The organism is Nocardioides sp. LML1-1-1.1, assembly GCF_040676175.1.
Taxonomy (GTDB): domain Bacteria; phylum Actinomycetota; class Actinomycetes; order Propionibacteriales; family Nocardioidaceae; genus Nocardioides.
Genome location: NZ_JBEGHK010000006.1, coordinates 1 through 54,808, shown reverse-complemented (window position 1 = coordinate 54,808; position 54,808 = coordinate 1). Strand labels below are relative to the sequence as shown.

Below are 54,808 nucleotides of genomic sequence, written 5' to 3'. Positions count from 1 at the left end.
CACGGTGACGGTGAACGTCGCCGCGTTGACGGTCGCCCGAGCGGCCCTGACGCCGCGCAGGCGCAGCGGGGCCCGCTCGTCGGTCGCGGTGCAGCGGACCTCGGTCTCGCCGAGCGAGAAGGTGCTGCCGGAGGCCGGGTCGCAGGTGACCGGTACGTCGCCGACGACGGCGTCGTGCGCGCTCGCCTCGAACTCGACCGTGGCCCCCTCGGGCCCGGTCGCGTCGACGGTGATGCCCTCCGGCACGGTGATGACCGGGCCGGTGGTGTCGACGACGCCGACCACGAAGGACTCCGAGGCCTGGCCGCCCCACTCGTCGGTGACGGTGCAGCGCACCTCGGTGTCACCCAGCGGGAAGGTCGCCCCGGAGACGACCTCCGCGCCCTCGCCGTTGCCGAGGCGGCAGACCGGGGTCAGCGCAGTGCCGACGAAGTCCAGCCCCGACACGGAGAAGTCGACGACCGCGCCGTCGGGGCCGGTCGCCTCCGCGGTCGCGCTGGTCGGCACGGTGACGCTCGGCAGCGGGGCCGTGACGGTGACGTCGAAGGTGTCGCTGGCGAGGACGTCACGGGAGTTGGTGGCGGAGCAGCTGACGGTCGTCGTACCGATCGGGAAGGTGGCGCCCGAGGTCGCGTCGCAGGTGGGCGCGAGGTCACCGTCGATGACGTCGTGGGCGGTGACGTCGAAGGTGACCGGGGCGCCGGCGGAGTCGGTGGCCGGGGTGGTGATGCCGGCCGGGACGGTGATCGTCGGCAGCGGGTCGGTCACCTCGATGGTGAACCGGTGCAGCTTGTACTGCAGGAGGTTCGCCAGCGAGAACGGCGCCCACATGCAGGCGCCGTAGTAGGTCCCGACCGGCAGCTGGCGGCTCGCCGAGAAGGTCGTGCCGAGGCCGGCGCCGAGCAGGTCGAGGGTGAAGAACTCAGCCAGCGTGTCGACGTAGGTGCTGCTGATCGCGCACGCGCGGGCCACGACCGGGCTGGTGCTCCAGCCGCCGCTGATCGAGAAGCTGATCGGCACGAGGGCACCTGCCGCGCTGGTCGCCTCCGCCACGATCGCGGACTCGCCCGAGACCACGACCGGGCCGACGGCGGCCTGCGGGGTCGGCGACTTCTTGATCGGCGCGGCTTCCAGCTCCGCCTCCGGGGCGGGCTCGGACGCCGGCTCGGGGGCGGCGTCGGGAGCGGGCTCGGGCTTCGGCTCCGGGGCGGGCTCCGGCTTCGGCTCCGGGGCGGGCTCCGGCTTCGGCTCCGGGGCGGGCTCCGGCTCCGGCTCGGGAGCGGGCTCGGGTGCCGGGGCGGGCTCCGGCTCGGGGGCCGGGGCGGCGGTCTCGGCGGGCGTCTCCGGCGCCGGGGCGGCGTCATCGGCGAACGCGGGCGCGGTGGTCATCGTCCCGAGGAGGGTGACGGCCGCAGCCAGGGCAAGGGACAGCGATCGGGTTCTGCGTGGGGGGAGCATCCGCCCACTGAAGCGGAACCCTCACCAGAAATCCGGGAAACGCGAAGGGCTTTACCTTGGGCCGCAACCCTCGGATCAGCGGGAGGCGAGGTAGGCGAGCTGAGCGCGCACCGACCACTCGGCCGCGCCCCACAGCGACTCGTCCACGTCGGCGTAGACGACCTCGACGACACGGCGGGGCAGCTCGGGGTCCTCCGCGACGTCGGGCGGGAGCTGTCCGGCCGAGAGGCCCAGCGCGCCGAGGGCGGTCTCGACCTGGGCCAGCCGCTCGCGCCGGTGCACCACGTAGTGGTCGAGCACGGCGGCGCCGTCGGGCAGCACCGGTCCGTGTGCGGGCCACAGCGAGGTCGCCCGGCCGTCGGCGACGACCGCGCGCATGCGGGCGATCGAGTCGAAGTAGGAGCCGAGGTCGCCGTCGGGGTGGGCGATCACCGTCGTACCGCGGCCGAGGACCATGTCGCCGGTCAGCAGCGCGCCGTCGGCCTCCACCAGCAGCGAGATCGAGTCGCTGGTGTGCCCGGGCGTGGTCAGCACCTCCACGTCGAGGCCGCCCACGGACAGCGTCTCGCCGTCGCGCAACGGGTCCGCGCGCCAGCACTGCGCCGGGTCGAGACCGCGGACGCCGCAGCCCATCCGCTCCGCGAAGGAGCGCGCCGCCTCGGTGTGGTCGAGGTGGTGGTGGGTCACCACGACCTGGTCGACCGTGCCCGCGACCGCGGCCACGGCGTCGAGGTGGCCCTCGTCCAACGGGCCCGGGTCGACCACGATCGACCGCTCCGCGCCGGGCTCGCGCAGGATCCAGGTGTTGGTGCCGTCGAGGGTCATCAGACCGGGGTTGGGCGCCAGCACGCAGCGCCCGCGCTCGCCGTACCCACCGCCGTGCCAGGGCTCCACGTCAGCCCCTCCGCTGGGCGACCAGCGGTCGCAGCGCGTCCGGCAGCGAGAGCGTGAACCCGTCACCGAGCGGCTCGACCTCGGGCATGAACATCTCCACCGAGCGCTCGGTCGCGGTCGCCAGGACCGCCTCGACCGTGCCGAGGGTGCCGATCTCCAGGCAGGTCAGGTACGTCGGAGGGAGCATCGCCAGCGTCCCCGCGTCGGCCTGGTCGGCGGCCGCCAGGGCGGGCAGCCAGACCACCTCCGAGGACTCGGTCGAGACGTCGCGGGTGATCTGTCCCTCCGGCAGCTGGGCGACGAAGAACCAGGTCCGGTAGCGCTTGGGCTCGAAGACCGGGGTCAGCCAGCCGCTCCAGATGCCGAGCAGGTCGGTGCGCAGCACCAGTCCGCGCCGGTCCAGGAAGTCGGTCAGCGACAGCTCGCGCGACTCCAGGGCGACCCGGTCGGCCTCCCAGTCCTCGCCGGTGGTGTCGGCGACGACGTCGTCGGCGGAGGCACCGGCCAGCAGCACGCCGGACTCCTCGAAGGTCTCGCGCACCGCGGCGCACACCAGCGCCCGGGCGAGGTCCTCCTCGGTGCCCAGCCGCGCGGCCCACTCCGCCGGCGTCGGGCCGGCCCAGCCGACCTGGTGGTCGAAGTCGCGCGGGTCCACCCCGCCGCCGGGGAAGACGCACATGCCCCCGGCGAAGTCCATCGTCACCTGGCGCCGCAGCAGGTAGACCTCGGGCGACCCGTCGGCACCGGCCCGCTGCAGGACGACGGTCGCCGCGTTGCGCGGCTCGGCCTCCTGGCGGGTGCCGTCGGCGTACTCCCGTGCGACGTCGGCGAGCGCCGCGGGCAGTGGCACCGGCGGCAGCGGGATCCTCACGCGAGCACTTCCGCGACCACCTCGACCTCGACGGTGGAGTCGAGCGGCAGCGCCGCCACCCCGACCGCCGAGCGGGCGTGGACGCCGGCGTCGCCGAAGACCTGGCCGAACAGCTCGGAGGCGCCGTTGGCGACGGACGGCTGGCCGGTGAAGTCCGGGCTGGAGGCGACGAACACGCCGACCTTGACGATCCGCACGTGCTCCAGGGTGCCGGTCACCGAGCGGATCGCGGCGATCGCGTTGAGCGCGCACTGGCGGGCGGCCTCGGTGGCCGCCTCGGGCGTCGTGCCGTCGCCCACCTTGCCGGTGGCCACGAGCGTGCCGTCGCGCATCGGGATCTGGCCGGCGGTGTAGACGTGGTCGCCGCTGCGCACCGCGGGCAGGTAGGCCGCCACCGGCGGCACCACCTCCGGGACGCTCAGCCCGAGCTCGGCGAGCCGCTCCTCGGGGGTCACCGCTCAGCCCTCGGCCGGGCGCTTGAAGTAGGCGATGTCGTTGCCGCCCTGGCCGGGCACCAGGGTGACGAGCTCCCACCCGTCCTGGCCGAAGTTGTTGAGGATCTGCGCCGCGACGTGGTTGAGGACGGGCGCCACCTGGTACTCCCACTTGGTCATGCTCTGCACCCTACTCAGGGCGCTCGGGAGCCGGGTCAGCCGTAGCGGTTGACGACCCAGAGCAGCTCCCGGTACTCGTCAGCCTCCTCCGGTGGCGTGGGGTCGACGTCCTGGCTGGTGCGCAGCGCGGCCGGGTCGGGCGGCGGGGGCAGGTGACGGAATCGTTCGGCCATGACGGGCTCCTCTCCGGGTGGTCCCAGCGTACGCGCCACCGGTGTGGCGTGGGTCACACCTGTGGGACGATGCGGCCGTGAACCTCGAGAACGCCGTGTGGATGCTCACCGGGCTGGCGGCGGTCGTCGTCCTGCTGACCCGGATGCGGCTGTCCTCGGAGCAGAGCCAGTCCGGGCACGCCGTCGTACCGCTGCGGGTCGTGAACGCGCACACGGTCGTCGGCGTCGTCGCGCTGGTCGTGTGGATCGTCTACCTCACCGATCCCTCGGGTGGGGTCGGCGCGGCGGCACTGGTCGCCTGGTGGCTGGAGGTCGCGATCGGGCTGCTCATCCTGGCCCGCTGGATGTCCGGCGCCGGCAGGCACGCGGCCGACACGACGGGCGACAGCTGGGCCGAGGGGCCGGCGCTGTCGATCCTCGGCCATGTCGGGATGCTGCTCGGGATCGCCTTCTTCACCTGGGTCGTGCTGGCCGACAAGCTGACCTGAGAGTCCACCCGTGGTCTGACGTCCGCGCCCGGTGCGACCTCTACGGTGGTGCGGTGACCCGTCAGGACCGGCAGCCGTGGCGCCTCGGGCCCCGCGGCGAACGGTGGTTCGACGTCGGGCTCACCCTGTTCCTCCTGCTGCCCGTCCCGGCGTTCCTGATCTACGCCGAGGTGCCCGACGGCCTGGTCATGCTCGCCCAGATCGCGCCGCTGGCGTGGCGCCGCCGCCACCCGGTGCCGGTCTTCGCGGCGGTCGCCGCCGCCAGCGCCGCCCAGGTCCTGGTCACCGACTACCCGCTGTGGAGCCAGCTCGCCTTCCCCGTCGCGACGTACTCCGTGGCCCGTTTCTCGACCACCGCCTGGTCGCTCGGCGCGCTCGCGGTCGGCATGCTGGGCGCGGGGGTCGCGGCTGGCGACTGGGTGAAGCGGATCTACAGCAGCGAGAGCCATGCGCAGGACGTCACCGCCTACTTCATCACCATCGCCCTCTTCGTCGTCGTGGCCTGGGCGCTCGGCACCCTCGGCCGCACCCGGCAGGCATACGTCGACGCGCTGGTCGAGCGCGGCGAGCGGCTGGAGCGCGAGTCCGCCCAGCAGGCCGCCCTGGCGGCGATCGAGGAGCGGCACCGGATCGCCCGGGAGATGCACGACGTCGTCGCGCACAGCCTGACCACGATGGTGGTCCAGGCCGACGGCGCCCGGGCCGCGGCGGCGCACGATCCGACGGTCACCGCGCCCGCGCTGGGCACGATCGCGGCGACCGGACGGGAGGCGCTCGCCGAGCTGCGCGGGATGCTCGGGGTGCTCCGCTCCGAGGAGCCGGGGCCGCAGGCGCCGCAGCCACGGCTCTCCGACCTGGCGGCGCTCCTCGACGAGGCACGCGCCGCCGGGACGACGGTGGTCGCCGAGCTCCCCGGCGAGGCGAGCGTCGTGCCGGACGGGGTGGCCCTGACGGCGTACCGGATCGTGCAGGAGGCGCTCACCAACGTCCGCAAGCACGCGGGGCCCGCCACCGCCCACGTGCTGCTGGCGCCCGACGCGGGGGCGCTGCGGGTGGAGGTGCGCGACGACGGCCGCGGCGCGGCAGCGGCCGACGACGGCCGCGGGCTCGGCCTGACCGGGATGCGCGAGCGGGTCGCCGCGCACGGCGGCACCCTGACCGCGGGACCCGCACCGGGCGGCGGTTTCGCCGTGTGCGCGAGGATCCCCTGGTGAGCGATCCGATCCGGGTGTTCCTCGTCGACGACCAGGAGCTGGTCCGCGCGGGCTTCCGCATGCTCATCGACAGCCAGCCCGACCTCACCGTCGTGGGCGAGGCCGGCGACGGCGGCGAGGCGCTGGAGCGACTGGCCGTGACGGCCTGCGACGTGGTGCTGATGGACGTGCGGATGCCCCGCCTCGACGGCGTCGAGGCGACCCGACGGCTGACCGAGCGCGAGGGCGCGCCCCAGGTCGTCGTGCTCACCACCTTCGACCTCGACGAGCACGCGCTGGGCGCGATCCGCGCCGGGGCGGCGGCGTTCCTGCTCAAGGACGCGACGCCGGAGACCCTGCTCGGCGCGATCCGCACCGTGCACGCCGGCGACTCCGTCGTCGCGCCCAGCACCACCCGCCGGCTGCTGGAGCACTTCGCCACCGCGCTGCCCGACCCGGCCTCGCCGGCCCCGGACGACCGGCTGGCCGTGCTCACCGACCGTGAGCGGGAGACGCTGGTGCTGGTCGGCCGCGGGCTGTCCAACTCCGAGATCGCGGCCGAGTTCGTGGTCTCGGAGGCGACCGTGAAGACCCACGTCGGGCGGCTGCTCGCCAAGACCGGGTCCCGCGACCGGGTCCAGCTCGTGGTGCTGGCCTACGACACCGGGCTGGTCCGGGCCTGACCGGTCCACCCGTCGTCGTACGGCCGGATCAACCCGGAGCCTGACGATCGGGGCACCGATCCCGGCGAGGCTCGGAGCATGTCCTCGACGCAGACCTCTCCCCCGCCCGCCCCGCCCGCCTCCGCCCTCGCCGCCAGCGCTCGCGGCCTGACCCGCGCCTACGGCCGCGAGGACACCCTCGTGCACGCCCTGCGCGGGGTCGACCTGGACCTGCCGGCCGGCCGGTTCACCGCGATCATGGGCCCGTCCGGGTCCGGCAAGTCCACCCTCATGCACTGCCTCGCCGGCCTCGACCAGCCCACCGCGGGCACGGTCGCCGTCGCCGGGCAGGCCCTGGAGGAGATGGACGACGACACCCTGACCCGCTTCCGCCGCGACCACGTCGGCTTCGTCTTCCAGGCCTTCAACCTGCTGCCGATGCTGACCGCGGGGCAGAACATCTGGCTGCCGACCGAGCTCGCCGGCCGCCCCCAGGCGCCGCTGCGCCCCCGCTTTGAGCGGATCGTGCGCACCCTCGGCCTGGAGGACCGGCTCGGCCACCGCCCGGCCGAGCTCTCCGGCGGCCAGCAGCAGCGGGTCGCGATCGCCCGCGCCCTCGTCTCCGAGCCGGCCATCGTGTTCGCCGACGAGCCCACCGGCAACCTCGACAGCACCTCCTCCGCCGAGGTGCTCTCCTTCCTGCGCCACTCGGTCCGTGAGCTGGGCCAGACCGTGGTGATGGTGACCCACGAGCTCGAGGCCGCGCGGTACGCCGACGACGTGGTCGTGCTGGCCGACGGCCGGATCACCGCGCGGCTCACCGCCCCGAGCCGCGACGACCTGGTCGCCGCCCTCAGCGTGGTGGGCGCCTGATGCGCACCGTCCTGCTCGCCTCGCTGCGCACCCACACCCGCCGGTACGGCGCGGCGCTGCTCGCCATCGTCGTCGGCGTCGTGCTGGTGCTGGTCACCGCGGCGCTCTCGTCCTCGGTCCGCGACGGGCTGACCACCGGCCTCGCCGACCCCTACGACGGCGCCGACGCCGTGCTCGACCGCCCCTCCGCCGCGGACGCCTCGAAGCTCCTCGCCGCCGCACCCGGCAAGGACGCCGACGCGTGGCTGATCGGCTGGACCATGCAGCAGCTCAGCCGCGAGGGCCGTGTCGTCACCAGCGACGCCGACATCGGCCAGGTGCCGGACCAGCCGGCCCACCGCTGGCAGGACCTGGCCGCCGGCCGCTTCCCCGGCGGCCCCGGCGAGGCGCTCGTGGACGCGAACGCCGCCAAGGCCGACGACATCGCGATCGGCGACCGGCTGCGGATCGGCACCGGCACCCGGGCCCTCGACGTCCGCGTCGTCGGCCTCGCCGACTCGCCCTCGAACCACGCCGTGTCCTCGGTCTACCTGCTGTGGCCGGACCTGCGCCGCTGGGAGGACAGCCTCTACGTCAGCAGCGTGGCGTGGAGCGGCGGCGGGCACGACGCGGCCGTGACGGCGATGCGGGACGTCGTACCGAGCGCCGATCCGACCACCGTCGACGCCTTCGTCCAGGACCTCCAGCGCGAGGTCAACAACGGCGTGGACGTGATCGCGATCATCGTGCTGCTGTTCACGACGGTGGCCCTGCTCGTCGCGGTGCTGGTCATCAACAACACCTTCACGATCCTCTTCGCCCAGCGCAGCCGGGACTTCGCGCTGCTGCGGTGCGTCGGCGCGACCCGCCGCCAGGTGGTCCGCTCGGTGCGGGTGGAGTCGCTGGCACTCGGCGTCCTCGCCGCCGTGCTCGGGATCGCCGCGGGCCTCGGCGCGGGCTACGGCCTGGTCGCGCTGATCCACGCGCAGTGGCCGGGCGCCCGGCTCGGCGACGCGCACATCGGCCCCGCGTGGCTGCTGGCCGCCGCCGTGCTCGCGATCGGCGTCACCCTCGTCGCCGCCTGGCTGCCCACCCGCCGGGTCGTCCAGGTCAGCCCGCTCGCCGCGCTGCGCCCCGACGACAGCACCCGGGTGCGCACCACCACCGGCCGCCTGCGGATCGCGCTCGGCGTCCTCCTGCTCGGTGCCGGTACGGCGGCGCTGGCCCTCGCCATCGCGACCGCGGCCCCGCCCGCGCTGGTGGCCGGCGGCACCGCCGTGTTCCTCGGCGTGCTCCTGCTCGGCCCGGTCGTCGTGCCCGCGCTGATCGGCGTCGCCGGCCGCGCGGCCGGGCGGCTGCTCGGGCCTTCGGGGCGGCTCGCCGCCGGCAACGCGGTCCGCAACCCGCGCCGCACCGCCGCGACCACCGCCTCGCTGCTGGTCGGGGTCACCCTCACCACCGCCGTGCTCACCGGGCTGGCCAGCTCCCGCTCCGCCCTCGCCGACGAGATGGACGACCAGCACCCGGTCGACCTCGCCCTCACCAGCGGCGCGCGTGCGCTGCCGGCGGACGTCGTGGAGCAGGTGCGGGCCGTGCCCGGTGTGGCCGCGGCGACCCCGGTCGGTGGCGCCACCGCGCGGGTGCCGGGGCTGGACCCGTTGCCCGTGCTCGCCGTACCCGCCGACGAGGGCGGGGTGCTGCACGGCTCGCTCCCCACGCCGCGCCCACGCCAGGTGGTGCTGCCGTGGGACGCGCTCGGCGACGGCATCGAGGTGGGCGACCGGGTCGCGGTCACCGTCGGCGACCGGACCGAGCGGCTGCGCGTCGTCGGTGGCGAGGGCTGGGGCGACGCCGCCCTGGTCGCGCCCGCCACCCTCGCCCGGCTGGCACCGGAGACCGGTGTGCACGCGGTCTGGGTGCGCGCGGAGGACGGCGCCGACCCCGAGGACCTGGCCGGCTCGCTGGAGGCGATCGGTTCCCCGGTCGACGCCGGGGTCGAGAACGGCCTCGCCCAGCGGGCCTACGTCGACCTCCAGCTCGACGTGCTCACCGGCGGGGTCGTCGGCCTGCTCGGCATCGCGGTGGTCATCGCGCTCGTCGGCATCGCCAACACCCTCGGTCTGTCCGTGCTGGAGCGCGGCCGCGAGCACGCCCTGCTGCGGGCGCTCGGCCTCACCCGGCGCCAGGTACGACGGATGCTCGCCACCGAGGCCGTCCTGCTCGCCCTGGTGGCCACCCTGCTCGGGACCACGCTGGGCGTGACCTTCGCCTGGGCCGGCGTACGGGCGCTGGTGGAGCCGGCTGTCGACGGCGCCGGCCTGGTGCTGCCCTGGGCCGAGCTGCTCGCCGTGGTGTGCGCCGCCGTGGTGGCGGGGCTGGCCGCCGCCGTGCTGCCCTCGCGGCGGGCGGCGAAGGTCGCCCCGGCCGCGGGCCTGGCCCTGGAGTGAGACGGGCGAGCGGCCGGTTCCCTGCTCGGGGGAACCGGCCGCTCGCTACGCTGCCCGGATGAGTGACTGGGGGAAGGTCCGCCTGCACGTGGTCACGGGCAAAGGAGGCACCGGGAAGTCGACGGTGGCCTCCGCGCTCGCGCTCGCCCTCGCCACGAAGGGCAAGAACGTGCTGCTCTGCGAGGTCGAGGGCCGGCAGGGCATCGCCCGCATGTTCGACGTGGAGCCGCTGCCCTACCAGGAGCGCCGCCTCACCACCGGTCTCCCCGACGCCGACGGCGGCCGCGGCATCGTGCACGCGCTGCACATCGACGCCGAGTCGGCGCTGCTGGAGTACCTCGCGATGTACTACCGCCTCGGTCGTGCCGGCAAGGCGCTCGACCGCTTCGGTGTCATCGAGTTCGCGACCACCATCGCGCCGGGCGTGCGCGACGTGCTGCTCACCGGCAAGGTCTACGAGGCCGTGCAGCGCAACAGCCGCAACAAGAACGCCATCGACTACGACGCCGTCGTGCTCGACGCACCGCCGACCGGCCGGATCAGCCAGTTCCTCAACGTGAGCAACGAGCTCGCCGGGCTGGCGAAGGTCGGGCCGATCAAGGCGCAGTCGGACACGATGATGACCCTGTTCCGCTCCCCCCGCACCGCCGTCCACCTGGTCACCGTGCTGGAGGAGATGCCCGTGCAGGAGACCGCCGACGGGATCGCCGAGCTGCGCTCGATCGGCCTGCCGGTGGGCGGTGTGGTGGTCAACCTGGTCCGCCCACGCGACCTGTCCGCCGACCAGCTCGCCGCCGCGCGCTCGGGCACCCTGGACCGGGCCGCGCTCGAGACCGACCTCCTCGCCGGAGGGATCGAGGTCACCCCGGACCTGGTCGACGGGTTGCTCCAGGAGGCCGCCGACCACGCCGAGCGGCGAGCGCTGGAGGACTCGCAGCGCACCCTCGTGGCGGACCTGGGCGTGCCGTCGTACGAGCTCCCGCAGATGGCGGGCGGCATCGACCTCGGCGGGCTCTACGAGCTCGCCGGACTCCTCCGAGAGCAGGGCATGGCATGAACCGCAGCACCAGCCGCGTCGGCCCCGCGACGAGCGGGCAGCCCGCCGGGACGCTCGACGTCGACGCCCTGATCGACGACCCCGGCACCGGGATCATCGTGTGCTGCGGCTCCGGTGGCGTCGGCAAGACCACGACCAGCGCGGCGCTCGCGCTGCGGGCCGCCGAGCGCGGGCGCAAGGTCGTCGTGCTCACCATCGACCCGGCCCGCCGACTCGCGCAGTCGATGGGCATCGAGGCGCTCGACAACACCCCGCGGCCCGTCACCGGGGTCGAGGGCGGAGGCACCCTCGACGCGATGATGCTCGACATGAAGCGCACCTTCGACGAGGTGGTGCTCTCCCAGGCCAGCCCGGAGAAGGCGCAGCAGATCCTGGCCAACCCGTTCTACATCGCGCTGTCGAGCTCGTTCGCGGGCACGCAGGAGTACATGGCGATGGAGAAGCTCGGCCAGATCCATCGCGATGCGCAGGAGACGGGCACCTACGACCTGATCGTGGTCGACACCCCGCCGTCGCGCTCCGCGCTCGACTTCCTGGACGCCCCGGACCGGCTCTCCAGCTTCCTCGACGGCCGCTTCGTCCGGCTGCTGCTCACCCCCGCGCGCGGCCCGGCGAAGCTGATGACCGCGGGGCTGAGCATCATCACGAACTCGCTGACCAAGATCCTCGGCGCGCAGTTCCTCAAGGACCTGCAGACCTTCGTCACCGCGCTCGACACCGTCTTCGGCGGCTTCCGCCAGCGCGCGCAGAAGACATACGCGCTGCTCAAGGCCGACGGCACGGCGTTCCTCGTCGTGGCGGCGCCCGAGCCGGACGCGCTGCGCGAGGCGGAGTACTTCGTCGAGCGGCTCAGCGAGGACGACATGCCGCTGGCCGGGCTGGTCGTCAACCGGGCCAGCCCGGAGCCCGCGGGCACGCTGTCCGCCGAGGAGGCCACCACCGCGGCCGAGCGGCTGCGCCGCACGGACGGGACGTCGGTCGCCGCCGGGCTGCTGCGGCTGCACGCGGACCGGGTCCGCATGGTGCAGCGCGAGCGCACGCTGAGGAGCCGGTTCGCGACCGCCCACCCGCAGGTGGCGACGGTCGTCGTACCGGCCCTGGCGGGCGACGTGCACGACCTCACCGGCCTGCGCCGGGTCGGCACGCTGCTGGCCGACGGCTCCTGAGGGAGCCGTCCGGGCTCAGACGGTCGCGGCGCCCTGACGGTCGCGCGCGTCCTCGAGCACCTTGCGCCACGAGGCGCTCGGCCGGCGTCGCAGCAGGGCCCGGCGCTCACGCTCGGTCATCCCGCCCCAGACGCCCCACTCGATCTGGTTGTCGAGTGCCTCGGCGAGACACTCGGTGCGCACGGCACAGCCGCTGCACACCTGCTTGGCCTTGTTCTGCTCGGCGCCCCTCACGAAGAGCTGGTCCGGCTGCTCTTCACGGCACGCGGCGCGCGGCGCCCAGTCGTCAACCCACATGTTCGTCCCCTTGTGGTTCCCACTCCGAGAAGCCAGCGCCCCCACAGCGCGTGGTCTTCTCGACCGGACTAAAGTAAAGGACGGAGCACGGTTTCGAACACCGCTCATTGGGCCCAACCTGTGTAGTCACAACGGACTACCTCCCGCGGTGAGGCCTGGCCCTGGCCGACCATCGCGAATCTGGTGCCCACCAGGGGGTCACGTACCCTGGGCGCCATGTCCCGCACCCGGTTCGACGGCCTTCCGCCCGGCAAGATCGCCTCGCACCTCGGCGTCATGCTGCTGGTCGCCGCCGTGCTGGGCGTCGTGGTGTCCGGCCTGGCGATCCCGTTCGCGGGGGTCGCCGGCTTCACCGCCCGCAACGTCGCCGAGTCCGTCGAGACGCTGCCCCAGGAGCTCGAGACCGAGCAGCTGCCGCAGCGCACCGAGATCCTCGACAAGTCCGGCAAGACCATCGCCACCCTCTACGACCAGAACCGGGTCAACGTCCCGCTGCGCCAGATCTCGCGGACCATGGTCCAGGCCATCGTCGCGATCGAGGACTACCGGTTCTACCAGCACGGCGCGCTGGACGTGAAGGGCACGCTGCGCGCGCTGCTGACCAACCAGGCCTCCGGCGGTGTCTCGCAGGGCGGCTCCTCGATCACCCAGCAGCTGGTCAAGCTGACCCTGCTCAACCAGGCCGACACCGACGCCGAGCGCAAGGCCGCCACCGACGACACCTACGGCCGCAAGCTCAAGGAGCTGCGCTACGCGATCGCGCTGGAGAAGCGCCACTCCAAGGACTGGATCCTCGAGCGCTACCTCAACACCGCCTACTTCGGCGACGGCGCCTACGGCGTGCAGGCCGCAGCGCAGCACTACTTCAGCACCAACGCCAAGGACCTCGACCTGCGCCAGGCCGCGCTGCTCGGCGGTCTCGTGCAGAGCCCCGAGGCCTACAACCCGACGCGCAACGCCCCGCAGGCCAAGGTGCGCCGCGACATCGTGCTGAACCGGATGGCGCAGCTCAACGTCATCACCGACGCCCAGGCCACCCAGGCCAAGGCGATGAAGCTCGGCCTGAAGGTGCAGGAGCAGCCCAACGGCTGCGCCAACTCCCGTGCCCAGTTCTTCTGCGACTACGTCGTGCGCTGGCTCAAGACCGACCCTGCCCTCGGCGCCACCGCCGCCGACCGCCAGCGGCTGATCTTCAACGGTGGCCTGACGATCAAGACCACCATCGACATGCGCTTCCAGCGCGCCGCGCAGGAGGGCGTCGACGGCCAGGTCTACAAGGACGACTCGGCGATCGGTGCGATCGCGCTGGTCGAGCCCCGCTCCGGTAACGTCCGCGCGCTCGCCCAGTCGCGGCCGATGGGCTCGAAGAAGGGCCAGACCTTCCTCAACTACACCGTCCCGCAGAAGTACGGCGACGCCGCCGGCTTCCAGCCCGGCTCGACGTTCAAGGCGTTCACCCTGGCCGCCGCGATCAAGGAGGGCATCCCGCTGACGCGGACCTTCCCGGCACCGAACCCCGGTTACTTCCCGCTGAACGAGTTCGAGACCTGCGACGGCTCCTACCCGAGCGGCGAGGTCTGGGAGCCGAAGAACTCCACCAGCTCCTCGTCGAACCCGAACCTCTACGAGGGCACCCAGAAGTCGGTCAACACCTTCTTCGTCAACCTCGAGCGCGAGACCGGCATCTGCGAGCCGTGGAAGCTCGCCCGGGCGATGGGCATCGACCTGTCGAAGGACTGGCAGATCCCCGCCTTCACCCTCGGCGTCGCCAACGTGAGCCCGCTCGACATGGCCCAGGCCTACGCCACCTTCGCGGGCCGCGGCATCCACTGCTCCGCCCGCCCCGTGACGGAGATCGCCGACACCGACGGCAACGTCCTGAAGACCTACGACAAGTCCTGCTCGCAGGTGATCGCCAGCCCGATCGCCGATGCGGTCAACGACGTGCTCCGCGGCGTGATCGCGCCCGGCGGCTTCGGCGCCGCGCTCAACCCGGGGCAGCCCGCGGCCGGCAAGACCGGTACGACGAACGGCAACCTGTCCGTCTGGTTCTCCGGCTACACCCCCAACCTGGCGGGCGCCTCGGTCGTCGCCGGCGTGAAGAAGAACGGCAACCAGGACACCCTCGACGGCAAGTCGATCGGCGGCTACGTCCGCGGCTCGACCTCCGGATCGACGACCGCCGGCCCGATCTGGGGCAACACCTTCAAGGCGGTCGCGCAGTACCTGCCCGACGACGACTTCGTCCGCCCCTCCTCCAGCGACGTGGCCGGCCTGCTGGTCCCGGTGCCGTCGGTCGCCGGCAAGTCCTACGACGACGCGAAGGCGACCCTGGAGGGTCTCGGCTTCGAGGTGGCCCGGGGCCCGATGGTCGACTCCGGCTACGCCCGCGGCCTGGTCTCCTACAGCAACCCCTCCGCGGGCACCGGGCTCGGCGCCGGCGACACCGTGACGCTCTACCTCTCCGACGGCACGCCGAAGGCGAAGGGCAAGCCGAAGGGCAACGGGAAGAAGCCCGGCCGCGGCAACGGGAACGGGAACGGCGGCCGGGGCAACGGCTAGCGGTGCGGCCAGATCTCGACGAGGAACGCCCACGGGTAGGCGGCCAGCGCGACCGGCCAGATCCACCACGGCCGGCCAGGCAGGAAACGCTGCAGGAGCGCGTTGACCGCGACGACCTCGCCGGCGATCAGCCCCATCCCGAGGAATCCGATCACGCGGACGAGACCGGGATCGGAGACGTAGGGCGGGACGCCGAACAGGTCGCTGACCGTGTAGGAGGCATACATCGCCGGCAGCAGGCTGAGGTAGCCCAGCAGCAGGTTGATCCCCGCGGTGAGGGCGAGGATCGCCGCCACCCCGGGCGTACGACGCCGCTGCGGCCCTACGACCGTCATCGCGTTCAGCCCAGCTGGCGGCGTACCTCAGCCGCGACGGCGGCACCGTCGGCGCGCCCCTTGACCTGCGGGGTGACGATCCCCATCACCTTGCCCATCGCCTTCGGACCGGCACCGGCGGCGCCGGCCTGCTCGACCGCGGCGGTGACGATCGCGGCGATCTCCTCGGGGCCGAGCTGCGCGGGCAGGTAGTCCTGGATCACCGCGGCCTCGGCGCGCTCCTTGGCGGCGCTCTCGGGCCGGTTGCCGTCCTCGAAGGCGACCGCGGCCTCACGACGCTTCTTCGCCTCGGTGGCCAGGACGGTGAGCACCTCGTCGTCGGTGAGCTCCTTGGCGGTGGTGCCGGCGACCTCGGCGTTGGTCAGCGAGGTCAGGATCATCCGCAGCGTCGAGGAACGGACCTCGTCGCGGGCCTTCATCGAGGCGGTGAGGTCGCTGCGCAGGCGGTCCTTGAGGGTGCTCATGCCTCGATTGTGCCGAACGGGTGTGAGACTGACGCAATGGGTTTGTTCCGTCCGCTGCTCCGCACCGCCGCGCTCGGCGGCCTCGCCGGGGCCGGCGTGACGTCGTACGCGCTGTGGGAGGCACGCCAGTACACCCTGCGCCGCCACGACCTGCGCGTGCTGCCGGCCGGCATGCGGCCGCTGCGGGTGCTCCACCTCAGCGACATCCACATGACCCCCGGGCAGACCCGCAAGCAGGAGTGGCTGCGCTCGCTGGCCGCGCTCGAGCCCGACCTGGTCATCGACACCGGCGACAACCTCTCGCACCGGCGCGCGGTGCCGGTCGTCCTCGACTCCCTCGGCGGGCTGCTCGACGTGCCCGGGGTGTTCGTGCACGGCTCCAACGACTACTTCGAGCCCGGTCTGCGCAACCCGATCGGCTACCTGCTCCCCGACGACGGCACCCGGCACACCCACGTCCCGCAGCTGCCCTGGCGCGACCTCACGGCCGGGTTCACCGCAGCCGGCTGGCTCGACCTCACCAACCGCCGCAGCACGCTCACCGTCGGCGAGACGACACTCGCCTTCGCGGGCGTCGACGACCCGCACCTGTCCTACGACGACCTGCCCGCCGTCGCCGGTCCCGCCGAGCCGGGGGCCGACGTACGGCTCGCCGTGGCGCACGCGCCGTACCTGCGGGTGCTGGACCAGTTCGCCGCCGACGGGTACGACGCCATCGTCGCCGGGCACACCCACGGCGGCCAGGTGCGGCTGCCCCGGCCGGGTGGCTCGCGTGCGTACGCCACCAACTGCGACCTCGACCCCGCCCGGGCCAGGGGACTGCACCGCCACCCCGCCGACTCGCGTCCCGGCGACCCCGGCTCCGCGTGGCTGCACGTCTCGGCGGGCATCGGCACCAACCCGTACACCCGGGTCCGGATCGCCTGCCGGCCCGAGGCCACCTTGCTCACCCTGCTCCCGTCCGGCTGAGCACGCCCCGATTCCAGGTCCGGCCGCGGCCTCGGCTATGCTCCACTGCTGGTGCTGGCTCCTCCGGGAGCCGGAGACCGGCGGGCTGTGGCGCAGCTTGGTAGCGCGCCTCGTTCGGGACGAGGAGGCCGCAGGTTCAAATCCTGTCAGCCCGACCGCGGAGCAGGCGGATCCCCCAGGGATCCGCCTGCTCGTCTTTTTTCACCAGTTGACCAGCAGCCGATCTGCTGTCAGGTCGTGCCACACTTCCTCCATGTCTGACGAGCAGGACAAGCTGAAGCTCAGCTTGGAGCCGCCCAAGCTGTTCGGGCGGAAGAAGAAGCCGGCCGCTCCCGCCGGCGCCTCCGAGCCCGCGAAGCGTCCTGCCGCGAAGAAGGCCGTGCCGGCTCCCGAGCCGGAGCCCGTGGTCGAGGAGACCGTCGAGGTCGAGGAACCGGTTGTCGACGAGACCGTCGAGGTGGAGGAGCCGGTGGTCGAGGAGACCGTCGTCCTGCCCGAGGTCGCGGAGCCGGAGCCCGAGCCGGAGCCCGAGCCGGAGCCCGAGCCGGAGCCCGAGCCGGAGCCCGAGCCGGAGCCCGAGCCGGAGCCCGAGCCGGAGCCCGAGCCGGAGCCCGAGCCGGAGCCCGAGCCGGAGCCCGAGCCCGAGCCCGAGCCCGAACCGGAGCCCGAACCGGAGCCGGAACCCGAGCCCGAACCGGACCCCGAGCCCGTGGCCGCCGCCCCGGCCCCGAAGCCCAAGGCCGCCCCCAAGCCCGCTCCCAAGCCGAAGCCCGAGCCCGACACGACCGCCACCGCGACGGCCGTCGAGGTCGAGCCCGAGCCCGTCAGCCAGAGCGCCCTGGAGGACGCCGAGATCGCGGCGCTCGCGACGGGCGGGCCGCTGCTGTCGGCCTACCGTGCCGCGGCGCTGACCGGCCTCGTCGTCGGGGCGGCGATGGTGGTGCTGACCTGGCTCTCGCTGCGCGGCTGCGAGGCCGTGCGCGGGACCTCGTCGTGCGGCGGCGGGCCCGGGTTCCTGCTGCTGATCGCGACGTTCGCGCTGTGCGTGCTGCTGGGCAGCCAGCTGCTGAAGACCTTCCAGATCCCCGATCCCGGCAGCAGCAGCTTCTTGGCGGTCGGCCTGGTGGCGGTCGTGGCGCTGCTCTTCCTCATCGACTACCTCGACCACTGGTCGATGCTGGTGGTGATCCCGGCGCTGAGCATCGGGGGCTACCTCGCCTCGGTGTGGGTCACCAAGACCTTCGTCGAACCGGTCGACACCTGAGCGTGGGCGCCCGCGCGGGGATCGTCGTCACCGGCACGGAGGTGCTGACCGGCCGCGTCGTCGACCGCAACGGGCCGTGGCTCGCGGAGCGGCTGCGCGAGCTCGGCGTCGACGTCGGGCGCACGGTGGTGGTCGGCGACCGGCGGACGGACCTCGCGGCGGCGCTGCGCTTCCAGCTGGCCGACCACGACCTCGTGCTCACCAGCGGTGGCCTCGGCCCGACCGCGGACGACCTCACCGCGGAGGTGGTCGCACAGGTCCAGGGCCGCACGCTGCGCCTCGATGCCGACCTGGCGGAGCAGATCGGCAGGCGCACCGCCGACCCCGACGCCGCGCGCAAGCAGGCCCTGGTGCCCGAGGGGGCGACCGTCCTCCCACCGATCGGTACGGCGCCCGGGCTGGTCGTCCCCGGCCCCGGCGCCCCGGTCGTGGTGCTCCCCGGCCCGCCGGGTGAGCTGCAGCCGATGTGGCCCTCCGCCCTCGCCACCGACGCGGTGCGCGCGGTGCTGGCCCGCGCGGAGGAGCTGCGCCAGGCCGAGGTCCGGATCTGGGGCCCCCGGGAGCCCGAGCTCGCAGCCCTGCTCCGCGCCCACGAGCAGGCGCACGGCTCCTTGGCGGACGCCGGCCTGGAGGTCACCACCTGCGTCCGCGACGGCGAGCTCGAGGTGGTCACCCGCTACCGTCCCGGCGCCGCCGAGGCCTACGAGAGGCTGCACCAGGCGCTGCGCGACGGCTTCGGCCCGCAGGTGTACGCCGACGACGGTCGCGACCTCGACGAGGTGGTCGCCGGCCTGCTGCTCGCCCGCCGGGCCACGATCGCGACGGCGGAGTCCTGCACGGCCGGCCTGCTGGCGGGGCGGCTGGCGGACCGGGCGGGCTCGTCGGCGTACCTCGCCGGCGGGTTCGTGACCTATGCGAACGCCGCCAAGACGACCGAGCTCGGCGTGCCGGCCGGCCTGGTCGAGCAGCACGGCGCGGTGAGCCAGGAGGTCGCCGAGGCGATGGCCCGCGGCGCCCGCGAGCGCCTGGGCACGACCATCGGCGTCGGGGTCACCGGCATCGCCGGCCCCGGTGGCGGCAGCGCGGAGAAGCCGGTGGGGCTGGTCCACCTCGCGGTCGCCGCCGACGACGGCACCCACCACCGCGAGCTGCGGCTGCGCGGGGACCGGAGCGTCGTACGCCGCCGTACCGTCGTCGCCGCCCTGCACCTGGTGCGGACCGTCCTGGAGCGGCCGGGCACCATGGAGGGGTGACGACCTCCCTCGCCGACCCGATCCAGCTGCCGCACGGCCCCGCCTGGGCCAACCGCTTCGCGCTGGCGCCGCTCACGAACATCCAGAGCAACCCGGACGGGACCCTGGGCGAGGACGAGTACGCCTGGCTGGTCGCGCGTGGGCGCGGCGGCTTCGGCCTGACCATGACCTGCGCCGCGTGGGTCAGCCCCGCGGGACGGGCCTGGGCGGGTCAGCTCGGCATCGCCGACGACGCCCACCTGCCCGGCCTGCGGCGGCTCGCGGACGGCCTGCGCGAGACCGGCACCCGCTCCTCGGTCCAGCTCCACCACGGCGGCCGGCGCTCCGACCCCAGCCTGCACGGCGGGCCCAACGAGTGCCCGTGGGACCAGCCGGACAAGGACGCGGCCGCGCTCAGCACGAGCGGGGTCGAGCGGGTCGTCGAGGAGTTCGTGCAGGCCGCCGTCCGCGCGGAGCGAGCGGGCTTCGACGGGGTGGAGGTGCACGGCGCGCACGGCTACCTGATCGGGCAGTTCCTCGACGCCCGCTCCAACCACCGCGAGGACCGCTACGGCGGCGACTTCGACAACAGGGTCCGGATGCTGCTGGAGGTCGTCGAGGGCATCCGACAGAGCACCGGGCCGGACTTCCAGCTCGGCCTCCGGCTCACGCCCGAGGGCAACGGGATCACCCTGCCCGAGGGCCGCGAGACGGCCCGCCGCGTGCTCGCCACGGGCCACCTCGACTACCTCGACATGTCGCTGTGGGACGTCTTCATGGAGCCGCGCGGCGAGGGCCACGAGGGCCTGCTGATCGAGCACTTCACCGACCTGCCGCGGCACGGTGCCGCGCTCGGCGTGGCCGGCCGGGTGTCCTCGGCGGCCGACGCCCAGTGGTGCCTGGAGCAGGGCGCGGACGTGGTGACCGTCGGCACCGGCGCGATCCTGCACCACGACTTCGCGGCGCAGGCGCTGGCCGACCCCGACTTCCGGGTCCGCGAGCGTCCGGTCCCGCGCGACGTCCTCCGCGAGGAGCACGTCGGCCCGCGGTTCATCGACTACCTCGCCGCCGGCTGGGACGACCTGGTCGCCTGAGTGCAGACGTTCGTCCCGCTGCCCTCCTTCGAGCGCTCCGCCCGGGTGCTCGACACCAAGCGGCTGGGCAAGCAGCGGGTCGAGACGCTGCAGATCGTCCGTGCGCTCACCGTCGCCGGCTACGGCTCGCAGCACCACCCGGCCGTGCTCATGTGGCGCGGCTTCGAGGAGGCGCTGGGCCGCTACGGTCTCACCTGCTGCGCGGTCTGGGTGGAGCAGGACCACCCGGACACGTGTGCCGCGACGATGACCACCGACCTCCGCGCCGCGGGCGTCGCCGCGGTGCGCAGCGAGGCCGAGCTGGTCGCCGCGGGCGCGCTGCCGCCCTGGTGGGGCGACGAGGCGCTGCACCGCAGCCACCAGTCGGCGCTGCTGCGCAAGGACCCGGACTTCTACGGACCGCTCTTCCCCGGCGTGCCGGACGACCTGCCGTACGTGTGGCCGGTCAGCGCGACGAAGCGATGAGCTCCGCGATCTGCACGGTGTTGAGCGCCGCACCCTTGCGCAGGTTGTCGTTGGAGACGAAGAGCGCGAGGCCCCGGTCGCCGTCGACGCCCGGGTCCTGACGGAGCCGGCCGACGTACGACGGGTCCTTGCCCGCCGCCGCGAGCGGGTTCGGGATGTCGGCGAGCTCGACGCCCGGCGCGGTGGCGAGCAGCTCACGCGCCCGCTCCGGGGTCAGCGCCCGCTCGAACTCGGCGTTGATCGCCAGCGAGTGGCCGGTGAACACCGGCACCCGCACGCAGATCCCGGAGACCCGCAGGTCCGGCAGGCCGAGGATCTTGCGCGACTCGTTGCGGAGCTTCTGCTCCTCGTCGGTCTCGTTGAGGCCGTCGTCGACGAGGTTGCCGGCGAACGGCAGCACGTTGTAGGCGATGGTCTCCTTGTAGACACCCGGCTCGGGGAAGGCGACCGCCTCGCCGTCGTAGGCGAGCTCCTTGGCCTTGTCGCCGGCCGCGGCGACACCGGTGGCGAGCTCCTCGACGCCGGCGATGCCCGAGCCCGAGACGGCCTGGTACGTCGAGGCGATCAGCCGCACCAGCCCGGCCTCCTCGTGCAACGGCTTGAGCACGGGCATGGCCGCCATCGTGGTGCAGTTGGGGTTCGCGATGATCCCGCGACCCGCGGCGATCACCTCGGCGGCGGCCTCGGGGTTGACCTCGGAGACGACCAGCGGGATCGCCGGGTCCTTGCGGAAGGCGGAGGAGTTGTCGACGACGATCACGCCGGCGTCGACGAAACGGGGCACCAGTGCGCGCGAGGCGGTGGCGCCGGCGGAGAAGAGGGCGATGTCGAGCCCGGTCGGGTCGGCGGTCTCGGCGTCCTCGACGACGACCTCGCGGTCGCCGAAGGCGAGCACCTTGCCGGCCGAGCGCGCGGAGGAGAAGAACCGGATCTCCCCGACCGGGAAGTCGCGCTCCAGCAGGATCTGGCGCATGGCGACGCCGACCTGGCCGGTCGCACCGACGACGCCGATGTTGACAGCGGAGCTCATCGGCCGGTCCCTCCGTAGACGACGGCCTCGATCTCGTCGGAGCCGAGGTCGAAGGCGGCGTGCGCGGCGTTGACGGCCGCCTCCACCTGGGTCTCGGCCACGACGACCGAGACGCGGATCTCCGAGGTGGAGATCATCTCGATGTTGACCCCGGCCTCCGAGAGCGCCTCGAAGAAGCGCGCGGAGATGCCCGGCGAGGAGCTCATGCCGGCGCCCACGATGGAGACCTTGCCGACGCTGTCGTCGTAGAGCAGCGACTCGAAGCCGACCGACTCCTGCAGCTTCGAGAGCGCCGTCATCGCGGTCTGGCTCTCGCCGGCGGGCAGGGTGAAGGAGATGTCGGTGAGGCTCGTCGCGGCGGCCGAGACGTTCTGCACGATCATGTCGATGTTGATCTGCGCCTCGGCGACGGCGCGGAAGATCGACGCGGCCTCGCCCGGCTTGTCCGGGACTCCGACCACGGTGATCTTGGCCTGGCTGCGGTCGTGCGCGACACCGGTGATGATCGCGGCTTCCATGGGGCTCTCCTCCGAAACGACGTCCTCGGCCTTGACGACCCAGGTGCCCTCCTTCTCGGAGAAGGAGGACCGGACGTGGATGGGCATGTCGTAGCGGCGGGCGTACTCGACGCACCGCAGGTGCAGGATCTTGGCGCCCTGCGCGGCCATCTCGAGGGTCTCCTCGTAGGAGATCCGCGGGACCTTGCGGGCGTGCGGCTCGATGCGCGGGTCGGCGGTGAAGATGCCGTCCACGTCGGAGTAGATCTCGCACACCTCGGCGCGCAGCGCGACCGCCAGCGCGACGGCGGTGGTGTCCGAGCCGCCGCGACCCAGCGTGGTGATGTCCTTCGTGGTCTGCGAGACGCCCTGGAAGCCGGCGACGATCGCGATCGCGCCCTCGCCGAGCGCGGACTCGATCCGGCCGGGCGTGACGTCGATGATCTTCGCCTTGCCGTGCGCGGCGTCGGTGATCACGCCGGCCTGGGAGCCGGTGAACGAGCGGGCCTCGTGGCCGAGGTTCTGGATCGCCATCGCCAGGACGGCCATCGAGATCCGCTCGCCCGCCGTCAGCAGCATGTCGAGCTCGCGCGCCGGTGGGAGCGGGGAGACCTCGTTGGCGAGGTCGATCAGCTCATCCGTCGTGTCGCCCATCGCGGAGACGACGACGACCACCTCGTGGCCGGCCTTCTTCGTGTTGACGATGCGCTGCGCGACGCGCTTGATCCCGGCGGCATCGGCGACCGACGAGCCGCCGTACTTCTGCACGACAATGCCCACGAGGGACTCACTCCTGGCTGACGGGGAAGGGACACGGCCCCTGCCACGTCGGGGCCATGCGGCGATTCTACGGGCGGGGGCTAGCCGTTTTCGCCGCTGTCCAGCACCGCGGACGCCGCCTGCAGCAGCTCCAGCTCCTGGGTCGTGTCCAGGTCCACGTCGAGCCGGTCGTGCGCGACCACCGAGAGCAGCGCCTTCATCGTCGCGCCGGCCAGCGATCCCCACGAGGAGACGTAGGAGAACTGCCACCACCACAGCGCCTCCTCGACGTCGCCCGCCTCGTAGTGGCGCACGCCGACGGCGAGGTCGGCCGCGATGCTGGTGAGGTCGTCGGAGATCAGGCCCTCGATGACCTCGGGCTGGTAGGGGTCGAACACCGAGGAGTAGGTGTCCAGGTCGCCCAGCAGCCCGGCGAGCTGCAGCCGCAGCTCGTCGATGTCGTCGGGGTCCGGGCCGTCGTCGGGCTGGTACTCCTCGCGCGGCGCGAAGTCGCGGTGCACGCCCAGCCGCGCCCCGGTCAGCGCGATCTGGCTGATCTGGAGCAGCAGCAGGGAGACCGCCTGGCCGCCCGTCGCCTCCGCCGCGACCACGCGCAGCCCGTCGAGGAACGAGCGGACCGACGCCGCGATGTCGTCGGCGAAGCGTACCGTCTCCGTCTCGACCGCGATCAGCGCCTCCAGGGCCGCGAGACCCGGGAGCTGCTCGGTGGTGTTGTCGCTCATGTTGCTGCCTGCCTTCCCACGAATGCCCGTCCGAGAGTGACCTCGTCGGCGTACTCCAGGTCTCCTCCCACCGGAAGTCCACTGGCCAAACGCGTCACGCGCAAGCCCAGGGGCCCCAGCATCCGGGTGAGGTACGTCGCGGTGGCCTCGCCCTCGAGGTTCGGGTCGGTCGCCAGGATCACCTCGGTGACCGCGCCGTCGCCCAGCCGGGTGAGCAGCTCGCGGATGTGCAGCTGCTCGGGCCCGATGCCGTCGATGGGCGAGATCGCCCCGCCCAGCACGTGGTAGCGGCCGCGGAACTCACGGGTCCGCTCGATCGCCACGACGTCCTTGTACTCCTCCACCACGCACAGCACCGCCGGGTCCCGGCGCGGGTCACGGCAGATCCGGCACTGGTCGTCCTCGGCGACGTTGAAGCAGATCGAGCAGAACTTCACCTTGTCCTTGACCTCGACCAGCACCTCCGCCAGCCGTCGTACGTCGACCGGGTCGGCCTGCAGCAGGTGGAAGGCGATCCGCTGGGCGCTCTTGGGCCCCACGCCCGGCAGGCGGCCGAGCTCGTCGATGAGGTCCTGGACGACGCCTTCGTACATCGCGGGACCTAGAAGCCGAGCTGGCCGGGCGCACCCGGCCCGCCCAGCCCCGGCATGCCGCCCAGGTCGGGCATCCCGCCGGCCAGCGGGCCGAGGGTCTGCTCGGCCAGGGCGTCGGCCTTGGTGCGGGCGTCGCGGAAGGCGGCGACGACCAGGTCGCCCAGGTCGGCGAGCGCGTCCGGGTCGGTGCTGTCGAGCGCGGCGGGGGTGATGGTGACCCCGGTCAGCTCACCGGAGCCGGTGAGCGTGACCGTGACGGCGCCACCGGCGACCGTGCCCTCGACGGTCGCCTCAGCGAGGCGCGCCTGGGCGTCCTGGAGCTGCTCCTGCATCTGCTGGGCCTGCTGCAGCAGGGCGCCCAGGTCGAGGCCGCCACCACCGGCGAGTGCGTCGAACGGGTTCTGGCTCATGGTCGTCTCTTCTCTGGCGGTCGGGTGGGGCGGGATCCGGCGCGGCTCAGCCGCCGCGCGGGATCTCCTCGATCATCTGCGCACCCAGCTCACGGGCGAGCAGCTCGGCGCTGGACTCGGCGTCGACCTCGGCGTCGTCGAGGTCGACGTGGGCGTCGGGGTCGACCGGCGGCTCCTCCGCGCGCTCGTCCTCGCGCGCCTGGATGTCGGCCATCCGCGGGCGCCGCGGCGTGGGCTCGGCCGGCGCGGCCTCCTCGCCCGGCACCGCCCACGGCGGCGGGTCGTCGGACGGGGCGGGAGCCGCGGGCTCGGCGCGCGGGGCCGGAGCCGGCTCAGGAGCCGCGGCGGCCGGGGCCGGCGGCCGGGCGTTCGGGTCGGCCGAGGGATCGATGATCGCGTCGATGCGGACCTCGATGCCGATCTCGTCGACGACGGCCTGCTGCACGATCTCGGCGTGCCCACCGGACTCGAAGGACCGGCGCGGCCCGTCGGCCTGGAAGCCCAGCGCCAGCACGGTGCCGTCCAGGCTCACCACCTGGGCGTTCTGGGTGAGGTGGATCCAGGTCACCCGCTTGACGGCCTTGACCCGGTCGATGACCGAGGGCCACAGGCGGCGTACGTCGACCAGGGTGAGCCCGCTCGCCGGCTGCGACGCGGGCGCCGGCTGCGGCGTGGGGGCGGGGGCGACCGGCTGGGGAGGCTCGGGGATCACCGCGATCGGCTCGGGCTCCGGCTCGACCTGCACCACCGGCTCCGGCGCGAGGGGCGCGGCCGGCTCGGGCTGCGGCGCCCGCTGCGGGGCCGGCCGGTCCTCGACCCGCTCGGGCGCGGCCCGCTCGGCCCGTGACGGGCCCGGGCGGTCCTGGGCCGGCGCGGCGGGGGCGACGGGCGCGGCGGACTCCGCGGACGTCGTACCGCTGATGGCGGCGCGACGCTCCAGGCGGTCGAGCCGGGCGAGCACCCCCTCGGTGGTGTGGTCGGCGGCCGGCAGCAGGATCCGGGCGCAGATCAGCTCGAGCAGCAGCCGCGGCGCGGTCGCTCCGCGCATGTCGGTGAGCCCGGCCGCGACCAGGTCGGCGGCCCGGGTCAGCTCACCGCGGCCGAAGCTCGTGGCCTGGGCGACCAGCCGGTCGGCCTGGTCGCCGGAGACGTCGAGCAGACCGGAGGCCGCGGCGTCGGGGACCGCGGAGATGATCACCAGGTCGCGCAGCCGGCGCAGCAGGTCCTCGGTGAACCGGCGCGGGTCCTGGCCGGTCTCGATCACCTTGTCGACGACCCCGAAGACGGCCGAGCCGTCGCCGCTCGCGAACGCCGAGACGACGTCGTCGAGGAGGGTGTCGGGGGTGTAGCCGAGCAGCCCGCTCGCCAGGTCGTAGGTCACCCCCTGGGCACCGGCTCCACCGAGCAGCTGGTCGAGGACCGACAGGGTGTCGCGCGCCGAGCCGGCACCGGCCCGCACGACCAGGGGCAGCGCGGCGGGCTCGATGGAGACACCCTCGCGGTCGCAGAGCTCGGTGAGGTAGGTCGTCAGCAGCCGCGGCGGGATCAGCCGGAACGGGTAGTGGTGGGTGCGCGAGCGGATGGTCGGGATGACCTTCTCCGGCTCGGTGGTCGCGAAGATGAAGCGCAGGTGCGGCGGCGGCTCCTCCACCAGCTTGAGCAGGGCGTTGAAGCCCTGCGTCGTCACCATGTGCGCCTCGTCGATGATGTAGACCTTGTAGCGGCTCTTCACCGGCGCGAAGAAGGCCTTCTCCCGCAGGTCGCGCGCGTCGTCCACCCCACCGTGCGAGGCCGCGTCGATCTCGATCACGTCGATCGAGCCCGGGCCGTTGCGGGCCAGGTCACGGCAGCTCTCGCACTCCCCGCAGGGGTCGGAGACCGGAGCCTTCTCGCAGTTGAGTGCCCGCGCCAGGATCCGGGCGCTGGTCGTCTTGCCGCAGCCGCGCGGGCCGGAGAAGAGGTAGGCGTGGTTGACCCGGTTGCCCGCGAGCGCCGCCCGCAGCGGCTCGGTCACGTGCTCCTGGCCGATGACCTCGGCGAAGGTCTCGGGCCGGTAGCGGCGGTAGAGCGCGAGCGGGGAGTCCACCCCTGAACACTAACCAGCGCCCCCGACACCCGACAGCCGGGAGGTCGGCAAAAGACAAGAGGCCCCCCGCGCACCCGACAGAGCTCACTTACCCTTGCTGCCTTCCGGCCCTGGGGGAGTTGGGCGAGATGCCGCCGCACGGGGGGTTGGCCTCACTCTAGAGGATGTCCGGCGGCCACCCGAACTCCGGGCCCGCCCTGCCCGGCCACCGGCGAGCCAGGCGATTTCCGGGTGCCGGTCACCGACCGGTAACCTCCTCCGCGGAGGTATCGCCTAGTGGCCTATGGCGCACGGCTGGAATCCGTGTTGGGTTAACGCCCTCGGGGGTTCGAATCCCCCTACCTCCGCCGGTGCGAACGGCGCCGACCCACGCGGGTCGGCGCCGTTCGTCGTACGGGGCTGTCGTAGCGGGCTACTGCGCGCGGCGGCGCAGCTCGGCGGGCGTCTGCTCGACGACCTTGCGCATCGCCCGCTCGAGGGCGCGCCGGTTGCTGAAGCCCGAACGGCGGGCGACCTCGTCGACGCCGGGGCGGTGGGGGGAGGAGAGCAGCGCGACGGCCGACTCCAGGCGGCGGCGGCGGATGTAGGCGGCGACCCCGCCGGCGTCCTCGAAGAGCTTCTGCAGGCTGCGGCGCGACATCCCGAGCGCGGTCGCGATGCTGTCGGTGTCGAGGGAGGGCTCTCCCAGGTGGTCGGCGATGTGTCGCTCGGCCTGGTCGCGGCGCGAGGTCGTCGCCTCGGCGGCCGAGGACGTGCGCAGCGCCCAGCGCACCTGCAGCAGGAACGCCGCCGCGCGGTCGTGGTGGTTCAGCGGCGGCGGGCCAGGCGGGTCGGCGAGGCGTACCAGCCGACGGAAGTCGTGCGCGGAGAGGTCGCCCACGAGGACCGAGCCCGCGTCGATCCAGTCCGGCGTGACCAGCTCGAGTCCCGCCCGGACGACGACGCCCGTCCGGTTGTCCAGGACGACCGGTGCCGACCAGGTCGTCACCGGCGGCAGCAGGTCGGCGCGCACGGAGGCGACCCGGAGGTCGGCGTACTCCTCGGCGATCATCGTCAACGGCTGCGGCGACGAGGCCACCCACACGCTGCGCGGCGGCACCTCCACGCGGCCGCCGATCCGCGGCACCCACAGGGTGGAGGCGGCCATGCCGACCAGCACCTGCGCCTCGTCGCGCTCGCGGCAGGCGACCTCGAAGGCACCGGGCTGGACCAGCCCCCGCCCACCCCTGACCACGTCCGAACGTTCCGTCGCCCACAGCAGCGGCACGGCGCTCGGCCGGATGCCGATCGCCCTGCTCGCTCCCTCTGCCGCCTGGACGTCGCTTCTCCCGAGTGAAGCCACGAACATGTCTCGCTCCCATGTCACATTGCACTGATCGCTGGGGTGACCTTGCCTGTTCCGCGGCCGAATCGAGAATTCGAGGGGCTTCGGTGCGCAATCTGTCCCATCCGGTGCGCACAACGGCCGATCGCGGGAAGTTCGCGCGGCTTTCGGGACGGTTCGCGCCGAGGCAGCGGCGGCCAGAGAGCCCCGACCCTTTGCTGGTGCACCAGGCGCCACAGTCGCGTGGTGCACCGCCAGACAAGGGAATCCATGAAGACGCACCTCATGCGTGCGAGGCGTCGGCGAGCTGTCGCCGCGCTGACCGCACTCGCCTCGTCCACCACCTTCCTGCTGCTCTCCCCCGAGGGCGCCGACGCCGATGCCGGGGACCAGCAGTTCAGCGGCTGGGTCCGGAACTACTCCGCCTTCGTCGGGCCGGAGATCCTCGACACCATCAACGCGCGCGCCAACATCGGCGAGGCGATCGCGGTCGCCGACAGCGGCGGCCTGTCGTCGTACGCCGGCACGGGGACCGGCGACCTCGCTGTTCCTGGTCAGGTCGCCACGGACCCGACCTCGCGCTCCTACGGCCGGTCCGCGCCGCTCGGCGCGGGCTTCACGGGTCTCAACGTCCAGCCGATCACCGCTCAGTCGGCCTCGACCACCATCGTGGACGCGCCCGCGGTCAACCAGGACTTCGGCGACGTCGACCTCAGCCCGGTCGGCAAGCTGACCGCCGTCACCGGGGTCGCCGACTCCAACTGGAGCCCGGGCGTGCTCAGCACCGGCGGTCGCCTGGCCTACTCCGACTCCAACGTCTCCAACCTGGAGCTCCTCGGGACCCTCCCGGTCACCGTGCCGGGCCTCCCGCTCCCCCTCGCCAGCGCCGAGCTCGGCCAGAACACCAGCGAGGTGACGCTCGCGCCGGACCCCGCCGCGTGCGCGACCGGGCTGGCGGTCCGGTCCGAGGCGACCTGGGACTTCGCCGACGTGCACCTCTTCGACGGCTTCGTGGACGTCTCGTGGGGCGGCGACGCCGGCGGCACGGCCGACAGCGCCACGATGGTGGCCACCGCCAACGGCTCGCCGACCGGGGCCAAGCTGACCGTCTCCGAGCTGCCCGACATGACGGTCAACGCCGGAGCCTGGTCGGTCGCGCTGGAGCCGGGCGCCTCGATCGAGCTCGGTGAGATCTTCGACAACGCGGGTGGCCCGCTGGGCACCACGCTGCGCACCCTCGTCGACGGCGAGATCTCCTACGAGGGCGTCAGCGACATCCAGCAGTCCCCCGACGGCACGTGGGCCCACGGCTCGCTGAACGGCCTCAACGCCAACCTGTCGCTGCTGCCCGTGCCGATCATCGCGCCGAACGGCCTCGGCTCGGCCGAGCTGGGCGTCATGCGCGGCGAGGTGGACGCCAAGGCACCGGCCGGTGGCCTGAACTGCGAGTCGACCAGCACGGACCCGACCGCCACGGACCCCACGGCCACGGACCCCACGGCTACGGACCCGACCGCCACGGACCCGACCGCGACCGACCCCACTGCCACCGACCCCACGGCCACCGACCCGACCGCGACCGACCCGACCGCGACCGACCCCACGGCCACGGACCCGACCGCGACCGACCCGACCGCCACCGACCCGACCGCAACCGACCCGACCGCCACCGACCCGACCGCGACCGACCCCACGGCCACCGACCCCACGGCGACCGACCCGACCGCCACGGACCCGACCGCCACCGACCCGACCGCAACCGACCCCACGGCCACCGACCCGACCGCAACGGACCCCACGGCCACCGACCCCACCGCCACCGACCCCACGGCCACCGACCCCACCGCAACGGACCCGACCGCCACGGACCCGGACTCGACGGACCCGAGCGCACCTGGTCCCGGTGAGACCGACGCGACCGACCCGGACTCCAGCACCGACGCGAGCACCGACGCGAGCACCGACGGCGCAGGCTCACCCGACGGAGCCGTGTCCGGCAACGCGTCCGGCAACACCTCCGGCAACACGTCGGGCAACACCTCCGGCCCGAGCGACGGAGGCGGCTCGGCGGGTGGCTACAGCGCCGGCAAGCTGCCGAACACCGGCGGCTTCTCGATCGGCTGGATGGCTGCCGGGCTCGGCCTGCTGCTGCTCGGCGGCGTCGTCACCGGTGGCGCCGTGCTGCGCCGCAAGGCCTGACCGCGACACCCGGAGGGGGCGGGGTGTCCCCGGTGCGAGGGCGTGCGCGCGACGCACGCCCTCGCACCGTCGAACGAGGCGAGGAGACGGCGATGCTGATGCCGCGGATCACGGCGCGGCGACGTCCGGAGGACGTCCGGGGCCCGGCGCTCGGCGTACGCGTGCTGCTGTGGGGCGGCCTGGCGGCGGTGCTCGGGCACTCGCTGGTGGTCGCCCTGTGGGTCGGGCCGTCGAACATCGCCCGCACCGAGATCGGGGCGGACCGCCTGGGCGGGTACGTCGAGCCGCTGTTCGACCAGGCGTGGTCGGTGTTCGCCCCCGAGGCGGACTTCCGCTACGACCTCGTCGAGGTCCGCGGCGCCCTCACCACCGATGCCGGTACGACGGAGACGGGCTGGATGGAGGTGACGGCCAAGGAGGTCGCGCCGCAGGTGCGCCTGCACCCCTTCCCCTCCCGCACGACCCTGATGTCGACCCGCCTCGCCGGCCAGCTCCAGTCGGCGTGGGCAGAGCTCTCGGCCCGCCAGAAGGAGGTCGCCGGGACGGCCCGGCAGGACGTGCCGCTGTCCCTGCTCGGCGCACGCCTGCGGGACGCCGCGACCACACCCGCCGAGACCACCGCGGCCGGGGCGTACCTGCGCACCGAGACCTCCCTGGAGCGCTTCGTCGGCGCCCTGGCGCGGGTGCGCTGGGGCGATCGGCTGACGGCGATCCAGTTCCGCACCTACGCGCTGACGGTCCCCCGCCCCAACGCCGGCGCGCGGACCCGCCAGGTGCGCTCGCCGTACCGCCTCATCAGTCCGTGGCGCCCGGTGCCCGTGGTGCCCGCCGAGGCGCTGGACGCCTTCCGGGGCTACGCCGACCAGCTGGGCATCGAGTGATGGCGACGACCTTCCCGGAAGCGGTGAGCCGGGCCCGCGAGAGCGTCGCGGGCTGGGAGGACCGGCTGACCCGCCAGCGTCTGGCGCCGTACGGCGTCGCGGCCAGCCGCGTCCTCGCCGCGACCACGATGGTCGGCATCCTGGTCACGAACTTCTCCCACCGCAGCATCCTGTTCGGCCCGGCCTCGGACTGGGTGGCGCCCTACCGCGACCCCGCCCAGCCCACGTCCGCCTCCTCGGCGGGGTGGGCGGGGATGACCGACGCGCTGTCGCCGACGGCGTACACCGTGTTCTACCTGGCCACCGTCGCCGTCGGTGTCGCGTTCGCGCTGGGCTGGCACGTCCGGCTGACCGGCCCGCTGCTGTGGCTGGGCATGTTCCAGGTGGTGGAGGCCAACCCCCTCGTCGGCGACCAGGGCGACAACATCCTGCGCGTCGGGCTGCTGTGGCTGCTGCTCACCGACAACGCCGGGGTGTGGTCCCTCGACGCGCGCCGCGAGCGCCTCCACCCAGGGGCGAACACCTGGTGGCTGCCGGCGTCCGCCCGCGGGCTGCGCGAGGCCCTGCGTCCGGCCGGTGTCGTCGTCCACAACCTCGCCGTCGTCGGCCTCGCCTGCCAGCTGGTGATCGTCTACGTCGCCGCCGGCATGTACAAGGTCAACGGCGGCAGCTGGAAGTACGGCACCGCGATCCACTACCCGCTCAACCTCGACGAGTACCGCGTCTTCCCGCTCCTCAACGACCTCGCGACCTCGAGCTGGCTCGGCGTGTTCGTCGGCACGTACCTGGCGGTCTACCTGCAGCTGTTCTTCCCCGTCCTGCTGCTCAACCGCACCACACGGCGCATCGCCCTGGTCCTGGTGGTGCTCCTGCACGCGGGCATCGCGGTGACGATGGGGCTGCCCTGGTTCTCCCTGGCGATGGTGGGCTTCGACGGCATCTTCGTCAGCACGGCCACCTGGTCCGCGCTCGACCGGCAGGTCCGCGCCCGGCTGGCGAGACCACCCCGATGAGCACCCGTACGACGGCCGGCGGTGCCCTCGTCGCGGCGTGCCTGGTGGGCCTCACGGCCTGCTCCACCGACACGTCCGAGCCGCCGCGGCCGGCGGCGAGCCGGCCGGCCGCCGCGGCGAGCATGCCCGCGGCCACCCCGTCGCCCACGCCCTCGACGGGCGACGACGCCGCCGCGTTGCTGGACGCCGCCCGGTCGGCCGTCGAGTCGGCGCCTGCCATCCGCTTCCGGACCGAGGACCTCACCGGGGCCGGGGCGCCGTCGAGCGCGACGAGCGACGGCAGGTCGGGGAACTTCGAGGCCCATGTGCCCTGGCACGGCCGCACCATCGTGATGCGGCGCATCGGCGACCTGACCTGGACCCGTGCGCCGGCCGGCTTCTGGACCGGGCTGGGCTACACCGCCGCGTCCGCCGCCCGGGCCGAGGGCAAGTGGGTCGTGGCCCGGTCCGCGCAGATCCGTCAGGTCGAGCAGCTCTTCGACCCCGGCGCACTGCTGGAGTGGCTGCGCAAGGCCGGGGCGGGCGAGGTGCAGGAGGTCGACCGGGGTGGCCGGCGGGTGCTGCGGGTCCGCGTCGGAGCGACCCTCGTCGAGGCCGGCGTGGTGGCGCCGCACGGCCGTGCGCGACTGACCAGCATCACCGTCTTCCACGGCGACCGCCCGGTCAGCCGTTCCCACCTCACCGTCTTGGACGCACCGGTCGCGCTCGTCGCGCCGGACGCCGACGACGTCCTCCAGAAGGAAGCCCTGCGCCCATGACCTCCCGCGCCCGCTCCGTCCTCGTCGCCGCGCTCGCGCTGCTCGCCCTCACCACCGGCTGTGGGCGTCAGGACGATCCGGCGCCCACCGGGTCGGCGCCGAGCCGGTCGCCGTCCAGCACCGCGCCGGAGGCCGCGGACCCGCGGACCGGGCAGGACTACTGCGAGACGGTCCGGCTCCTGGCGGCGTACTCCCGCACCGACTACGGCCTGGACCAGAAGACCGCCTCCGTCGACCCCGTTCGCTTCGGCCAGCGCCTCGACGTCGTGGCGGCGACCTTCGCGCGGCTGGCCCGGCAGAGCGACACGGCGAGCTCGCGCGACGCCTGGCAACGGCTGGCGACGGCCGCCGACCGCGCGCGACGCACCTACCGCGCCGGGGGTCAGCAGCTCACCAGCCAGGTGGTGCTGCGCGACCTGTCGGTGCTGTCCGCGGCGATGACGCACCAGCTCGCGCCGGCCACCGCCAACCTGCGCGAGCGCTGCGACCTGGACCCCGGTCTGTTCGGTCTCGGCGGCGCCTAGAACCAGGCGTCGCGCATCTCCAGCGCGGTCAGGTCGCCGGCGGCGAGCAGGTCCAGCATGGGCGTGATCTTCGGCAGCTCGGTGCGCAGGAAGTACGCCGCGGCCTGGCGCTTGCCGTCGTAGAAGTCCCCGGCCTGCGTGCCCGCGACGAGCGCCTGCTCCAGCCAGAGCCAGGCCACGACGAGGTGCCCCGCCGCCTCCAGGTACGTCGTCGCGTTGGCCAGCACCTTCTCGGGCTCCCCCAGGCCGGCGAGCCCCAGGGTCACCTCGCCGAACCGGTCGAGCTGTGCCTTCAACCGGTCCGCGGCGTCCGCGGGCTCGCCGCCGGCCGCCCGCGCCCGGGTGATGGTGGCCTCGATCCGCGCGGCCAGGGCCATCAGCCCGGCACCGCCGTCGAGCAGCACCTTGCGGCCGAGCAGGTCCATCGCCTGGATGCCGTGGGTGCCCTCGTGGATCGGGTTGAGCCGCTGGTCGCGCCAGTGCTGCTCGACGTCGTGGTCGCGGGTGTACCCGGCGCCGCCGAGCACCTGGATCGCGAGCGAGGTGCTCTCCTGGCCCCACTGCGAGGGCCAGGACTTCACGATCGGGGTGAGCACGCCGAGCAGCTTGGCCGCCTCGGCGCGCTCCTCCTCGGTGGGCGCGGTCCGCTCGTCGTCGAGCAACCGGGAGCAGTAGAGGGTCAGCGCGAGCGCGCCCTCGACGTAGGACTTCTGGGCGAGCAGCATGCGGCGCACGTCGGTGTGCTCGATGATCGGCACCTGGGCACTCGCGCCGTCGGCGCCGACCGCCCGGCCCTGCGGGCGCTCACGGGCGTAGGCGAGGGACTTGAGGTAGGCGGCGTACGCCGTGCCGGTGGCGGCGGTGCCGACCCCGAGCCGGGCGGCGTTCATCATGTGGAACATGTACTTCAGGCCCTTGTGCGGCTCGCCCACGAGGTAGCCGACGGCACCGGGCGCCCCACCCGGCGTGAACGCGCCGCTGCCGAAGACCGGTGCGGTGTTGACCGTGCCGCGCGAGCCCAGCTTGTGGTTGATCCCGGTGATCGCGACGTCGTTGCGCTCGCCGAGGGCACCGTCGGCGTCGACGAGGAACTTCGGCACCACGAACAGCGAGATCCCCCGGGTGCCGGCCGGCGCCTCGGGGAGGCGGGCGAGGACGAGGTGCACGATGTTCTCGGCGAGCTCGTGGTCGCCCCCGGAGATCCACATCTTGGTGCCGGTGATCCGGTAGGCGTCGCCGTCCGGGACGGCGCGCGTGGTGATGTCACCGAGCGAGCTGCCGGCGTGCGCCTCCGACATCGCCATCGTGCCGAACCAGCGACCCGCCAGCATCGGCGGGACGAAACGGGCCCGCAGCTCCTCGGATCCGTGCTCGTGGAGCAGGGCGGCGTTGGCCTGGGTGAGGAAGGCGTAGCAGATGGTGCCGATGTTGGCGGCGGTGAACCAGGTGGCCGCGGCCGTGCCGACGGTCGAGGGCAGCTGGAGACCGCCGGCCTCGGCGTCCGCGCCGAGCGCGAAGCCGTCCATCTCGGCGAACCGGCGCAGCGCGTCGCCGATCGCCGGCAGCACCGTGACGGTGGTGCCGTCGAAGGAGGGCTCCTGCTCGTCGCTGGCGCGGAAGTGCGGCGCGAAGTGGTCGGTGGCGAGCTGCTCGCTCAGCTCCAGCAGCGCGTCGAAGGTCTCCCTCGAGTGCTCGGCGAAGCGCTCACGCTCGGTGAGCGCGGTGACGTCGAGCCACTCGTGCAGCAGGAACGACAGGTTGCGGGCGGACAGCAGGTTCGAGGTCACGAGCCTGAATACTACTCCGCCGTAGCATTCACGTCAGCGCCGGCGGCGGGCGAGCACCGGGCGCAGCACCAGCAGCACGACGAGCGCGCCGCCACCCGCCAGGCCCCACCAGACCGCGTCCTTGCGAGTGCCGGCGAGCAGGTCGGCCCGTTCGGGCGGCACCTCGCCTCGGCGTACGGCGGTGGTGCCGCGGCTCTCGTCGGCCAGCGCCTCCGCGGGTCGCTGGATCGCCTCGACCGCCTGGACGACGCCGTGACCCGTCAGCGGGCTGGCGTCCCCGTTGCCGCTGGCGGTGCCCTCCAGCCGGGCACGGAGCTGGTCGGCGCTGTCGCCGCTGTGCACCGACCAGACCAGCGCGGCGACGCCGGCGACCTGGGGCGGCCGCCCACGCGGACGACGGGTCGGCGACCAGGCACCACCCGCCCTGGAGGCCGATCGAGATCGAGCCGACGCCGGGGGCGGCCAGGTCCACGCCGGAGCTGCGCAGCGCGACACCGGCGGCGCCGGGCGTGGAGATGCCGACCGCGACCACGTCCTCGTCGGCGGCGGGCCAGACGTCGGCGGCGGCGTCCTCGCCGGCGCGCGGCTTGCCGGCGTAGTCCTGCAGGAAACCGGTCTTGGCCTGCGGCCGGTCACCCACCGGCGCGATGAGGAGGGCACCCTCGGCGTGCAGCCGGTCGAGCTGCGCCTCCAGCGCCGCCGTGCCGCGGACCGCGGCCGGGATCAGCACGATGGCGCGGTCGCGCGGCTTCACCGTGATCCGCCCGAGCGCGCTGGTGAGCCCCTCCGGCGTGGGTGGCTTCTCGCCGTCCTTGGCCTGGCCGTCCGGGGCGTCGTAGAACTTCACCGGCGTGACGTCGGCCGCCGGGGCGATGCCGACCTCGACCGCCGGGTCCTCCTGCGCGCCGCCGGCGAGGATGCCCGCGGCGACCAGGGCGTGGTTGCTCGGCGCGTCGGCGTACGCCGCCGGGCCGGCCGGGAGAGCGGTGTCGACCAGGTAGATCCGCACACCCTTGCCCGGCTTGCGCCCCGCCGCGGCCGCGAGCGCGGTGGCCGCGGGGATCCGCAGCTCCTCGCTGGCGAAGTTGGGCCCGGCCACCTTCCGCCGGTCGGTGTCGTCGGGCCCGATCGAGGCGCACTCCGGGTCCTCCGCCGCGAACGCGGCCGGCGGCCCGGGCAGCACGATCGGCGCCGCCGCGAGGGCGAGCGCGGCGACGAGCGCCCGGCCGCCGCGGCTCACGAGCACGACGGCCCGACCGGGGTCCGGGCGTCCTGGGTCGGCGTGCGCGGCGGGCAGAGCGCGTCGAGGATCGACAGGTCCGGGCCCGGCGTGAACAGCTGCACCCACGACCCCGGTACGACGACCGGCGGGACCGACTTGTAGCCGAGGTTCTCGACCTCGGCCTCCCCGGCGAGGGAGTAGCTGCGCCCGCCGTCGTCGACCAGCGCGACGGTGCCGCCCTCGCTGGTCCCGAAGTCGGCGGAGCGCACCAGCGCGCCGTAGCCGGCCTCGACCGCGACCTTGCGCTCGCCCTTCGCGACGGGGTCGACCGGTGCGCCGGCCGGGACCGTCGCCAGGCGCACGGCCGGCTCGGTGCCCTCGTCGGTCTCCAGCACGCCGCACACCGTGTCGGTGGCCGCGGCCGACCGGTCGACCGGCTCCTCGGGCCACGACGCGGCGTCGTAGGTCCGGTCGGCGGCCTTGAACGCCGGGTCGGTGGCGGCCGGCTCGAGCTTGCGCGGCACGCCGGCGGCGAACCGGGTGTTGCGCACGACGGCGAGCGCGAAGTCGGTGAGCGGGGCGAAGCCCTGCTGGGTCAGCACGAAGGACTGGCCGTTGCGCTCGAGGTAGTCGCCGACCCGGGCGCCCCCGGCGTAGCCCGCCACCGGGGTGCCCCAGCCGGTGACGCCGAGCCCGGCGGCGGACAGCGGGCCGCCAGCGGGGAACAGCGCCAGCCAGGTGTCGGGCACCGTCACCTGGTCGCTGGTGGTGACCCCGAGGTCGGTGTCGAGGGCGTCGTTGCGCGGCGGCAGCTGGTAGCGGTAGGCGCGGGTGGGGTGCCCGGGCACCTCGGCCTCGGCGATCAGCCAGCGCACGCCGCTCTTCTCCGCCTTGACCACGAAGCCGGTGCCGGCGGCGCGCTCCACGGAGGGCCGACGGCGCACATCGGCCTGCAGGCCGGCGCCGTTGGCGGTGCACGCCACCCAGCCAGAGTTGATCAGGTGGTCGGCGGCCGGCACGGTCGCCGGCGCGTCGAGGATGCCGATCGAGGGACCCTTCTTCCGGGTCGCCAGCACCTTGTCGGGGACGCTCTTCGTCTTCACGTCCGAGCCGAGGATCAGCCGCGCCGAGGTCACGTTGATGACTGGGCGCAGGGTGGACTCGCCCGCGGACTGCTCGCTGTCCAGGATCACGTAGAGCGCGCCGTGGTCGTCGGTCACCAGGCCGGGGTTGTTCCAGTCCGGCGGCGGGCGCTTGGTCAATGCACCGGCCACGGCGGCACCGGCGATGAGCAGGACGGCGAGCGCGATGCCGCCGACGATCATCCGGCCGGGGCGCGCGGGCTCGACCTCCCGGCCGCCCGGGGCGCCGGACACGAAGGCCGTGACCAGCCGGCGCCGGCTGAACGAGTACGCCTCGACGAGGTCCTTCTTGGTCGCCATCTCAGGCCAGCGCCTCGTGGACCTTCTCGAACAGGCCCACCGCGACGACCAGCAGCGGCACCAGCGCGATCAGCGCGACCGCCTCCAGCACGTCGCCGAGCCGTCCGCGCCGCACCGAGGGCACCGACGGGGTCAGCGTCGCGGCGAGCAGGGCGGCACCGGCGACGGCCAGCAGCACCGCGAGGGTGGGCCGCCAGTCGTCGTGCAGCGCCAGGACGGCGACCGCGGTCGTCGCGAGGCCGGCGATCCCCGCGACCAGGCCGGTCAGCACCTCGCTGCCGGTGCGGTACTGGCGGGTGCGCAGCATGACGACCAGGCACGCGTCGACCGCGAGCAGCGTGCCGGTCACGCCCCGGCTGACCGCGATCGGCGCGATCAGGACCAGCAGCAGCCCGACCGTGCCGGAGATCGCGAGCAGGATCTCGTGGGCGATCCGGGCGTCGGCGAGGACCTGGCCCGGCTCGATGTCCTCGGGGTCGGAGGTGATGTCGGCGGCGCTGAAGAGCTGGTCGACGCGGGTGGAGGTCGCGCCCAGCGCCAGCCACGGGAAGATGCTCCCGGCCAGCACCACCAGGGCGAGCACCGTGGTGAGCAGCGCGGCCGGGGCGATGCCGTCGTCGACGGAGTCGAGGTAGAGACCGGCCGCCAGGGCGAGTGCCCCGACCACGACCGGCGGGAAGACGAGGGTGCGCCCCGGGCCCAGCCCGATCACGCACACCAGGCCGGCGGCGAGGGCACCCGCACCGGCGAGGGCGAGCGGCTGGCCGAGCAGCCCACCGTCCTGGTCGGCGAACATCAGGCCCGCCGCGGCGGCGTAGACGGCGCCGAGCCAGGCCACGCCCACGGCCGCCTCGGGCTCGCGCTGCGCGCGGGAGAGGACGATCGCCCCGGCGCACAGGGCGGCGGCGACCACGGCGGTGGCGGCCGCGGCGAGGTCGGAGCCGCGCTGCACGAGGAGCGCGGCGACGCCCAGCAGCAGGAAGAGCCCCGCCGCCAGCAGCGCCGTACGACGGCCGGAGGCCGGCTGCCAGGGCTGGAGGTCGTTCTCGACGACGTCGGCCATGGCCTCGACCACGTCGTCGTAGACGCGCGGCGCGGGGTCGTCCACCCCGGCCGTCACGGTGAGCAGGCCGCCGTCCTCGACGCCCTGCAGGGTGAGCCCGGTGTCGGGGACCAGGCGGCGACCGTCGGCCGTGCCGACGCGGTAGCCGCCGTGGACGGTGGCCGGGTCGAGCAGGCCGACGCTGCGGGCCAGCTCGGGAAGGAGCTCGGCGACCGGCACCGCACCGGGCAGCACCAGGTCGACGCGACGGGTGCCGGAGGTGACGGTGACCCGGACCAGGCCGGAGGCGACCGGCGCGGGAGCCCGACCAGCTTGTGTCATCTGCTCACACCTTCCGAGAGTCCGCCGGGGATCCGACGGGGGCCATCGTGGCACGCACGGTAGCCGTTGCCGTGCCCGGACGGGACGAACGGCACGGCGACCGGACATGACGAGAGGGCCGACGCTCGGCGTCGGCCCTCCCGGACGAGTCGGGCTCGGCTCAGAACTCGAACCGGCCGGCGCCGCGCTTGTCGGCGGCCATGTACTCGGCGTTGGACTGGTAGACCGTCTGGTGGCTCTGGTCCAGCAGGTCCTTCAGCTCGTTGATCGCGAAGTCCCAGGCCTGCTTGGACACGCGGTAGGCGTCCTGCTGGGCACCCGACCAGGTGGCGACCTTGGGCGAGATGTCGTTCTCGAGGTTGGTGAGGGTGTCTTCCATCCGCTTCACCGTGTCGTACATGTGCTGGGCAGCGTTGTCCAGCTCGTTGTGGTTGACGCGAAGTCCGTCGAGGCTCATGTCTATTTCTCCTGGTTCCTGGGGCCCGAGATCAGATCGAGCCGAGCTTGTTGAACAGGTTGTTCATGCCGGCGCCGGCCTGCTGGTCGACCGCGACGTTGTCCTTCTCGGTCTCGGTCAGCGCGGCGTGGAACTTGTCCAGCGCGGTGGTGACGACCTTGTGCTTCTCCGTCCACGCCTGGTGGAGGATGGTGAAGGCGCGACCACCGTCGCCCTCCCACTTGCCCTTCAGGCCCTGGATCTGGCCGTCCAGGGTGTCGGAGTGCTTCTTGAACTCGTCCTTGGCCTGGATGACGCGCTCAGCGATCTGCTTGAGCGCGCCCTCTGCGTGGCCGAACTCGACATTCGACATGTCTGCTCCTTGGTCAGTCGGGCGGGTCCGCCCGCGGTTGCTATCTGTGGATTGGCTCCCGAGTCCTGCCTTAGAGCCGATGCCGTGCTTGCTACCCGCACCCCCGAGGTGGTTAAACCTCAGCTCGTCAGTTCCCACAGGTAACGGAAGAATCCGATGGCCACGACGAGCGAGCCGACGGTGAACGAGCCGCACACCGCCTCGGCGATCTCGGCCCGCCGCGACCACCACGCCGAGCGCCAGCCGCGACCGACCAGGACGGCCACCAGGACGAGCACGCCGGCCACCCCGATCGCCAGGAACGTGACCAGGCGGACGAGCCCGGGACCGGCGGCGTCCCCCGGCCCGGCGCCGAGCACCACGGCGGCGACGAGCACCAGGGCGAGCACGCCGGCGACGCGCAGCAGCCGGCGGGCCGCGGCGTGACGGTAGCTGCGCGCGGCCAGCAGCAGCGAGGCGCCGCCGAAGCCGACCAGGCAGCGGGCACCGGTGCGGTCGAGCGGCAGCACCGCGGTCCACAGCAGCAGGGGCGCGGAGACGAGCACGACCACGAGCACCGCGGTCGTCGCCGCCCGCACCGTGCGGGTGCCGCGTGCGGCCACCCCGCCGATCGCGTCCGCGGACACCACGATCCGGCCCCGCCGGCCGGTCGGCCGCTCCCGGGCGGACCACGCGGTGACCGCGAGCCGCTCGAGGTCGAGCAGGTACTGGTCCGGCACGTCGACCGCGACCTCCGGCACGAAGCGCGCCGCCAGCACGGCGCCCAGGAAGAGCACCGCCCACACGGTCTGCGGCGAGGCACCGGTCAGCGCGCCGACGCCGGCGAGCACGAACCAGCCCGCACCGACGAACAGCCAGGTGCGCAGCGCCGGCTCCGCCGGGTGGCCCGGCTCGGCGAGCGCACGGCCGACGGCCGCGGTCACGGCGGCCGCCAGGGCGGCGGCGCCGAGCACCATCGGGAGCCGCTCGGGCAGCGGGTCCCACACCATCGCGAGCACCGCGGCCGCGGCGAACGCGGGCGCAGCCACGACCCGGTGCACGGCGAGGGCGCCGATCGGCAGGCAGCCGACCACGGCCGCCACCAGCAGCACGGCGACCGCCGGCCACCGCTCGTCGCCGGGCAGCTGGGCGGTCGCCCAGCCGGCGACCAGCGCCACCGCGACGGCGATGGCGAGCCAGGTCGCGGACGCGGTCCCCGCCACGACCGGCGGGGCGGCGTCGCGCGGCCCACTGCGGGTGCGCGGGGGGACCTTGCGGGCGTAGGGGTCGATCGCGACGAGCACCGTGCCCGGCACCAGGCCCAGGGCGTCGATGTGCGTGGTCATCTGCAGCGACTCGCCCGTGCGGGTGACCAGCGGGAGCGGCGCGGGCAGGCCCGCCTCGGCGGCGTAGACACCGGCCACGTCGGCCAGAGTCGCCCCCGCGGGCACGGTCAGGTCGAGGACGCCGCGCGGCCCGTGCACCGTCACCGCGGTGACCGCACCGGGCGCGGCCGGCCGGGACGTCGTACCGGGCATCGGGCCTCCCGAGATTGATGTTCCTGCCCGCAGGGTAGTCCTCCGAGTCATGTGGTCGTCCCTACCCGTCCTGAGCCGGGCCTATCATCGTCCGCGTCGCACCGCGCCGAGCGGGCCGCGTATCCGGGGACGACAGGGGACGACAGCGTGACGGTGACCCAGAGCAGCACGCCGGGGCGGCGGGTGGCGACGCCCGGCAGCCTGACCCAGCGCGGCGGGCGGAGCGAGCGGCCCGAGATGCCCGGCGGCCAGCTGCAGATCCAGCCGCCGCCGCAGATCCAGCCCAACGAGGGCGCCGCCGGGGTCGCGATGAACGCGATCCCGATGCTCGGCAGCCTCGGCTCGATCGTCCTGGTCGCCGGCCTGGGCGGCGGCAACGGGCAGAACCAGGCGCTGCGCTTCATCGCGGCCGGCATGTTCCTCTTCGCCACGCTCGGCTTCATCATCGTCCAGATCGACCGGCAGCGGAAGCAGCGCCAGCAGCAGGTCGGCAGCTCGCGCACGGAGTACCTGCGCTACCTGTCCACCGTGCGCGGCGTGGCCCGCGACGCCGCCGACCAGCAGCGCCGCGCGCTCACCTGGATCCACCCCGACCCGACCGCGCTGCCCTCGCTCGCCGAGGACCGCTCGCGGGTGTGGGAGCGCTCCTCGGCCGATCCCGCCTTCCTCCAGGTCCGCTACGGCGTGTGCGCGCAGCCGCTCGCGCTCGAGCTGGTCCCGCCCGAGGGCGCCCCCATCGACGACGTCGACCCGGCCTCGGCCTCGGCGCTGCACCGGCTCCTGGTGGTCCACCGCCTGCAGCCGGACCTGCCCGCCTCGATCGACCTGCGCGCGTTCGACCGGATCGAGGTGTGCGGCGGCGAGGAGGAGGCCCGCTCCATGGCGCGGGCGCTGCTCTGCTCGGCCACCGCCTTCCAGTCGCCGGAGAACCTCCAGGTCGCGGTCCTCGCGACCGACGCCACGCTGGCCCACTGGGACTGGGTGAAGTGGCTGCCGCACGCCCACAGCCAGCACCAGAACGACGCCGTCGGCCCGGCCCGGATGGTGACCACCTCGCTGACCGACCTGGCCCAGATGCTGCCGCCGGACCTCAGCGAGCGGCCCCGCTTCGGCGCGGACGAGCGGCCCGCGATCCCGCACATCGTGCTGATCACCGACGGCGCGGAGCTGCCGCCGGGCAACCACGTGATCCCGCCCGACGGCCTGCACGGCGTCACCGTGATCGACCTGCCCGCCCACTGGGGCGAGCTCGACAGCGCCACCGCGCTGCGGCTGGAGCTGGCGGACCGGGCGCCGGGCGAGCCGGAGTCGAGCGGGGTGCCGCTCGTCGCCGTACGCCTGCGCACGGAGGCGCTGCGCGCCAAGGGCGACCAGTGCAGCATCGCCTCCGCGGAGGCCCTGGCCCGGCGGCTGACCCCGCTCTTCACGCCGAGCGCCGGCGCCGCGGTCGGCGACGACGCGGCGGACATCACCGCGCCCACCGACTTCATGGACCTGCTCGGTCTGGGCGACGTGTTCACCTTCGACCCGGACGCGGCCTGGCGCGCACGCCCGGCCCGCGACCGGCTGCGGGTGCCGATCGGCGTCGGCGACGGCGCCGGCCCGATCCACCTCGACATCAAGGAGTCCGCCCAGCAGGGCATGGGGCCGCACGGCCTCGTCATCGGCGCCACCGGCTCCGGCAAGTCCGAGTTCCTCCGGACGCTGGTGCTCGGCCTCGCGATGACCCACTCCCCCGAGCAGCTCAACATGGTGCTCGTCGACTTCAAGGGTGGCGCGACCTTCGCGGGGATGTCGGAGATGCCGCACGTCTCCGCGGTGATCACCAACCTCTCCCAGGAGCTCACCCTCGTCGACCGCATGCAGGACGCCCTGTCGGGCGAGATGGTGCGCCGCCAGGAGCTGTTGCGCGAGGCGGGCAACTTCGCCTCGATCCGCGACTACGAGAAGGCCCGTACGTCGGGCGACCCGGCCGGCGCGCAGCTGCCGCCCCTGCCGTCGCTGTTCATCGTCGTCGACGAGTTCTCCGAGATGCTCTCGGCCAAGCCCGAGTTCATCGACCTCTTCGTCGCCATCGGCCGGCTGGGCCGCTCGCTCGGGCTCCACCTGCTGCTGGCCTCCCAGCGGCTGGAGGAGGGCCGGCTGCGGGGCCTGGAGTCCCACCTGTCGTACCGGATCGGCCTGCGCACGTTCAGCGCGCAGGAGTCGCGCGCGGTGCTCGGCGTGCCGGACGCCTACGAGCTGCCGGCCGTGCCCGGCCTGGGCTACCTCAAGCCGGACCCGACCCAGCTGACCCGGTTCAAGGCGGCGTACGTCTCGGGACCGCCGGAGGCCGGTCGCCGGCGGGTGGACCGCGACGGCGGCGGCAAGCTGCGCGGCATCCTGCCGTTCACGATCTCCGAGGTGCAGACCTTCGACGACCCGGCGGCGCTGGAGAGCGACGAGCCCGCGACCCCCGCGCCGACGACCGGCGAGTCGACCTCGCTGCTCGACATCGCGGTGCAGCGGATGGACGGGCGCGGCCCGGCCGCGCACCAGGTCTGGCTGCCGCCGCTCGACGAGCCGGACACCCTCGACCAGCTGATGCCCGACCTGGCCCACCACCCCGACCTCGGCCTGGTCTCGATGCAGTGGCGCCAGGCGGGCAACCTGACGATCCCGATCGGCACCGTGGACCGCCCGCGCGAGCAGCGCCGCGACACCTTGACGGTCAGCCTGAGCGGCGCCGCCGGCCACGTCGCCGTCGTGGGCGGTCCGCGCAGCGGCAAGTCCACCCTGCTGCGCACGATCGTGACCAGCCTGTCGCTGATCTCGACCCCGCTGGAGTCGCAGTTCTACGTGCTCGACTTCGGCGGCGGCACCTTCGCGCCGATGACCGCGCTGCCGCACGTCGCGGGCGTCGGCAGCCGCTCGGAGCCGGAGGTCGTGCGCCGGATCCTCGCCGAGGTCAAGGGCATCGTCGACCGCCGCGAGGCCTACTTCCGCACCCACGGCATCGACTCGATCGAGACCTACCGCACCCGCCGCGCCCAGGGCCGCGCCGACGACGGGTACGGCGACGTGTTCCTCGTCGTGGACGGCTGGGGCACCCTGCGCTCGGACTTCGACGACCTCGAGGTCGAGGTGCAGCAGCTCGCCGGCCGCGGGCTGACCTTCGGCCTGCACGTGGTCACCGCGGCCACCCGCTGGCCGGACTTCCGGGCCGCGATGCGCGACGTGCTCGGCACCAAGCTGGAGCTGCGCCTCGGCGACCCGATCGACTCCGAGATCGACCGCAAGGTCGCCGCCCTGGTCCCCGCCAACCGGCCCGGCCGCGGCATGGTGCCGGGCAAGCTGCACTTCCTCTCGGCCCTGCCGCGCCTCGACGGCGACCAGACCGCGGCCACCCTCGGCGACGGCGTCGACACCATGATCTCGGCCGTCACCAAGGCCTGGCAGGGCCCGTCCGGGCCCAAGCTGCGGCTGCTGCCGGACCGGATCACCCTCGACGAGGTGCGCGCCCTGGCGCCGACCCCGCCGGCGCGCCAGCTGCTGCTCGCGATCAACGAGAAGGAGCTGGCCCCGGTGGCCTTCGACGTCGACGCCGAGCCGCACCTGCTGCTCTTCGGCGACGGCAAGTCCGGCAAGTCGAACTTCCTGCGCACCTATGTCCAGGAGATCATGCGGACCCGCACCCCGGCGGAGGCGCAGATCGTGGTCGTCGACTACCGGCGCTCGTTGCTCGGCGAGGTGCCCGAGGACTACCTGCTCAACTACCTCACCTCCGCCACGCAGGCACAGCCCGCGCTGAGCGACCTGGCGACGTACCTGCAGAACCGGCTGCCCGGACCCGACGTCACCCCCGACCAGCTGCGCAACCGGTCGTGGTGGTCGGGCGCGGAGGTGTTCGTCGTCGTCGACGACTACGACCTGGTCGCCACCCAGCAGAGCTCGCCGATCGCGCTGCTCCAGCCGCTGCTGGCCCAGGCCCGCGACGTGGGCCTGCACGTGGTCATCGCCCGGCGCTCCGGTGGCGCCTCGCGGGCGCTCTACGAGCCGGTCATCCAGTCCCTGCGCGACCTCGCCATGCCCGGCATCCTGCTGGCCGGCAACCGCGACGAGGGCGTGCTGATCGGCAACCTCCGGCCTGGGCCCGCCCAGGCCGGGCGCGGGCGCCTGGTCTCGCGCGAGCGCGGCGCCGAGGTCGTTCAGCTGGCCTGGACCGACTCCTCGATCTGACCCGGCTCGTCCCGGTCCTGGGGCGCCGCGATCAACGCGGCGAGCCCGGTGGTGACCGGGACGGCCAGGACCAGGCCGATCGAGGTCACCAGGGTGCGCACAACCTCCTCGGCGAGCTGCTCGGTCGAGAGCAGGTCGAGGAGCGGGCGGTCGTAGACCCGCAGGAGCAGCAGCAGGAGCAGCGCCGTGCCGACGTAGGCGAAGACGATCGTGTAGATCGCCGAGGCGATGTGGTCGCGACCGATCCGCATCGCGCTCGCGAAGACGGTGGCCCGCGAGGCGTGCGGGCTCGCGGCGCGCAGCTCCCAGACGGCGGAGGCCTGGGTGATGGTGACGTCGTTGAGGACGCCGAGCCCGGCGATCACCAGCGCGCAGCCGAGCAGGGTCTGGAAGTCGAACGCACCGACGGTGGCGAGGATCTGGCCGCCCTCGTCGCTGATGCCCGTCAACCGGGCGTCGCCGATCGCGACGATGCCGATCCCGGCGGTGAGGAAGATGCCCACCAGGGTGCCGGCCAGCGCGGTGCTCGTGCGCAGCGAGAAGCCGTGCGTCGTGTAGAGCACCACGAACATGATCGCCGCCGCACCGGTCAGCGCGACGCCGACGCCCGGCGCACCGTCGAGCAGCGCCGGCAGCATCCACCACCACACCACCGCGCCGCCGAAGGCGAGGCCCACGAGGGCGAACAGCCCGCGCAGCCGGGCGATCGCGAGCACCACGACCACGAAGGCGATCGTCAGCCAGAGCAGCGTGCCGTGCCGCTCGGTCGCGAAGTAGGAGTACGACGGCGTCTGGACCTGCGCGTCCTTCGCGGCGGGCGTGCGCAGCAGCTCGACCTTGTCGCCCTTGCCGATCCCGGAGTCGATCACGTCGGGCGGTACGTCCAGGACGACCGGGTCCTTCTCCCCCGGGACCCGCACGCTCACCGTGCTGCACCCCGACCCGTCCGGCAGGCCGCCGCCGGCGCACTTCGGGGCGACCTCGACGACCTCACCGGTCGGGAAGGTCACCCCGGGTGCGGCGAACTGGGCGGCGGCACCGCCCTGCTTCGCGGCCTGCTCCGCGGCGTCGCCCGGCGGGAACCAGGCGACCAGGCCGGCGAGGGTGAGCAGCAGCGCGACACCGAGCCCGGCGAGGAGCGCGGTGCGCGCCGTCGTACCGACGCTGATCTGGTCGTCGACACCGTCGGAGGCACGGTGGGAGTGGCCGGAACCCATGGGGATCACCCTGTCATGGGCTACCAGCTCGACGTGGTGATGCCCGGCAGCTCCCCGCGGTGGGCCATCTCGCGGAACCGGATCCGGGAGAGCCCGGCCTTGCGCAGGTAGCCCCGCGGCCGGCCGTCGACCTGGTCGCGGTTGCGCAGCCGGACGGCCGAGGAGTCGCGCGGCAGGTCGTCCAGCGCCTGCACGGCCGCGGCCAGCTCGGCCGAGCCGGGCTCGGCGCGCCGGATCCGCTCCTTGAGCGCGGCCCGCCGCTCGGCGTACCGCTCGACGGTGGCGCGACGCCGCTCCTGCGCGGCGATCTTGCTCTGCTTGGCCATCAGCGCTCCTCGCGGAAGTCGACGTGCTGCCGCACGACGGGGTCGTACTTGCGCAGGACCATCCGGTCCGGGTCGTTGCGCCGGTTCTTCCGGGTCACGTAGGTGAACCCGCTGCCGGCCGTGGACCGCAGCTTCACGATCGGCCGCACGTCGCTGCCCTTCTTCGCCATGTCAGATCTCCCCTCGGGCGCGGAGGTCGGCCACCACAGCCTCGATCCCCCGCTGGTCGATGGTCTTGATGCCGCGGGCACTGACCCGCAGCGTGACGTGCCGGCCCAGCGAGGGCACCCAGTACCGCTTCCGCTGGACGTTGACGTCGAAGCGCCGTCGCGTACGACGGTGCGAGTGGGACACGTGGTTGCCGAACAGTGGCCGCGCCCCGGTCACCTGGCAGGTGCGTGACATCGCTTTCTCCTTCCACTCATCGTGTGTCATGATTGAGAACGATTCTCATTCTAACCAGACGAGGAGAGAACACCGTGAAGCCAGGAATCCATCCCGCGTACGGCCCGGTCGCCTTCCGGGACCGGGCGACCGGCGACGTCGTGCTCACCCGCTCGACGCTGGCCGCGCGCCCCGGCGAGGCCACCGTCGAGGTCGAGGGCCGCAGGTATCCCGTGGTCGACGTGGACGTCAGCGTGCACAGCCACCCGTTCTGGACCGGCCAGGGCCGGGTCCTCGACAGCGAGGGCCGGGTCGAGGCCTTCGAGCGGCGCTACGGGCGGGGTGCGCGATGAGGGTGCCCGTCGTCCTCATCTCCGGCGTCGACCCGGACGCGATGGCCTCGGCCATGGTCGGGCTGCAGTTCGACCTGCCGGGCGCGGTCGCCGTACGCCACCACATCGATGTCGAGCGCGGCGTGCTCACCCGCACCGTCAGCGACCTGACCGGCGTCGTGGAGAACCACGAGACCCTGCTGGAGCACGCCTGCGTGGGCTGCGCGATCCGCGAGGACATCGTGCCGACGCTCACCCGGCTCGCCCGCGACGGCCGGTGGGCGAGCATCGTCGCGCACCTGCCCGTGGGGGCGGAGGCCGCGCACGTGTGCTCGGTGCTCACCTGGGACACCCGGCTGGCCCGCTTCCTCCGGGTCTCCGGGGTCGTCGCCGCGCTCGGCGCCGAGCACCCCGTCCGCGACCTGCTCGGCGACGACCTGCTCGCCGACCGTGGCCGGCACAGCGCGCACGACGACCGCCGCGGGGTGGGCGAGGTGCTCGCCGCCCAGGTGGAGTACGCCGACGTGGTGGCCTTCGACGGCACCCCCGACCCGGTCGCGACGTCCCTCGTCACCGCCCTGGCCAGGCCCGGTGTGGCCGTGCTGCACGGCGGGCACGCGCTCGACGGCACCGCCCTGACCGGCGGGATCCACACCCACGCGGCGACCGACGCCTGGACCGACCCGGCCCGCACCGACGCGCTGCCGGACCTCGCCGGCGAGGGCGTGTGGCGCCTGGACCTGCAGTCCACCCGCGCCTTCCACCCCGGCCGGTTGCTGGAGTCGCTGGAGAGCCTCGGCGGCGGGACACACCGCTCCCGCGGCTGCTTCTGGCTGCCGACCCGGCCCGGCCGGGTCGTCGAGTGGGACGGCGCCGGCGGTCAGCTGAGCATCGGCGACTCCGCGGCCTGGGGGCGTCGTACGCCGTTCACCCGGATCGTGCTCACCGGCGTCGGCGCCGCACCGGCCCACCTGCGCGCGGCCTTCGACGGCCTGCTCGTCGCCCCCGGCGAGCAGGTCGCGCACCCCGGTGGCGAGGACGGCTTCGAGCCGTGGCTCGGGCCGATCCGGGAGGTGGCGTGATGGCGGTCCCGAAGCGCCGTACCTCGCGCAGCAACACCCGGCACCGCCGGTCGCAGTGGAAGGCGACCGCACCGGACCTGGTGCCGGTGACCCTCGACGGCGAGACCTTCCGGGTGCCGCGCCGGCTCGTCGGCGCGGTGATGGACGGCCTGGTCGACCCGCGCACGGGAAGGAGGACCCGATGAAGGTCCGCAACTCGCTCCGCTCGCTCAAGAACCAGCCCGGCGCGCAGGTCGTGCGGCGCCGCGGCCGGATCTACGTCATCAACAAGCAGAACCCGCGGATGAAGGGGCGTCAGGGCTGAGGCTCACTCGTACGGTTGCCGGGGTGCGGGCACCTCCTCGACCGCTGACGCCCTCAGCGCCGGGAGGTCCACGCCCTCGACACCGGTGCCCTCGGCCCAGCGCCCGACCACGCGGACCCACGTCTTCTCCGCCGGCACGTCGACCCGTACGTCGCCCGCGTCGATCCGCACCCGGAAGGCGCTGGCGTCGGCGGCACAGCAGCTGATCGTGAGCCGGTTGACGAACCAGGCGCCGTCGGCGTGGGTGACGAAGCCGACCAGGCGCACCTCGCGGCCGGCCAGCGCCTCGCCGTACCCGGCGGCGAGGCTGACGAACTCGGCCAGGCCGACGTCGGTGGTCCGGTCCCGGGGCAGCGGGTCGACCGCCGGCTCGTCGTACTGCTGGGCGGAGACGTCGTTGACCCGGCGGTCGGCGACGTAGGCACCGAGGGCGGCGGGCTGGACGGCGAGGCCGACGACCACCGGCAGGAGCAGCACCCAGACCGCCGGGGTCGTGGGCTCGCCGCCGTCCTCGCGACGCAGGACCCGGCTGAGGGCGAGCAGCAGCATGAGCACGCCGCTGACGACGAGGGGCCACTTCATCGCCGCGTTGACGTAGCGGGTGTGCTCGTCGGTCACGCTGACGCGGAGGGTGAGCGCACCGAGGGCGGCCAGGACGACGGCCTGGGCGTTGCGGTTCACAGCAGCACCGTCCCGACGACGGTCGCGACGACGGTCGCGACCACCAGCACCAGCGGCACGAACTGGGCCGCGAAGGCGCGGCCGAACTGGCCGGCCTCCATCGCGGCGAGCTTGACGTCCATCGCCGGGCCGACCACCAGGAACACCAGCTTGGCGGTGTCGGAGAAGGCGGTCAGGCTGACCGCGATGAACGCGTCGGCCTCAGAGCACAGCGCGACCAGGAAGGCGAAGGCGGCCAGCGCGACGACGGCCAGCAACCACTGGTCGGCGACCGACTCGACGACGTCGAGGGGCACGAACACGTTGATCGCGGCCGCGATCACGGCGCCGATCACCAGGAATCCGGCGGCGGGCAGGGCGTCGTGCCAGGCGGCGGCGACGAACCGGCCCCAGCGCGACTCGCCGCCGTGGGCGTGGCCGGCCTCGGCGATCCGGGGCAGCCGCAGCGCCGGCACCCGTCGGGTGAGGACGACGTAGATCCACCCGATCACGACCGCGACGAGCATCGAGGCCACGAAGCGGGCCAGGACCATGTCGGTGCGGCCCTGGAAGGCGACGGCAGTGGAGACGATCACGGCCGGGTTGACCGCGGGCGCGGCCAGCAGGAAGGTCAGCGCGACCGCGGCCGGGACCCCGCGCCGGGCCAGGCCGCCGGCGACCGGGACGGCCGCGCACTCACAGGTGGGCAGGCCCACGCCCGCGATCCCGGCGACCGGTACGGCGAGCAGCGGGTTGCGCGGCAGCACCCGGGAGACGACCTTCTCCGAGAGCAGCGCGGAGATCAGCCCGGAGAGCAGCACGCCGAGCACGAGGAACGGGATCGACTGGACCACGATCGCGAGGAAGACGGTGGCCCAGGCCTGGAAGGCCTCGTTGCCGAGCGGGTCGGCGAGAAGGCGCTGGGCCGGCACCGCGGCGAGCAGGACGAGGAGCGCGATCCAGACCTGCCGGTCGGCGGGAGGCGCGGTGCTCCCCGGTGCGGACGGCGCGGGACGGGCGCGCCAGGGTGCGAGGGTCCGAGAGGGTGCCATGGCCGGGATTGTAATGAGAATCATGCTCATTTCTCGGCAGCCTGCGCGATCTGTCGCATCCGCGGCGCCTACGATGCCGCAGTGAGCCGCCGCGTCCCCGTCGTCGCCCTGACCGGCCACCTCGGTGCCGGGAAGACCACGCTGCTCAACCACCTGCTGCGCCAGCCCGGGGCCCGGGTCGGCGTGGTCGTCAACGACTTCGGCGCGATCAACGTGGACGCCGCGCTCGTCAGCGGCCAGGTCGACGAGCCGGCGTCCATCGCGGGCGGCTGCCTGTGCTGCCTGGAGGACGCCGGGGGGCTCGACGAGGCGCTGGAGAGGCTCGCCCAGCCGCGGCGCGCGCTCGACGTGGTCGTCGTCGAGGCGAGCGGGATCGCCGAGCCCGGTGCGCTGGCGTCGATGATCGCCGGCAGCGCGGCCCCGAACGTGCGACCCGGTGGCGTGGTCGACGTCGTGGACGCGGTGGAGTACTTCGCCACCGTCGACGGCGGCGGCCTCGCACCGGCCCGGTTCGCGATCGCCACCCTGGTGGTGCTCAACAAGGCCGACCTGGTGCCGGAGGAGACGCTGGCCCGGATCGAGGCCCGGGTGCGCGAGCGCAACCCGCACGCCCACGTCGTACGGACCTCGCACGGGCGGGTCGACCCCACCCTGGTCTACGACGCCGCGAGCGAGGAGGAGCCCGAGGACGAGCTGCCCCTGGCAGCGCTGCTGCGCGCCGAGCGCCCGGCGGCCCCCGGGCACACCCACGCCGCGTCGGTCTCGGTGACGGCGAGCGAGCCGGTCGACCCGGCCGCGCTGAAGGCGCTGCTGGCGGCCCCACCGCCGGGCGCCTACCGGATCAAGGGCACCCTCGCGGTGCGCCGCGGCAGCCGGGTGCGCGGGCAGGTGGTCCACGTGGTCGGCCGCCAGGTGGACGTGAGGTCGTGCCCGGCACCGGAGCGGAGCACCCTGGTCGCGATCGGCCTCGGCCTCGACCCGGACGTGGTGCGCCCGGCGCTGGAAGCGGCGGTCCGGCCCGCACCGAACTAGAACACGTTATCGTTTCGCCATGAGTGCGTACGACGTGATCGTGGTCGGCTCGGGCGGTGGCGCCCTGACCGGCGCCGCCCTGGCGGCGAAGGCCGGGCTGCGCACCGCGGTCCTGGAGCGGACCCCGCTCATCGGCGGCACCTCCGCCTACTCCGGCGGCGCCTGCTGGCTGCCCGGCAGCGCGGTCCAGCAGCGCGCCGGGCTGCCCGACTCGACCGAGGGCGCGCGGGCCTACCTGGCCGCCGTCCTCGACTCGCCGGACGACGCGCGGGTGGAGGCGCTGCTCGCCCAGGCGCCGCGCCTGGTCGCGGCACTGGAGGCCGACGAGCTGATGGACTTCGAGTGGATCCCCTTCTCGGAGTACTACGACGCGCCCGGCCGGGTCCCGATGGGCCGCTCCATCCAGCCCTCGGCCATCCGCCGCGACGCGCTCGACCCCCGGGTCGGCGCCCTGCTCCGCCCACCGGTCGAGCGCGACCGGGCCGGCCAGCCGGGCCGCTCCACGCTGTCCGGCGGCCAGGCGCTGATCGGCCGGCTGGCCGCGATGGTGCTGCGCGACGGCGGCGAGGTCCTCGTGGAGCACCACGTCACCGGCTTCGTGCGCGACGACACCGGGCGGGTCGTCGGCGTGCGCGCCGAGACGCCCGGCGGGCCGGTCGAGCTGACCGCGGACCGGGGTGTCCTGGTGGCGGCGGGCGGCTTCGAGGGGAGCCCCGAGCGTCGTACGGCGCACGGGACGCCGGGGCGCGCGGAGTGGACCATGGCACCGCGCGGCACCAACACCGGCGAGGTCATCGACGCAGCGGCCGAGGTCGGCGCGGCCACCGACTTCTCCGGTGAGGGCTGGTTCTGCCCCGGCCTCCTGCAGCCCGACGGCTCGGGCACCTTCACCCTGGGCTTCCGCGGCGGGCTGATGGTCGACCAGCACGGCGAGCGCTACGGCAACGAGTGCCTGCCCTACGACCGCTTCGGCCGGGTGATGGCCGCGGCACCCGAGCGGACCCCGTCGTGGTTCGTCTTCGACGCCCGGGAGGGCGGGCGGCTGCCCGCCATCGCGATGCCCGAGGGCGACCCGGCCGAGCACCTCGCCGCCGGCACCTGGGTCCAGGCGGACACGATCGAGGCGCTGGCCGAGGCGTGCGGGCTCGACCCGGTGGCCCTGGTCGCCACGGTCGAGCGCTTCAACGGCTTCGCCGCCTCGGGTGTCGACGAGGACTTCGGCCGCGGCACCGACGAGTACGACACCTTCTTCGCCTCGGCCGGCTCGCCCAACAAGGCGCTGGTCCCGCTCGACACCCCGCCCTACGTCGCCGCGCGGTTCGTGCTCTCCGACCTCGGCACCAAGGGCGGGCTGGTCACCGACGCCGCGGCCCGCGTGCTCGACGAGGCCGGTACGCCGATCCCCGGGCTCTACGCGGCCAGCAACTCCACCGCGTCGGTGTTCGGCTCGTCGTACCCGGGTCCGGGGGCGCCGCTCGGCGCCGCGATGACCTTCGCCTCGCTGGCGGTGGAGGACCTGCTCAGCGGGAGCTGACCCGCTCCAGCACGCCGCTGGCGAAGTCGGCGAGCGCGCGGACCTGCTCCGGGCTCAGGCCGTCGAAGAACAGCTCCTGGACCAGCTCGACGTGGCTCGGCGCGGCGGCGGCGATCGCGGCATGACCGGCGTCGGTCAGGTCCACGAAGGCGCCGCGGCGGTCGTCGGCGCAGTGCCGCCGCTCGACGAGGCCACGCGCCTCCATCCGGGAGACCTGCTTGGAGACCCGGGACTTCTCCCACTGGAGCCGCTCGCCGAGCTCGAACATCCGCAACGAGTGCTCGGGCACGTCGTCGTCGGTGAGGGCGACCAGGATCTCGTAGTCGGACAGCGACAGCCCGCTCGCCGCCTGCAGCTCGCGACCGAGCCGGGCGCTGAGCTGCGTGTGGACGTCGAGCCAGCCCCGCCAAGCGGCCTGCTGCTCGTCGTCGAGCCATCGTGTCGTTCCCATCGTCCCGATCCTAGCCGAGAATGTTGACACATCCACGACTTCGGGAGCATGGTTGTTGACATGGCAACTATCGACCTCGACGCGATCACCCGGGACCGCGAGCGGATCAAGCGGGAGCACCTCGTCCCCGAGGCGGAGCGGCCGGCCAGCAGCGCCCGCGGGATCCACCACGCCGCCCTGCTCTCCTCCGACGTACGACGCACGATCGCCTTCTACCAGGGGCTCCTGGAATTCCCGCTGACCGAGATCTTCGAGAACCGCGACTACGCCGGCTCCGACCACTTCTTCTTCGACGTGGGCGCGGGCAACCTGCTCGCCTTCTTCACCCTGCCGGGCCTCGACCTCGAGCCGTACGCCGAGGTGCTGGGCGGGCACCACCACATCGCCATCTCGGTCACCCGCGAGAAGTGGGACTACCTGCGGGCCAAGCTCGACGACGCCGGGGTGGCCTACCACCTGGAGTCGAAGGTCTCGCTCTACTTCCCCGGCCCGGACGGCGAACGGCTGGAGCTGCTGGCCGACCCGCTCGGCGAGATGTACGGCACGAAGGTGCTCTAGCTGTGATGTCCAGGGAGGTTGTACCGCCCGGCATCGGTGAGCCTGTCTGACAGACGAAGGCCTCCGGTTGTGAAGTGGAGCTGTCTAGGAACCGCTTCACCCGACCGGAGGCCCTCATGTCCC

56 protein-coding genes, 2 tRNA genes and 1 other RNA gene (1 of these 59 cut by a window edge) are annotated in these 54,808 nt (G+C 73.8%); 28 read left to right on the top strand and 31 right to left on the bottom strand.

Going from position 1 to position 54,808, the window contains the following annotated elements; translation table 11 throughout:
- The 6 genes from MRBLML1_RS19410 to MRBLML1_RS19385 all read right to left on the bottom strand — a co-directional run.
- On the bottom strand, positions 1-1,389 hold the 5' portion of the coding sequence (locus MRBLML1_RS19410; RefSeq protein ID WP_364519096.1) for a hypothetical protein. 213 nt of this gene lie to the left of the window's left edge; 1,389 of the gene's 1,602 nt are visible here — the first part of the coding sequence; the start codon lies at positions 1,387-1,389; the stop codon falls past the left edge of the window.
- Between the two features lie 144 nt (positions 1,390-1,533).
- Entirely contained in the window at positions 1,534-2,352 is an 819-nt protein-coding gene (locus MRBLML1_RS19405; protein WP_364519094.1) for an MBL fold metallo-hydrolase, read from the bottom strand.
- A 1-nt stretch (position 2,353) separates the two neighbouring features.
- Positions 2,354-3,223: an NUDIX hydrolase gene (locus MRBLML1_RS19400; RefSeq protein WP_364519092.1), complete on the bottom strand. Its 870-nt coding sequence runs from the start codon at positions 3,221-3,223 to the stop codon at positions 2,354-2,356.
- Positions 3,220-3,678: a RidA family protein gene (locus tag MRBLML1_RS19395; RefSeq protein ID WP_364519090.1), complete on the bottom strand. Its 459-nt coding sequence runs from the start codon at positions 3,676-3,678 to the stop codon at positions 3,220-3,222. Before MRBLML1_RS19395 ends, MRBLML1_RS19400 begins: the two co-directional genes overlap by 4 nt.
- A gap of 3 nt (positions 3,679-3,681) precedes the next feature.
- Positions 3,682-3,837, bottom strand: coding sequence for a hypothetical protein (locus MRBLML1_RS19390; RefSeq protein WP_162851546.1), 156 nt, complete (start codon positions 3,835-3,837; stop codon positions 3,682-3,684).
- A gap of 35 nt (positions 3,838-3,872) precedes the next feature.
- The gene (locus tag MRBLML1_RS19385) at positions 3,873-4,010 is read right to left on the bottom strand and encodes a hypothetical protein (protein WP_364519087.1); all 138 of its coding nucleotides are present in this window, start codon (positions 4,008-4,010) and stop codon (positions 3,873-3,875) included.
- 77 nt (positions 4,011-4,087) lie between these two features.
- Here MRBLML1_RS19385 and MRBLML1_RS19380 point away from each other — a divergent pair, with 77 nt between their 5' ends.
- From MRBLML1_RS19380 to MRBLML1_RS19350, 7 genes are all read left to right on the top strand, one after another.
- Entirely contained in the window at positions 4,088-4,498 is a 411-nt protein-coding gene (locus MRBLML1_RS19380; protein WP_364519085.1) for a hypothetical protein, read from the top strand.
- Positions 4,499-4,551: 53 nt separating this feature from the next.
- Positions 4,552-5,712 carry a sensor histidine kinase gene (locus tag MRBLML1_RS19375; RefSeq protein WP_364519083.1) on the top strand — a complete coding sequence of 387 codons (1,161 nt, stop codon included), beginning with the start codon at positions 4,552-4,554 and terminating at the stop codon, positions 5,710-5,712.
- Entirely contained in the window at positions 5,709-6,374 is a 666-nt protein-coding gene (locus tag MRBLML1_RS19370) for a response regulator transcription factor (protein WP_364519081.1), read from the top strand. The genes MRBLML1_RS19375 and MRBLML1_RS19370 overlap by 4 nt, the downstream gene beginning before the upstream one ends.
- Positions 6,375-6,452: 78 nt before the next feature.
- Positions 6,453-7,226 carry an ABC transporter ATP-binding protein gene (locus tag MRBLML1_RS19365; protein WP_364519079.1) on the top strand — a complete coding sequence of 258 codons (774 nt, stop codon included), beginning with the start codon at positions 6,453-6,455 and terminating at the stop codon, positions 7,224-7,226.
- Complete coding sequence (locus MRBLML1_RS19360) at positions 7,226-9,652, top strand: FtsX-like permease family protein (RefSeq protein WP_364519077.1); 2,427 nt, start codon at positions 7,226-7,228, stop codon at positions 9,650-9,652. Before MRBLML1_RS19365 ends, MRBLML1_RS19360 begins: the two co-directional genes overlap by 1 nt.
- 58 nt (positions 9,653-9,710) lie before the next feature.
- A complete protein-coding gene (locus MRBLML1_RS19355; protein ID WP_364519075.1) occupies positions 9,711-10,709 on the top strand; it encodes an ArsA-related P-loop ATPase in 999 nt (332 codons plus the stop codon).
- Positions 10,706-11,875 carry an ArsA family ATPase gene (locus MRBLML1_RS19350; RefSeq protein WP_364519073.1) on the top strand — a complete coding sequence of 390 codons (1,170 nt, stop codon included), beginning with the start codon at positions 10,706-10,708 and terminating at the stop codon, positions 11,873-11,875. Before MRBLML1_RS19355 ends, MRBLML1_RS19350 begins: the two co-directional genes overlap by 4 nt.
- Positions 11,876-11,890: 15 nt before the next feature.
- Here the strand turns inward: MRBLML1_RS19350 and MRBLML1_RS19345 are convergent, their stop codons facing one another.
- Positions 11,891-12,172, bottom strand: a complete 282-nt coding sequence (locus MRBLML1_RS19345; protein WP_364519071.1) for a WhiB family transcriptional regulator — start codon at positions 12,170-12,172, stop codon at positions 11,891-11,893.
- Between the two features lie 216 nt (positions 12,173-12,388).
- On the opposite strand from MRBLML1_RS19345, the gene MRBLML1_RS19340 reads away from it, so the two are divergent.
- On the top strand, positions 12,389-14,734 hold the full coding sequence (locus tag MRBLML1_RS19340) for a transglycosylase domain-containing protein (RefSeq protein WP_364519069.1): 2,346 nt from the start codon (positions 12,389-12,391) through the stop codon (positions 14,732-14,734).
- Here MRBLML1_RS19340 and MRBLML1_RS19335 read toward each other — a convergent pair.
- Entirely contained in the window at positions 14,731-15,069 is a 339-nt protein-coding gene (locus MRBLML1_RS19335) for a hypothetical protein (protein ID WP_364519067.1), read from the bottom strand. The genes MRBLML1_RS19340 and MRBLML1_RS19335 overlap by 4 nt on opposite strands.
- A 5-nt stretch (positions 15,070-15,074) precedes the next feature.
- Positions 15,075-15,533, bottom strand: a complete 459-nt coding sequence (locus MRBLML1_RS19330; RefSeq protein WP_364519065.1) for a GatB/YqeY domain-containing protein — start codon at positions 15,531-15,533, stop codon at positions 15,075-15,077.
- A 36-nt stretch (positions 15,534-15,569) separates the two neighbouring features.
- Here MRBLML1_RS19330 and MRBLML1_RS19325 point away from each other — a divergent pair, with 36 nt between their 5' ends.
- The 6 genes from MRBLML1_RS19325 to MRBLML1_RS19300 all read left to right on the top strand — a co-directional run bounded on the left by MRBLML1_RS19325 (position 15,570) and on the right by MRBLML1_RS19300 (position 20,557).
- On the top strand, positions 15,570-16,502 hold the full coding sequence (locus tag MRBLML1_RS19325) for a metallophosphoesterase (RefSeq protein WP_364519063.1): 933 nt from the start codon (positions 15,570-15,572) through the stop codon (positions 16,500-16,502).
- Positions 16,503-16,583: 81 nt separating this feature from the next.
- Positions 16,584-16,657 (top strand) — tRNA-Pro (locus MRBLML1_RS19320).
- A 98-nt stretch (positions 16,658-16,755) separates the two neighbouring features.
- On the top strand, positions 16,756-17,766 hold the full coding sequence (locus tag MRBLML1_RS19315) for a hypothetical protein (RefSeq protein WP_364519061.1): 1,011 nt from the start codon (positions 16,756-16,758) through the stop codon (positions 17,764-17,766).
- Between the two features lie 2 nt (positions 17,767-17,768).
- Positions 17,769-19,019 carry a competence/damage-inducible protein A gene (locus MRBLML1_RS19310; RefSeq protein WP_364519059.1) on the top strand — a complete coding sequence of 417 codons (1,251 nt, stop codon included), beginning with the start codon at positions 17,769-17,771 and terminating at the stop codon, positions 19,017-19,019.
- A complete protein-coding gene (locus MRBLML1_RS19305) occupies positions 19,016-20,092 on the top strand; it encodes an NADH:flavin oxidoreductase (RefSeq protein WP_364519057.1) in 1,077 nt (358 codons plus the stop codon). The genes MRBLML1_RS19310 and MRBLML1_RS19305 overlap by 4 nt, the downstream gene beginning before the upstream one ends.
- Complete coding sequence (locus MRBLML1_RS19300) at positions 20,093-20,557, top strand: MSMEG_6728 family protein (protein WP_364519055.1); 465 nt, start codon at positions 20,093-20,095, stop codon at positions 20,555-20,557.
- On the opposite strand, the gene MRBLML1_RS19295 is transcribed toward MRBLML1_RS19300, so the two are convergent.
- The 7 genes from MRBLML1_RS19295 to ffs all read right to left on the bottom strand — a co-directional run bounded on the left by MRBLML1_RS19295 (position 20,538) and on the right by ffs (position 26,823).
- Positions 20,538-21,587 carry an aspartate-semialdehyde dehydrogenase gene (locus MRBLML1_RS19295; RefSeq protein WP_364519053.1) on the bottom strand — a complete coding sequence of 350 codons (1,050 nt, stop codon included), beginning with the start codon at positions 21,585-21,587 and terminating at the stop codon, positions 20,538-20,540. The genes MRBLML1_RS19300 and MRBLML1_RS19295 overlap by 20 nt on opposite strands.
- Positions 21,584-22,864 (bottom strand): aspartate kinase, encoded by a 1,281-nt coding sequence (locus tag MRBLML1_RS19290; RefSeq protein ID WP_364519051.1) that lies wholly within the window; start codon positions 22,862-22,864, stop codon positions 21,584-21,586. The genes MRBLML1_RS19295 and MRBLML1_RS19290 overlap by 4 nt, the downstream gene beginning before the upstream one ends.
- Positions 22,865-22,944: 80 nt before the next feature.
- Positions 22,945-23,586: a DUF5063 domain-containing protein gene (locus tag MRBLML1_RS19285; protein ID WP_364519049.1), complete on the bottom strand. Its 642-nt coding sequence runs from the start codon at positions 23,584-23,586 to the stop codon at positions 22,945-22,947.
- Complete coding sequence (recR, locus tag MRBLML1_RS19280; protein WP_364519047.1) at positions 23,583-24,179, bottom strand: recombination mediator RecR; 597 nt, start codon at positions 24,177-24,179, stop codon at positions 23,583-23,585. The genes MRBLML1_RS19285 and recR overlap by 4 nt, the downstream gene beginning before the upstream one ends.
- 8 nt (positions 24,180-24,187) lie before the next feature.
- Positions 24,188-24,589 carry a YbaB/EbfC family nucleoid-associated protein gene (locus MRBLML1_RS19275; protein ID WP_364519045.1) on the bottom strand — a complete coding sequence of 134 codons (402 nt, stop codon included), beginning with the start codon at positions 24,587-24,589 and terminating at the stop codon, positions 24,188-24,190.
- 46 nt (positions 24,590-24,635) lie between these two features.
- Positions 24,636-26,675, bottom strand: a complete 2,040-nt coding sequence (locus MRBLML1_RS19270) for a DNA polymerase III subunit gamma and tau (RefSeq protein WP_364519043.1) — start codon at positions 26,673-26,675, stop codon at positions 24,636-24,638.
- A 57-nt stretch (positions 26,676-26,732) separates the two neighbouring features.
- Positions 26,733-26,823, bottom strand: an RNA gene (gene ffs, locus MRBLML1_RS19265) — signal recognition particle sRNA small type.
- A gap of 114 nt (positions 26,824-26,937) precedes the next feature.
- On the opposite strand from ffs, the gene MRBLML1_RS19260 reads away from it, so the two are divergent.
- Positions 26,938-27,022, top strand: a tRNA-Ser gene (locus MRBLML1_RS19260).
- A 65-nt stretch (positions 27,023-27,087) separates the two neighbouring features.
- Here MRBLML1_RS19260 and MRBLML1_RS19255 read toward each other — a convergent pair.
- Positions 27,088-28,023 carry a helix-turn-helix transcriptional regulator gene (locus tag MRBLML1_RS19255; protein WP_364519041.1) on the bottom strand — a complete coding sequence of 312 codons (936 nt, stop codon included), beginning with the start codon at positions 28,021-28,023 and terminating at the stop codon, positions 27,088-27,090.
- A gap of 246 nt (positions 28,024-28,269) precedes the next feature.
- Here MRBLML1_RS19255 and MRBLML1_RS19250 point away from each other — a divergent pair, with 246 nt between their 5' ends.
- The 5 genes from MRBLML1_RS19250 to MRBLML1_RS19230 all read left to right on the top strand — a co-directional run bounded on the left by MRBLML1_RS19250 (position 28,270) and on the right by MRBLML1_RS19230 (position 33,374).
- Positions 28,270-30,198 (top strand): hypothetical protein, encoded by a 1,929-nt coding sequence (locus MRBLML1_RS19250; RefSeq protein WP_364519039.1) that lies wholly within the window; start codon positions 28,270-28,272, stop codon positions 30,196-30,198.
- 92 nt (positions 30,199-30,290) lie between these two features.
- Complete coding sequence (locus tag MRBLML1_RS19245; protein WP_364519037.1) at positions 30,291-31,079, top strand: DUF5819 family protein; 789 nt, start codon at positions 30,291-30,293, stop codon at positions 31,077-31,079.
- Complete coding sequence (locus MRBLML1_RS19240) at positions 31,079-32,092, top strand: HTTM domain-containing protein (RefSeq protein ID WP_364519035.1); 1,014 nt, start codon at positions 31,079-31,081, stop codon at positions 32,090-32,092. Before MRBLML1_RS19245 ends, MRBLML1_RS19240 begins: the two co-directional genes overlap by 1 nt.
- Complete coding sequence (locus MRBLML1_RS19235; RefSeq protein WP_364519032.1) at positions 32,089-32,850, top strand: hypothetical protein; 762 nt, start codon at positions 32,089-32,091, stop codon at positions 32,848-32,850. The genes MRBLML1_RS19240 and MRBLML1_RS19235 overlap by 4 nt, the downstream gene beginning before the upstream one ends.
- Entirely contained in the window at positions 32,847-33,374 is a 528-nt protein-coding gene (locus tag MRBLML1_RS19230) for a hypothetical protein (RefSeq protein ID WP_364519030.1), read from the top strand. The genes MRBLML1_RS19235 and MRBLML1_RS19230 overlap by 4 nt, the downstream gene beginning before the upstream one ends.
- Here MRBLML1_RS19230 and MRBLML1_RS19225 read toward each other — a convergent pair.
- From MRBLML1_RS19225 to MRBLML1_RS19195, 7 genes are all read right to left on the bottom strand, one after another.
- Positions 33,371-35,161, bottom strand: coding sequence for an acyl-CoA dehydrogenase (locus tag MRBLML1_RS19225; protein WP_364519028.1), 1,791 nt, complete (start codon positions 35,159-35,161; stop codon positions 33,371-33,373). The two genes, MRBLML1_RS19230 and MRBLML1_RS19225, sit on opposite strands and share 4 nt — an antisense overlap.
- A 28-nt stretch (positions 35,162-35,189) precedes the next feature.
- Positions 35,190-36,407: a hypothetical protein gene (locus tag MRBLML1_RS19220; protein WP_364519026.1), complete on the bottom strand. Its 1,218-nt coding sequence runs from the start codon at positions 36,405-36,407 to the stop codon at positions 35,190-35,192.
- Entirely contained in the window at positions 36,398-37,825 is a 1,428-nt protein-coding gene (eccB, locus tag MRBLML1_RS19215) for a type VII secretion protein EccB (RefSeq protein ID WP_364519023.1), read from the bottom strand. Before eccB ends, MRBLML1_RS19220 begins: the two co-directional genes overlap by 10 nt.
- Before the next feature lies 1 nt (position 37,826).
- Positions 37,827-39,209: a type VII secretion integral membrane protein EccD gene (gene eccD, locus MRBLML1_RS19210; RefSeq protein ID WP_364519021.1), complete on the bottom strand. Its 1,383-nt coding sequence runs from the start codon at positions 39,207-39,209 to the stop codon at positions 37,827-37,829.
- Positions 39,210-39,369: 160 nt separating this feature from the next.
- A complete protein-coding gene (locus MRBLML1_RS19205) occupies positions 39,370-39,666 on the bottom strand; it encodes a WXG100 family type VII secretion target (protein ID WP_364519019.1) in 297 nt (98 codons plus the stop codon).
- 31 nt (positions 39,667-39,697) lie between these two features.
- The gene (locus MRBLML1_RS19200) at positions 39,698-40,018 is read right to left on the bottom strand and encodes a WXG100 family type VII secretion target (RefSeq protein WP_364519017.1); all 321 of its coding nucleotides are present in this window, start codon (positions 40,016-40,018) and stop codon (positions 39,698-39,700) included.
- A 119-nt stretch (positions 40,019-40,137) separates the two neighbouring features.
- Positions 40,138-41,535: a hypothetical protein gene (locus MRBLML1_RS19195; RefSeq protein ID WP_364519015.1), complete on the bottom strand. Its 1,398-nt coding sequence runs from the start codon at positions 41,533-41,535 to the stop codon at positions 40,138-40,140.
- Between the two features lie 237 nt (positions 41,536-41,772).
- Here MRBLML1_RS19195 and eccCa point away from each other — a divergent pair, with 237 nt between their 5' ends.
- A complete protein-coding gene (gene eccCa / locus MRBLML1_RS19190; RefSeq protein WP_414691290.1) occupies positions 41,773-45,753 on the top strand; it encodes a type VII secretion protein EccCa in 3,981 nt (1,326 codons plus the stop codon).
- On the opposite strand, the gene MRBLML1_RS19185 is transcribed toward eccCa, so the two are convergent.
- Genes MRBLML1_RS19185 through rpmB form a run of 4 tightly spaced genes read right to left on the bottom strand, consistent with a single transcriptional unit; the run spans position 45,723 to position 47,701 of the window.
- On the bottom strand, positions 45,723-46,970 hold the full coding sequence (locus MRBLML1_RS19185) for a YibE/F family protein (RefSeq protein WP_364519011.1): 1,248 nt from the start codon (positions 46,968-46,970) through the stop codon (positions 45,723-45,725). The genes eccCa and MRBLML1_RS19185 overlap by 31 nt on opposite strands.
- 20 nt (positions 46,971-46,990) lie before the next feature.
- Positions 46,991-47,296 carry a 30S ribosomal protein S14 gene (gene rpsN / locus MRBLML1_RS19180; protein WP_364519009.1) on the bottom strand — a complete coding sequence of 102 codons (306 nt, stop codon included), beginning with the start codon at positions 47,294-47,296 and terminating at the stop codon, positions 46,991-46,993.
- Entirely contained in the window at positions 47,296-47,466 is a 171-nt protein-coding gene (gene rpmG, locus MRBLML1_RS19175) for a 50S ribosomal protein L33 (protein WP_364519007.1), read from the bottom strand. The genes rpsN and rpmG overlap by 1 nt, the downstream gene beginning before the upstream one ends.
- 1 nt (position 47,467) lies before the next feature.
- Complete coding sequence (gene rpmB / locus MRBLML1_RS19170) at positions 47,468-47,701, bottom strand: 50S ribosomal protein L28 (RefSeq protein ID WP_364519005.1); 234 nt, start codon at positions 47,699-47,701, stop codon at positions 47,468-47,470.
- 74 nt (positions 47,702-47,775) lie between these two features.
- On the opposite strand from rpmB, the gene MRBLML1_RS19165 reads away from it, so the two are divergent.
- The 4 genes from MRBLML1_RS19165 to ykgO are packed head-to-tail and all read left to right on the top strand — an operon-like array spanning position 47,776 to position 49,398.
- Positions 47,776-48,033 (top strand): type B 50S ribosomal protein L31, encoded by a 258-nt coding sequence (locus MRBLML1_RS19165; RefSeq protein WP_364519003.1) that lies wholly within the window; start codon positions 47,776-47,778, stop codon positions 48,031-48,033.
- On the top strand, positions 48,030-49,094 hold the full coding sequence (locus MRBLML1_RS19160) for a GTP-binding protein (protein ID WP_364519001.1): 1,065 nt from the start codon (positions 48,030-48,032) through the stop codon (positions 49,092-49,094). Before MRBLML1_RS19165 ends, MRBLML1_RS19160 begins: the two co-directional genes overlap by 4 nt.
- Positions 49,094-49,279 (top strand): 50S ribosomal protein L32, encoded by a 186-nt coding sequence (gene rpmF, locus MRBLML1_RS19155; RefSeq protein ID WP_364518999.1) that lies wholly within the window; start codon positions 49,094-49,096, stop codon positions 49,277-49,279. The genes MRBLML1_RS19160 and rpmF overlap by 1 nt, the downstream gene beginning before the upstream one ends.
- A complete protein-coding gene (gene ykgO, locus MRBLML1_RS19150; protein ID WP_364518997.1) occupies positions 49,276-49,398 on the top strand; it encodes a type B 50S ribosomal protein L36 in 123 nt (40 codons plus the stop codon). Before rpmF ends, ykgO begins: the two co-directional genes overlap by 4 nt.
- Positions 49,399-49,401: 3 nt before the next feature.
- On the opposite strand, the gene MRBLML1_RS19145 is transcribed toward ykgO, so the two are convergent.
- Positions 49,402-50,079 carry a TIGR03943 family putative permease subunit gene (locus tag MRBLML1_RS19145; RefSeq protein WP_364518995.1) on the bottom strand — a complete coding sequence of 226 codons (678 nt, stop codon included), beginning with the start codon at positions 50,077-50,079 and terminating at the stop codon, positions 49,402-49,404.
- Positions 50,076-51,110, bottom strand: a complete 1,035-nt coding sequence (locus MRBLML1_RS19140; RefSeq protein ID WP_364518993.1) for a permease — start codon at positions 51,108-51,110, stop codon at positions 50,076-50,078. The genes MRBLML1_RS19145 and MRBLML1_RS19140 overlap by 4 nt, the downstream gene beginning before the upstream one ends.
- A gap of 81 nt (positions 51,111-51,191) precedes the next feature.
- Between MRBLML1_RS19140 and MRBLML1_RS19135 the strand changes: the two genes are divergently transcribed.
- On the top strand, positions 51,192-52,142 hold the full coding sequence (locus MRBLML1_RS19135) for a CobW family GTP-binding protein (RefSeq protein ID WP_364518991.1): 951 nt from the start codon (positions 51,192-51,194) through the stop codon (positions 52,140-52,142).
- 19 nt (positions 52,143-52,161) lie between these two features.
- Positions 52,162-53,676: an FAD-dependent oxidoreductase gene (locus tag MRBLML1_RS19130; RefSeq protein WP_364518989.1), complete on the top strand. Its 1,515-nt coding sequence runs from the start codon at positions 52,162-52,164 to the stop codon at positions 53,674-53,676.
- Here MRBLML1_RS19130 and MRBLML1_RS19125 read toward each other — a convergent pair.
- Positions 53,663-54,127, bottom strand: a complete 465-nt coding sequence (locus MRBLML1_RS19125) for a MarR family winged helix-turn-helix transcriptional regulator (protein ID WP_364518987.1) — start codon at positions 54,125-54,127, stop codon at positions 53,663-53,665. The genes MRBLML1_RS19130 and MRBLML1_RS19125 overlap by 14 nt on opposite strands.
- Before the next feature lie 60 nt (positions 54,128-54,187).
- On the opposite strand from MRBLML1_RS19125, the gene MRBLML1_RS19120 reads away from it, so the two are divergent.
- Positions 54,188-54,685 carry a VOC family protein gene (locus tag MRBLML1_RS19120; protein WP_364518985.1) on the top strand — a complete coding sequence of 166 codons (498 nt, stop codon included), beginning with the start codon at positions 54,188-54,190 and terminating at the stop codon, positions 54,683-54,685.
- The last annotated feature ends 123 nt before the right edge of the window (positions 54,686-54,808 follow it).

Excerpts from the sequence above, each read along its gene's own strand:
- rpmG (WP_364519007.1), bottom strand. The coding sequence starts at position 47,466 with ATGGCGAAGAAGGGCAGCGACGTGCGGCCGATCGTGAAGCTGCGGTCC.
- MRBLML1_RS19185 (WP_364519011.1), bottom strand. The coding sequence starts at position 46,970 with ATGGGTTCCGGCCACTCCCACCGTGCCTCCGACGGTGTCGACGACCAG.
- MRBLML1_RS19125 (WP_364518987.1), bottom strand. The coding sequence starts at position 54,127 with ATGGGAACGACACGATGGCTCGACGACGAGCAGCAGGCCGCTTGGCGG.
- eccB (WP_364519023.1), bottom strand. The coding sequence starts at position 37,825 with ATGGCGACCAAGAAGGACCTCGTCGAGGCGTACTCGTTCAGCCGGCGC.
- eccCa (WP_414691290.1), top strand. The coding sequence starts at position 41,773 with ATGCCCGGCGGCCAGCTGCAGATCCAGCCGCCGCCGCAGATCCAGCCC.
- MRBLML1_RS19350 (WP_364519073.1), top strand. The coding sequence starts at position 10,706 with ATGAACCGCAGCACCAGCCGCGTCGGCCCCGCGACGAGCGGGCAGCCC.
- MRBLML1_RS19360 (WP_364519077.1), top strand. The coding sequence starts at position 7,226 with ATGCGCACCGTCCTGCTCGCCTCGCTGCGCACCCACACCCGCCGGTAC.
- MRBLML1_RS19120 (WP_364518985.1), top strand. The coding sequence starts at position 54,188 with ATGGCAACTATCGACCTCGACGCGATCACCCGGGACCGCGAGCGGATC.
- MRBLML1_RS19195 (WP_364519015.1), bottom strand. The coding sequence starts at position 41,535 with ATGCCCGGTACGACGTCCCGGCCGGCCGCGCCCGGTGCGGTCACCGCG.
- recR (WP_364519047.1), bottom strand. The coding sequence starts at position 24,179 with ATGTACGAAGGCGTCGTCCAGGACCTCATCGACGAGCTCGGCCGCCTG.
- MRBLML1_RS19160 (WP_364519001.1), top strand. The coding sequence starts at position 48,030 with ATGAGGGTGCCCGTCGTCCTCATCTCCGGCGTCGACCCGGACGCGATG.
- MRBLML1_RS19205 (WP_364519019.1), bottom strand. The coding sequence starts at position 39,666 with ATGAGCCTCGACGGACTTCGCGTCAACCACAACGAGCTGGACAACGCT.
- MRBLML1_RS19250 (WP_364519039.1), top strand. The coding sequence starts at position 28,270 with ATGAAGACGCACCTCATGCGTGCGAGGCGTCGGCGAGCTGTCGCCGCG.
- MRBLML1_RS19315 (WP_364519061.1), top strand. The coding sequence starts at position 16,756 with ATGTCTGACGAGCAGGACAAGCTGAAGCTCAGCTTGGAGCCGCCCAAG.
- MRBLML1_RS19230 (WP_364519030.1), top strand. The coding sequence starts at position 32,847 with ATGACCTCCCGCGCCCGCTCCGTCCTCGTCGCCGCGCTCGCGCTGCTC.
- MRBLML1_RS19340 (WP_364519069.1), top strand. The coding sequence starts at position 12,389 with ATGTCCCGCACCCGGTTCGACGGCCTTCCGCCCGGCAAGATCGCCTCG.
- MRBLML1_RS19390 (WP_162851546.1), bottom strand. The coding sequence starts at position 3,837 with ATGACCAAGTGGGAGTACCAGGTGGCGCCCGTCCTCAACCACGTCGCG.
- MRBLML1_RS19255 (WP_364519041.1), bottom strand. The coding sequence starts at position 28,023 with ATGTTCGTGGCTTCACTCGGGAGAAGCGACGTCCAGGCGGCAGAGGGA.
- MRBLML1_RS19295 (WP_364519053.1), bottom strand. The coding sequence starts at position 21,587 with ATGAGCTCCGCTGTCAACATCGGCGTCGTCGGTGCGACCGGCCAGGTC.
- MRBLML1_RS19355 (WP_364519075.1), top strand. The coding sequence starts at position 9,711 with ATGAGTGACTGGGGGAAGGTCCGCCTGCACGTGGTCACGGGCAAAGGA.
- eccD (WP_364519021.1), bottom strand. The coding sequence starts at position 39,209 with ATGACACAAGCTGGTCGGGCTCCCGCGCCGGTCGCCTCCGGCCTGGTC.
- MRBLML1_RS19335 (WP_364519067.1), bottom strand. The coding sequence starts at position 15,069 with ATGACGGTCGTAGGGCCGCAGCGGCGTCGTACGCCCGGGGTGGCGGCG.
- MRBLML1_RS19275 (WP_364519045.1), bottom strand. The coding sequence starts at position 24,589 with ATGAGCCAGAACCCGTTCGACGCACTCGCCGGTGGTGGCGGCCTCGAC.
- MRBLML1_RS19140 (WP_364518993.1), bottom strand. The coding sequence starts at position 51,110 with ATGGCACCCTCTCGGACCCTCGCACCCTGGCGCGCCCGTCCCGCGCCG.
- MRBLML1_RS19385 (WP_364519087.1), bottom strand. The coding sequence starts at position 4,010 with ATGGCCGAACGATTCCGTCACCTGCCCCCGCCGCCCGACCCGGCCGCG.
- MRBLML1_RS19245 (WP_364519037.1), top strand. The coding sequence starts at position 30,291 with ATGCTGATGCCGCGGATCACGGCGCGGCGACGTCCGGAGGACGTCCGG.
- MRBLML1_RS19200 (WP_364519017.1), bottom strand. The coding sequence starts at position 40,018 with ATGTCGAATGTCGAGTTCGGCCACGCAGAGGGCGCGCTCAAGCAGATC.
- MRBLML1_RS19235 (WP_364519032.1), top strand. The coding sequence starts at position 32,089 with ATGAGCACCCGTACGACGGCCGGCGGTGCCCTCGTCGCGGCGTGCCTG.
- MRBLML1_RS19130 (WP_364518989.1), top strand. The coding sequence starts at position 52,162 with ATGAGTGCGTACGACGTGATCGTGGTCGGCTCGGGCGGTGGCGCCCTG.
- MRBLML1_RS19365 (WP_364519079.1), top strand. The coding sequence starts at position 6,453 with ATGTCCTCGACGCAGACCTCTCCCCCGCCCGCCCCGCCCGCCTCCGCC.
- MRBLML1_RS19330 (WP_364519065.1), bottom strand. The coding sequence starts at position 15,533 with ATGAGCACCCTCAAGGACCGCCTGCGCAGCGACCTCACCGCCTCGATG.
- rpmF (WP_364518999.1), top strand. The coding sequence starts at position 49,094 with ATGGCGGTCCCGAAGCGCCGTACCTCGCGCAGCAACACCCGGCACCGC.
- rpsN (WP_364519009.1), bottom strand. The coding sequence starts at position 47,296 with ATGGCCAAGCAGAGCAAGATCGCCGCGCAGGAGCGGCGTCGCGCCACC.
- MRBLML1_RS19345 (WP_364519071.1), bottom strand. The coding sequence starts at position 12,172 with ATGTGGGTTGACGACTGGGCGCCGCGCGCCGCGTGCCGTGAAGAGCAG.
- MRBLML1_RS19285 (WP_364519049.1), bottom strand. The coding sequence starts at position 23,586 with ATGAGCGACAACACCACCGAGCAGCTCCCGGGTCTCGCGGCCCTGGAG.
- MRBLML1_RS19325 (WP_364519063.1), top strand. The coding sequence starts at position 15,570 with ATGGGTTTGTTCCGTCCGCTGCTCCGCACCGCCGCGCTCGGCGGCCTC.
- rpmB (WP_364519005.1), bottom strand. The coding sequence starts at position 47,701 with ATGTCACGCACCTGCCAGGTGACCGGGGCGCGGCCACTGTTCGGCAAC.
- ykgO (WP_364518997.1), top strand. The coding sequence starts at position 49,276 with ATGAAGGTCCGCAACTCGCTCCGCTCGCTCAAGAACCAGCCCGGCGCG.
- MRBLML1_RS19240 (WP_364519035.1), top strand. The coding sequence starts at position 31,079 with ATGGCGACGACCTTCCCGGAAGCGGTGAGCCGGGCCCGCGAGAGCGTC.